The organism is Dyella silvatica (assembly GCF_026283955.1).
Lineage (GTDB): Bacteria > Pseudomonadota > Gammaproteobacteria > Xanthomonadales > Rhodanobacteraceae > Dyella_C > Dyella_C silvatica.
This window is the reverse complement of sequence record NZ_JAPDPE010000027.1, coordinates 1-44,138: the sequence shown is the minus strand read 5'-3', so window position 1 is coordinate 44,138 and position 44,138 is coordinate 1. Positions and strand designations below refer to the sequence as shown.

At 53.8% G+C, this 44,138-nt stretch carries 38 protein-coding genes and 1 pseudogene; 21 read left to right on the top strand and 18 right to left on the bottom strand.

What is annotated here, in order from left to right; translation table 11 throughout:
• Positions 1-173: class I fructose-bisphosphate aldolase (locus OUZ52_RS07630; protein WP_266157789.1), on the top strand; the 173-nt coding region annotated here is incomplete at its 5' end.
• An 82-nt stretch (positions 174-255) separates the two neighbouring features.
• On the opposite strand, the gene OUZ52_RS07625 is transcribed toward OUZ52_RS07630, so the two are convergent.
• The 3 genes from OUZ52_RS07625 to OUZ52_RS07615 all read right to left on the bottom strand — a co-directional run bounded on the left by OUZ52_RS07625 (position 256) and on the right by OUZ52_RS07615 (position 2,631).
• On the bottom strand, positions 256-849 hold the full coding sequence (locus tag OUZ52_RS07625; RefSeq protein WP_266157787.1) for a porin family protein: 594 nt from the start codon (positions 847-849) through the stop codon (positions 256-258).
• 243 nt (positions 850-1,092) lie between these two features.
• Complete coding sequence (locus tag OUZ52_RS07620) at positions 1,093-1,692, bottom strand: porin family protein (protein ID WP_266157786.1); 600 nt, start codon at positions 1,690-1,692, stop codon at positions 1,093-1,095.
• Positions 1,693-1,902: 210 nt separating this feature from the next.
• Positions 1,903-2,631: an outer membrane protein gene (locus OUZ52_RS07615; protein WP_266157785.1), complete on the bottom strand. Its 729-nt coding sequence runs from the start codon at positions 2,629-2,631 to the stop codon at positions 1,903-1,905.
• 175 nt (positions 2,632-2,806) lie between these two features.
• Between OUZ52_RS07615 and tkt the strand changes: the two genes are divergently transcribed.
• A complete protein-coding gene (gene tkt, locus OUZ52_RS07610) occupies positions 2,807-4,891 on the top strand; it encodes a transketolase (RefSeq protein ID WP_425493815.1) in 2,085 nt (694 codons plus the stop codon).
• A 141-nt stretch (positions 4,892-5,032) separates the two neighbouring features.
• On the opposite strand, the gene OUZ52_RS07605 is transcribed toward tkt, so the two are convergent.
• Together OUZ52_RS07605 and OUZ52_RS07600 are read right to left on the bottom strand one after the other, a co-directional pair.
• Positions 5,033-5,680: an HAD hydrolase-like protein gene (locus OUZ52_RS07605; protein ID WP_266157783.1), complete on the bottom strand. Its 648-nt coding sequence runs from the start codon at positions 5,678-5,680 to the stop codon at positions 5,033-5,035.
• Positions 5,681-5,691: 11 nt separating this feature from the next.
• On the bottom strand, positions 5,692-6,855 hold the full coding sequence (locus OUZ52_RS07600) for a phosphoglycerate kinase (protein ID WP_425493816.1): 1,164 nt from the start codon (positions 6,853-6,855) through the stop codon (positions 5,692-5,694).
• 186 nt (positions 6,856-7,041) lie between these two features.
• Between OUZ52_RS07600 and maiA the strand changes: the two genes are divergently transcribed.
• Entirely contained in the window at positions 7,042-7,704 is a 663-nt protein-coding gene (maiA, locus tag OUZ52_RS07595) for a maleylacetoacetate isomerase (RefSeq protein ID WP_266157781.1), read from the top strand.
• Positions 7,705-7,806: 102 nt separating this feature from the next.
• Here the strand turns inward: maiA and OUZ52_RS07590 are convergent, their stop codons facing one another.
• Positions 7,807-8,922 carry a PilT/PilU family type 4a pilus ATPase gene (locus OUZ52_RS07590; RefSeq protein WP_266157780.1) on the bottom strand — a complete coding sequence of 372 codons (1,116 nt, stop codon included), beginning with the start codon at positions 8,920-8,922 and terminating at the stop codon, positions 7,807-7,809.
• 90 nt (positions 8,923-9,012) lie between these two features.
• On the opposite strand from OUZ52_RS07590, the gene OUZ52_RS07585 reads away from it, so the two are divergent.
• The 5 genes and pseudogenes from OUZ52_RS07585 to glmS all read left to right on the top strand — a co-directional run bounded on the left by OUZ52_RS07585 (position 9,013) and on the right by glmS (position 14,361).
• Complete coding sequence (locus OUZ52_RS07585; protein ID WP_266157779.1) at positions 9,013-9,609, top strand: DUF4398 domain-containing protein; 597 nt, start codon at positions 9,013-9,015, stop codon at positions 9,607-9,609.
• Positions 9,606-10,274, top strand: coding sequence for a hypothetical protein (locus OUZ52_RS07580; protein WP_266157778.1), 669 nt, complete (start codon positions 9,606-9,608; stop codon positions 10,272-10,274). The genes OUZ52_RS07585 and OUZ52_RS07580 overlap by 4 nt, the downstream gene beginning before the upstream one ends.
• A gap of 383 nt (positions 10,275-10,657) precedes the next feature.
• Complete coding sequence (locus tag OUZ52_RS07575; protein WP_266157777.1) at positions 10,658-10,885, top strand: HP1242/YdcH family protein; 228 nt, start codon at positions 10,658-10,660, stop codon at positions 10,883-10,885.
• Positions 10,886-11,074: 189 nt separating this feature from the next.
• Positions 11,075-12,445: a pyridoxal-phosphate dependent enzyme gene (locus OUZ52_RS07570; protein ID WP_266157776.1), complete on the top strand. Its 1,371-nt coding sequence runs from the start codon at positions 11,075-11,077 to the stop codon at positions 12,443-12,445.
• 133 nt (positions 12,446-12,578) lie between these two features.
• Positions 12,579-14,361: pseudogene (gene glmS / locus OUZ52_RS07565) on the top strand (glutamine--fructose-6-phosphate transaminase (isomerizing)).
• A 506-nt stretch (positions 14,362-14,867) separates the two neighbouring features.
• Here glmS and OUZ52_RS07560 read toward each other — a convergent pair.
• Together OUZ52_RS07560 and OUZ52_RS07555 are read right to left on the bottom strand one after the other, a co-directional pair.
• Positions 14,868-16,292, bottom strand: coding sequence for an XVIPCD domain-containing protein (locus OUZ52_RS07560; RefSeq protein ID WP_266157775.1), 1,425 nt, complete (start codon positions 16,290-16,292; stop codon positions 14,868-14,870).
• A 17-nt stretch (positions 16,293-16,309) separates the two neighbouring features.
• Entirely contained in the window at positions 16,310-16,825 is a 516-nt protein-coding gene (locus OUZ52_RS07555; RefSeq protein ID WP_266157774.1) for a hypothetical protein, read from the bottom strand.
• A 475-nt stretch (positions 16,826-17,300) separates the two neighbouring features.
• On the opposite strand from OUZ52_RS07555, the gene OUZ52_RS07550 reads away from it, so the two are divergent.
• The gene (locus OUZ52_RS07550; RefSeq protein WP_266157773.1) at positions 17,301-17,498 is read left to right on the top strand and encodes a hypothetical protein; all 198 of its coding nucleotides are present in this window, start codon (positions 17,301-17,303) and stop codon (positions 17,496-17,498) included.
• Positions 17,499-17,524: 26 nt separating this feature from the next.
• The gene (locus OUZ52_RS07545; protein WP_266157772.1) at positions 17,525-17,629 is read left to right on the top strand and encodes a hypothetical protein; all 105 of its coding nucleotides are present in this window, start codon (positions 17,525-17,527) and stop codon (positions 17,627-17,629) included.
• Between the two features lie 249 nt (positions 17,630-17,878).
• On the opposite strand, the gene OUZ52_RS07540 is transcribed toward OUZ52_RS07545, so the two are convergent.
• Genes OUZ52_RS07540 through rfbB form a run of 5 tightly spaced genes read right to left on the bottom strand, consistent with a single transcriptional unit; the run spans position 17,879 to position 22,735 of the window.
• Positions 17,879-19,291: a mannose-1-phosphate guanylyltransferase/mannose-6-phosphate isomerase gene (locus OUZ52_RS07540; protein ID WP_266157771.1), complete on the bottom strand. Its 1,413-nt coding sequence runs from the start codon at positions 19,289-19,291 to the stop codon at positions 17,879-17,881.
• Between the two features lie 6 nt (positions 19,292-19,297).
• Positions 19,298-20,233 carry a dTDP-4-dehydrorhamnose reductase gene (gene rfbD / locus OUZ52_RS07535; RefSeq protein ID WP_266157770.1) on the bottom strand — a complete coding sequence of 312 codons (936 nt, stop codon included), beginning with the start codon at positions 20,231-20,233 and terminating at the stop codon, positions 19,298-19,300.
• Entirely contained in the window at positions 20,230-20,787 is a 558-nt protein-coding gene (rfbC, locus tag OUZ52_RS07530; RefSeq protein WP_266157769.1) for a dTDP-4-dehydrorhamnose 3,5-epimerase, read from the bottom strand. The genes rfbD and rfbC overlap by 4 nt, the downstream gene beginning before the upstream one ends.
• Entirely contained in the window at positions 20,784-21,671 is an 888-nt protein-coding gene (gene rfbA, locus OUZ52_RS07525) for a glucose-1-phosphate thymidylyltransferase RfbA (protein ID WP_266157768.1), read from the bottom strand. The genes rfbC and rfbA overlap by 4 nt, the downstream gene beginning before the upstream one ends.
• Complete coding sequence (gene rfbB, locus OUZ52_RS07520) at positions 21,668-22,735, bottom strand: dTDP-glucose 4,6-dehydratase (protein WP_266157767.1); 1,068 nt, start codon at positions 22,733-22,735, stop codon at positions 21,668-21,670. Before rfbB ends, rfbA begins: the two co-directional genes overlap by 4 nt.
• A 270-nt stretch (positions 22,736-23,005) precedes the next feature.
• Between rfbB and OUZ52_RS07515 the strand changes: the two genes are divergently transcribed.
• From OUZ52_RS07515 to OUZ52_RS07480, 8 genes are all read left to right on the top strand, one after another.
• Positions 23,006-24,172: a trans-sulfuration enzyme family protein gene (locus OUZ52_RS07515; RefSeq protein ID WP_266157766.1), complete on the top strand. Its 1,167-nt coding sequence runs from the start codon at positions 23,006-23,008 to the stop codon at positions 24,170-24,172.
• Positions 24,173-24,365: 193 nt separating this feature from the next.
• Positions 24,366-25,202 (top strand): ABC transporter permease, encoded by an 837-nt coding sequence (locus OUZ52_RS07510; RefSeq protein ID WP_266157765.1) that lies wholly within the window; start codon positions 24,366-24,368, stop codon positions 25,200-25,202.
• Positions 25,192-26,628: an ABC transporter ATP-binding protein gene (locus OUZ52_RS07505; RefSeq protein WP_266157764.1), complete on the top strand. Its 1,437-nt coding sequence runs from the start codon at positions 25,192-25,194 to the stop codon at positions 26,626-26,628. The genes OUZ52_RS07510 and OUZ52_RS07505 overlap by 11 nt, the downstream gene beginning before the upstream one ends.
• Positions 26,621-27,190: a CatB-related O-acetyltransferase gene (locus OUZ52_RS07500; protein WP_266157763.1), complete on the top strand. Its 570-nt coding sequence runs from the start codon at positions 26,621-26,623 to the stop codon at positions 27,188-27,190. The genes OUZ52_RS07505 and OUZ52_RS07500 overlap by 8 nt, the downstream gene beginning before the upstream one ends.
• Before the next feature lie 11 nt (positions 27,191-27,201).
• Positions 27,202-28,077, top strand: coding sequence for a class I SAM-dependent methyltransferase (locus tag OUZ52_RS07495; RefSeq protein WP_266157762.1), 876 nt, complete (start codon positions 27,202-27,204; stop codon positions 28,075-28,077).
• Between the two features lie 85 nt (positions 28,078-28,162).
• Positions 28,163-29,485, top strand: coding sequence for a rhamnosyltransferase WsaF family glycosyltransferase (locus tag OUZ52_RS07490; RefSeq protein WP_266157761.1), 1,323 nt, complete (start codon positions 28,163-28,165; stop codon positions 29,483-29,485).
• Between the two features lie 158 nt (positions 29,486-29,643).
• The gene (locus OUZ52_RS07485; RefSeq protein WP_266157760.1) at positions 29,644-30,675 is read left to right on the top strand and encodes a glycosyltransferase family protein; all 1,032 of its coding nucleotides are present in this window, start codon (positions 29,644-29,646) and stop codon (positions 30,673-30,675) included.
• Between the two features lie 65 nt (positions 30,676-30,740).
• Positions 30,741-31,763: a methyltransferase domain-containing protein gene (locus OUZ52_RS07480; RefSeq protein WP_266157759.1), complete on the top strand. Its 1,023-nt coding sequence runs from the start codon at positions 30,741-30,743 to the stop codon at positions 31,761-31,763.
• Between the two features lie 709 nt (positions 31,764-32,472).
• On the opposite strand, the gene OUZ52_RS07475 is transcribed toward OUZ52_RS07480, so the two are convergent.
• Positions 32,473-33,549 (bottom strand): methyltransferase domain-containing protein, encoded by a 1,077-nt coding sequence (locus tag OUZ52_RS07475; protein WP_266157758.1) that lies wholly within the window; start codon positions 33,547-33,549, stop codon positions 32,473-32,475.
• A 691-nt stretch (positions 33,550-34,240) separates the two neighbouring features.
• On the opposite strand from OUZ52_RS07475, the gene OUZ52_RS07470 reads away from it, so the two are divergent.
• Together OUZ52_RS07470 and OUZ52_RS07465 are read left to right on the top strand one after the other, a co-directional pair.
• Positions 34,241-35,875: a hypothetical protein gene (locus tag OUZ52_RS07470; protein WP_266157757.1), complete on the top strand. Its 1,635-nt coding sequence runs from the start codon at positions 34,241-34,243 to the stop codon at positions 35,873-35,875.
• Positions 35,872-36,534 carry a hypothetical protein gene (locus OUZ52_RS07465; RefSeq protein WP_266157756.1) on the top strand — a complete coding sequence of 221 codons (663 nt, stop codon included), beginning with the start codon at positions 35,872-35,874 and terminating at the stop codon, positions 36,532-36,534. The genes OUZ52_RS07470 and OUZ52_RS07465 overlap by 4 nt, the downstream gene beginning before the upstream one ends.
• Positions 36,535-37,187: 653 nt before the next feature.
• Here OUZ52_RS07465 and OUZ52_RS07460 read toward each other — a convergent pair.
• Positions 37,188-38,132: an electron transfer flavoprotein subunit alpha/FixB family protein gene (locus OUZ52_RS07460; protein ID WP_266157755.1), complete on the bottom strand. Its 945-nt coding sequence runs from the start codon at positions 38,130-38,132 to the stop codon at positions 37,188-37,190.
• 21 nt (positions 38,133-38,153) lie between these two features.
• Positions 38,154-38,900, bottom strand: coding sequence for an electron transfer flavoprotein subunit beta/FixA family protein (locus OUZ52_RS07455; protein WP_266157754.1), 747 nt, complete (start codon positions 38,898-38,900; stop codon positions 38,154-38,156).
• Between the two features lie 133 nt (positions 38,901-39,033).
• Here OUZ52_RS07455 and galE point away from each other — a divergent pair, with 133 nt between their 5' ends.
• On the top strand, positions 39,034-40,008 hold the full coding sequence (gene galE / locus OUZ52_RS07450) for a UDP-glucose 4-epimerase GalE (RefSeq protein WP_266157753.1): 975 nt from the start codon (positions 39,034-39,036) through the stop codon (positions 40,006-40,008).
• Between the two features lie 12 nt (positions 40,009-40,020).
• Here the strand turns inward: galE and OUZ52_RS07445 are convergent, their stop codons facing one another.
• Together OUZ52_RS07445 and OUZ52_RS07440 are read right to left on the bottom strand one after the other, a co-directional pair.
• Positions 40,021-42,117 (bottom strand): glycoside hydrolase family 99-like domain-containing protein, encoded by a 2,097-nt coding sequence (locus tag OUZ52_RS07445; protein ID WP_266157788.1) that lies wholly within the window; start codon positions 42,115-42,117, stop codon positions 40,021-40,023.
• A gap of 46 nt (positions 42,118-42,163) precedes the next feature.
• The coding region (locus OUZ52_RS07440) for a glycosyltransferase (protein WP_266157752.1) at positions 42,164-44,138 on the bottom strand (1,975 nt) is incomplete at its 5' end.

Here is a 44,138-nt window from a genome sequence, read left to right as displayed (position 1 = left end):
GCATGGGTCCGCACCCGTGGCCGCTGAGTTTCTCCTACGGTCGTGCCATGCAGCAGGCTGCATTGAAGCTGTGGGCCAAAGACATGAAGGCTAACTACGCCGCTGCCCAGAAAACAGTCGCTGCCCGCGCCAAGGACAATGGCCTGGCTGCGCTGGGTCAGTGGAAAGGTTAAGCGTCAGCTCGAACCTTTAAAGGTTTGAAAGCAGAAAGGGCGCCTTCAGGGCGCCCTTTCTCGTTGTTGCTCACGATGGATTTCAGAAGCGATATTCGGCACTGACGGAAACCATATCGGTGCTCAGGTCGACCTGATGCTTCTTGGCGTTGAAATAGTCGTAGTTGAGGCCGACGCTCATCTTGCTCGTCAGGTTGTAGCCGAAGCCCGCGCCGGCATACCAGCTGGTGTTGTCCAGGCCTTTGCGGATCGGATCGGCATCGTTGCTCAGGCCATGGCCTTTCCAGCTATAGACGCCACCACGAGCACTCACGTACCAGCTCGGATCGATATCGAAGCGGGCATTGGCGCCGGCAGTCCAGCCATGCAGTTGCGACTTGCCCTTATCGATCACGTTATTGCTGTTGAAGATGTTCTTGGCGTGGATATTGCCCAGATCGTTGTAGCCCACCTCGGCACCCAGCGCGAAGTTGGGGGCCAGTGACCAGCGATAACCACCGTTGATGGCATAGCCGGTGTCATGGCCGTCATAAGGGCCTTTGTTGATCGAGGTGCGGCCTACGTTACCGTTGAGGAACCAACCGCTATTGTCTGACGATGCGTTCTGCGCAAAAGCGGCAGGGACCGTAACCAGGGCGGCGGCAGCAAGGGCGAGGGCAAGCAGTGTCTTTTTCATGGAGAGTCTCCTGTTATGGCAAGGACGGTCGTCGGGCCGGGTGGGGAAGGCGTGACGCCGCAGGCTGCCGAACTCTGTGGTCCGGCGAGCACTGGCACTGAGATAGGGCAGTCCTGGAAAGATTCAATACTTGCTAGTACACAATTAAGTGCAAGTTAATTTTTATGGCAAATCAATGGCTTTTTCATAAAAAAACGGGTGCCGAAGCACCCGTTTAGTTGACCGCTGTGACGGTCTTGGCGATCAGAAGCGATATTCCGCGCTGACGCTGTAGTTGTCGGTGTCCAGCTGAACACCCTTACCGCTGCCCTGGTAACGGTCGTAGTTCAGACCCAGGCTCCACTGCGGAGTGATGTTGTAGCCAACGCCAGCACCGGCGTAGTAGTTAGTGCTGTTAAAGCGACGGAAGGTGGGGATGGTGTCGTTGCTCAGGCCCTGACCCTTGGCGAAGAAAGCACCGCCGCGCAGTTCGCCATACCAACTCGGGGTGAGGTTGTAGCGCAGCGCCAGGCCTGCCGTAGCACCTTGCAGTTTGGACTTGCCGTTGCTCGGGTACAGGCTGCCGTAGGTGCTGGCGTTGCTCATGTCCACTCGGCCCAGGTACTGGTAGCCCACTTCGGCAGCCAGCGAGGTTTCCGGGTTAATGGCAAAACGGTAACCGCCCTTGATGCCACCGGCAAAATCGCCGTCGTCATAGGGACCCTTGCTTACTTCACCGTAACCAGCGTTCGCTCCGACATACCAACCTTGCTGAGCAGTGTGGCTTGCATCCTGGGCGAAAGCGGCGGGGATGGCCATCAAGCCGGCAGTTGCGAGGGCAATAGCAAAAAGTGTCTTTTTCATGGGGGATTCCTCTTTAATCTTTTTAGGTCCAGTCCGCGTTTCACCGGGGGTTCGGCTGGTTCGCGGCTGTGCGCCTGCTCGGTGGCAGTGCTGACCAGTAGATTAAGGCGGCCGTTCTTGATTTCAATACCATCAAGTTCATTATTAAGAATGTATTAAGAAAAACGGGCTCCCTGAGGAGCCCGTCGATCGTTCAAGTCAACATACGACTTAGAAGCGGTACTCACCGGTCAGTGAGATGATGCCGGTGGAGCGCTTGAGGTCTGGCGACTCCGCGCCGCTCACCGTGTTCTTGATGGTGCCGGTGCTGGCATGGAAGTAGTCGTAGTGCAGGCCGATACCAAAATGCTGGTTGATGTCCCAGCCACTGCCGATGCCGGCGTACCAGCCGCCGCGGCCTGAATTGCCACCGCTGGACAGGCCAAGATTCTGGCCCAGGCTGTTGTTGTAGTTATTGCTGTTGTCGTTGGCGTGAAAGTAGCCGCCGCGTGCGCCGATGTACCACTGCGGTGTCAGATTGACGCGACCATTGGCGCCAACCAGCCAGCCACGCAAGGCGTTGGTGGTTTCGCGTTGGTTGACATTGCCTGAGTTAAAGACGTTCTTGACGCGAAAATTGCCTAGATCGGTATAGCCCGCTTCCAGGCCCACGCCGACGTCCTGGCCCACTTTCCAGCGGTAGCCGCCGGTCAGGCCATAGCCGGTGCGGCGACCGCGATCGCCGCGCAATGGGTTGAAATTACCGGCGCTGCTGCCGAAACCGCCATTACCGTTGCTATTGGTGCGGCCGACGTTGGCATCGATAAACCAGTTTCCGCTACCGACCGGCTGACCCGCCTGGTAGTTGCCATCGGACGATGAGGGGGCGTTCTGAGCGAAGGCAGGCAGAACGATGAAGCTGGTGGCGGCGAACGCCAAAGCGAACAAGGTCTTCTTCATGGGGAAACTCCTCTTATCTTTCTAGGTCCAGTCCGCGGTTGCTTGGGGAGGTGACCGCGGGTTGATGGGCTACAAGGGGGTTGCAGCGCCAGACCATTAGAGGGGGCGGTGCCTGAAGGGTTTCCGATTCGATGGCTATAAAATTAAGCAGACGTTAATGGCGTTAACAAACGATATGGGCGACAGATTTCAGCCGATCGGCGACAATGACGCTTTTTCGCCGCTGCCTTCCCTCCGGAGAATCCCCTTGAAGACCACCCGTCGCGAACTCGCCAACGCTGTCCGCGCCCTCGCTATGGATGCCGTTGAGGCGGCTAAATCGGGCCACCCTGGCATGCCTATGGGTATGGCCGATATCGCCGAAGTGCTGTGGAACGATTTCCTCAGCCATAACCCGGTCAATCCAAAGTGGTTCAACCGCGATCGTTTCGTGCTCTCCAACGGCCACGGCTCGATGCTGCAATATGCCTTGCTGCATTTGGCGGGTTACGACTTGCCGATGGATCAGCTCAAGCGCTTCCGTCAGCTGCATTCGAAAACCGCCGGCCACCCGGAAGCCAGCGAAACTCCGGGAGTGGAGACCACCACCGGTCCGTTGGGCCAGGGTTTGGCCAATGCGGTGGGTTTCGCTCTGGCGGAAAAGGTTTTAGCCGCCCATTTCAATCGTCCCGGGCATGACATCGTCGGGCACCACACCTATGTCTTTCTCGGCGATGGCTGCTTGATGGAAGGCATTTCGCATGAAGTCGCTTCGCTGGCCGGCACCTGGCAGCTGGGCAAGCTGGTGGCGATTTACGACGACAACGGCATCTCGATCGACGGTGAGGTGCATGGCTGGTTCACCGACAACACGCCGGCCCGTTTCGAAGCCTACGGCTGGCATGTGATTCGCGGTGTCGATGGCCATGATCCCGAGGCAGTGAAGAAAGCGCTGACTCAGGCCACCACGCAAGGCGATAAACCGACCCTGATCTGCGCCAAGACCATTATTGGCTTCGGTGCGCCGCACAAGCAGGGCAAAGAAGAGAGCCATGGTGCCCCGCTTGGCAAAGACGAAATCGCCGCGGCGCGCGAGCAGTTGGGCTGGTCGTTTGCGCCGTTCGAAATTCCCGCCGAGATCTACAGCGGTTGGGATGCGAAGCAGGCTGGCGCCGCGCGCGAACAGGCATGGAACCAAGCGTTTGCTGCCTATGCCTCTGCTCATCCGGAGTTGGCGGCTGAATTCAAGCGTCGCCTGGCAGCTCAGTTACCGGCTGATTGGGCTGAAAAGTCGCAGGCTTATGTCGCCAAAATGCAGGCGGAAGGCCCTGAGGTTGCTTCGCGTAAGGCATCCCAGATGGCACTGGATGCATTCGGCCCGCTATTGCCGGAGCTGATCGGTGGCTCGGCAGACTTGGCCGGTTCGAATCTGACCAAGTGGAAGGGCAGTCTCGATGCCGCTGTCGGTAATAGCAGCGATGGCAAGGGCAACTATGTTCACTACGGTGTGCGCGAATTCGGTATGAGCGCCATCGCCAATGGCCTGGCCTTGCATGGTGGTTTCATTCCGTACGATGCGACCTTCCTGGTGTTCTCCGATTACGCGCGCAATGCCGTGCGTATGAGCGCCTTGATTCCTGCTCATGCGATTCATGTCTATACCCACGATTCGATTGGCTTGGGCGAAGACGGCCCGACCCATCAGCCGGTGGAGCATCTGGCGTCGCTGCGTTACATCCCGAATAACCAGGTGTGGCGCCCCTGCGATGCGGTGGAGTCGGCGATGTCGTGGAAACTGGCGATCGAGCGCAAGGGGGCTCCGGCATGCCTGGTTTTCTCGCGTCAGAACCTTAAGCATCAGCAGCGTAGCGAGCAGCAAGTGGCCGACATCGCACGTGGTGCTTATGTACTGTCCGATCCGCTGGATACCCAGTTCAAGGCGATCTTGATCGCTACCGGCTCAGAGGTGGAGTTGGCGATGGAGGCCTCGCGCGCGCTAGCCCAGCAAGGTGTGCCGGTGCGCGTGGTGTCGATGCCGTGCACCGAAGTATTTGATGCGCAGCCACTCGAATACCGCGAAGGCGTCTTGCCCGGCTGGTGCCGTGCGCGCGTGGCAGTCGAGGCGGCGACGGTTGACTTCTGGTGCAAGTATGTCGGACTGGATGGCGAGGTGGTCGGCATGAGCTCGTTCGGCGCCTCTGCGCCAGCGCCGCAGCTATATGAGCACTTCGGTATTACGGTGGCTCACGTGATCGACGCGGCCAAGCGCGTTATCGGTTAATGCACTGACGCCCTCTCCCCTTCCTGGGAGAGGGCGGGTATTCATAGGGTTTTTCTGTCGAAGTAGCTGCCGGATGCAGCGTGGTACGTGGCGCGATGGCTTCTATCGCATCCGGTTTGTTCAATACATCGATGGCGGTGGTTACAGATCGCCAGCCATCAACAAGCTGGCCAATGCGTCCGGCGTAGCAGCGATGGATGTAGCGCCGGCCTGCTGCAATTCGGCGAGGCTGCCGAAACCCCACAGCACACCAATGCCGGCGACGTTATTGGCCACGGCGCCTTCGATATCAAAGCAGCGGTCGCCAATCATGACGGTCTGTGCCGGGCTCGCGCCGAAGTCGGCCAATGCGTCGGCGATCATGCTGGCCTTTTCGCTATGTGCGCTATCCGGGCTTGGGCCATACATGCGTGTGAATAGATGACCAAATGGCAAGGCCTCAATAATCGGGGCGGCATGCCGTTGCGGCTTACTGGTGACAATAGCTAGCTGATGGCCTGCAGCATGCAGCCGTCTGACAGCCGCTTCGATACCCGGATAAATGGTGTGTTCACGCCAACCGTCGGTATGAAAGCGTTCGTGATAGTGCTGTACCGCCGCCTCGATTCGCTCCGAATCGTGATTCAGCAACGGTGCGAAGCTGGCTCGCAACGGTGGGCCGATCCAGCCGCGCAATACCGAAGGCTCTGGAACAGGTGCCTGCAACTGCACCAGAGCATGCTTCACACAGGCGAGAATGCCGTGTTCGGAATCAATCAATGTTCCGTCGAGGTCGAACAGGTAAAGCATCGGTGCCGGGCTCACTTCGCAGCGCGGGCCCTGAGTGCGGCCACGGCCGGCAGCTCTTTGCCTTCGAGGAATTCGAGGAAAGCACCGCCGCCGGTGGAGATATAAGAAACCTGGTCGGCAATGCCGTATTTATCCACGGCGGCGAGGGTGTCACCGCCACCGGCGATGGAGAACGCCTTGGAGTTGGCGACGGCATGCGCCAATACTTCGGTGCCCTTGCCGAACGCATCGAACTCAAACACACCCACCGGACCATTCCACACCACCGTGCCGGCTTTGGCGATCAGCTCTGCATAAAGCTTGGCGGTTTCCGGCCCGATATCCAGGATCAGCTCACCGTCCTTGACCTGGTCCACCGGTTTGACGGTAGCGGCGGCATGGGCGGAGAACTCCGGCGCCACGACGACATCGACCGGCATAGGTACCGCAGCGCCGCGACGCTTGGCATCAGTCAGCACTTTCTTGGCTGCGTCGATGAGGTCCGGCTCGTACAGCGAATTGCCGACGGAATGACCGGCCGCGGCAATAAAGGTGTTGGCAATGCCGCCACCGACGATGAGCTGATCGACCTTGCCGATGAGGTTGTCGAGCAGGGTTAGCTTGGTCGACACCTTGGAGCCGGCGACGATGGCCAGTAACGGATGGGCAGGTTGCTCCAATGCCTTGCCTAGCGCATCCAGTTCGGCCGATAGCAGCGGGCCGGCTGCGGCGATCGGGGCGAACTTGATCACGCCATGGGTCGATGCCTGTGCGCGGTGCGCGGTACCAAAGGCGTCCATCACGAAGACATCGCAGAGGGCGGCGTATTTCTTTGCCAGCACCTCGTTATCTTTGCCTTCGCCGACATTCATGCGGCAGTTTTCCAGTACGACGACTTCACCTTCGGCGACCTCGACGCCATCAAGATAGTCGGCGACCAGGCGCACTGGCTTGCCGAGTTTTTCGCCTAGCCAATGAGCGACCGGTGCCAGCGATGACTCGGCGTCGAACTGACCCTCTTTGGGGCGGCCCAAATGCGACAGCACCATGACTTTGGCGCCGGCGTCACGTGCGGCCTTGATGGTGGGCAGGGCAGCGTCGAGGCGTTGCGTGGAGGTGATTCGGCCGTTCTCGATCGGTACGTTCAGGTCTTCGCGAATCAATACGCGCTTGCTGCGCAGATCCAGATCGTTCATGCGGATAACGGACACGAAAGGCACTCCCTGGGCCATACGGCCACGAATAGCAGATAGACCGCCAAGAGAAGGCGGCAATCGACTATTGTCCCGCCCGTCGGACGGCGATGCAAACCGCACGCCGCCTGTCTATGCTGGTTGGATCATTCGGGTTCCTATCCCGGCCTCATGACACAAGGGTTAGTTATGGCATCGGATCTGGCGTTATATAGCTATTGGCGCTCAAGTGCGGCCTATCGCGTGCGTATTGCTTTGAATCTCAAGGGGTTAGCCTACGAGACACGGCCGGTGCATTTGTTGCGAGACGGCGGCGAGCAGCACGCGGCGGCTTACCAGGCAGTCAATCCGCTGGAGTTGATCCCCTCGCTCACCGATGCTGGGCAAACCATTACCCAGTCGATGGCGATCATGGAGTACCTGGACGAAACCCGGCCGACGCCAGCACTGTTGCCTACTGACGCGGTTGGGCGCGCGCGGGTGCGGGGTTTGGCGTTGATCTTGGCTTGCGACGTCCACCCGCTGGGCAATTTGCGGGTGCTGCAATACCTCGAATCGCAGCTTGGTGCCGATGAGGCGGCTCGTGGCGAATGGTCGCGGCATTGGATAGCCGTTGGCTTCCATGCCCTTGAGGCGGGCTTGGCCGGTAGTGCGGCGACGGGGCGGTTCTGTCATGGCGATACACCAGGACTGGCCGATGCCTGCCTGGTGCCGCAGTTTTACAACGCTTTGCGCTGGAAGCTTCCACTGGACGCATACCCGACCATTCGGCGCATTTACGAGGCCTGTCAGCCATTGGAAGCCTTTCAGCATGCGGCGCCAGAGATGCAGCCGGATGCTCCTCCAGCATAAGCCTGCCGGTACTTATAAAAACGCCCTCGCTTTGTTAGAGGGAGGGCGTTTCAAGTGGCGTCGCTGAAGGGCATGGAACGCCAGGCTGTAGAGCTGCGGACCTTAGAACCCTAAGCCATAAGGGTCATTGCCCACCAGTTCGCGGCTGTCGCTGCCGCCACCTTCAGACAGGCGCACCTTCAGCGCCAATCCGTCGCGCGAGTCGGCCTTGTTAAGCGCTTCGTCCAATTCGACGCGACCTTCCTTGTACAGGCGGTATAGCGATTGATCGAAGGTCTGCATGCCCTCTTGCAGGCTACGGTCCATGGCTTCCTTCACCTCGTGAATCTGGCCGCGGCGGATCATGTCGCGGATCAGCGGGGTATTCAGCAACACCTCGGCAGCGGGGATGCGGCGGCCGTCCTTGCCACTGACCAGGCGCTGGCTGATCACGGCGCGCAAGTTGAGCGCCAGATTCATCAGCACGTTCTTGTGCGCCGACTCCGGGAAGAAGTTAAGAATGCGCTCCAGGGTCTGGTCGGCGTTGTTGGAGTGCAAGGTAGCCAGGCACAGGTGACCGGTTTCCGAGAAAGAGATTGCCGCTTCCATGGTGTCGGTATCGCGGATTTCGCCAATCATGATGACGTCGGGCGCTTCACGCATCGCGTTCTTCAGCGCCTCGTGATACGTGTGGGTATCGAGGCCGACTTCACGTTGGTTGACGATCGACTTCTTGTGCCGATGGAGGTACTCGATCGGATCCTCGATGGTCAGGATGTGGCCGGATGAATTCTGGTTGCGGTGATCGATCATCGCCGCCAGCGTGGTGGACTTGCCCGAGCCGGTGGCGCCTACCACCAGGATCAGCCCGCGTGGCTCCATGATAAGGTCGCGGAAGATGCCTGGGAGCTGCAGCTGATCGATGCTGGGGATTTCGCTTTTGATGGCGCGAATCACCATGCCTACTTCACCGCGCTGCTTGAAGACATTGATGCGGAAGCGGCCAGCCTCTTTCACGGCCAATGCCATGTTCAGCTCTAAATCACGCTCGAATTGCGGTACCTGGCCCTCGTCCATCAGCGAATAGGCAATTTTCTTGACCATGCCGCTGGGCAGGCCGGTATTGCCCAGCGGGTACAGCTTGCCCTCGACCTTGATGTTCACAGGGGCGCCGGTCGTCAGGAACATATCTGACGCACCCTTGTCCACCATAAGCTTGAGGAAATAACCAATGTCCACTCGTGTCCCCCTGAAATTATTTTGGTGCGCGTTACAATCGCCGATTATGCCCGCCCACCATACGCTGCGACACTCCGAGAGGAATGAGTGATGATCCACATCTTTTCCCCGTTGAAGAAACGCGCTAACCGCGTTCGATCGACGGTTTCCACCCTGGCTCTGGCCTCGATGCTGGCCATGCTTAGCGGCTGCGCCAGCGTGCCACCGCCGGACGGGGCCATGAATCAGGCCCAGTTGCAGCTGCGCGCGGCACGTGATGCCGGCGCCGCGGACTACGCGCCGGTGGATCTCGGCATGGCGCAGAACCGGTTTCAGCTAGCTCAGGCTGCCATGGCCAACCGCAAATACGAGGACGCCGCCAACCTGGCCGATGAGGCTCGTGCCGACGCCGAGCTGGCTCGCGCCAAGGCCCGTCTGGGCGCGGCGCGCGCGCAGGTGCAGGCAAAGAGCGAAGACAACAGTCGTCTGCGCGATCAGCTGGATCGGGCGCATAGCAATGACGACAACCAGAGCTCGGTGCCGGGTACCCCCGGCAGGCAGCCGGTGCAGACCCAGGACATGCCTGCCCCAGCGGCTTCGGATCTGTCGGCGCCGATGCAACAAGGCCAGGGTTTCCAGACCTTGCCAGACCCCAGCCAGCAAAATTCCGACCAACAGCAACCGACCCGGCAGGGAGGCCAGCCATGAAAAAACGACTTGCCACCGCGTTAGCCGGACTGGTTCTGGGCTTTGCGGCCAGTGCCGCCGTCCACGCCGCCAAAGATGATCTTGATGTCAGCCGTTTAAGCCGAAATCTTGATCAACTCGCCAACGACCCTAGCCTTGGCGCCTATGCCCAGGCCGAGCAGGCGCGTGCTCGCGACGCCATCAGTCGCCTGGCTCAGGCGCGCTCCCGTGACCGGGCACACGCGCTGTATTTGGCCGAACGGCAGGTCGACCTGGCCCGGGCCTCGGCCCAGTTCCAGGTCACCCAGCTCAAACTGACTCAGCTTGATCGGGAGCATGACCAGATCGTGCTTGAAGGTAGCCAGCGCGATGCCGAGGCAGCCCGCCGTGAGTTGGAACGCCAGCGTATGCAGTACCAGCTGATGCAGGAAGAGGCCGCACGCCTGCAACAGCAGGGACAGGAGGCTTCACAAGCTGCCGATCAAGCACGCAACGAGGCGGATCAGGCACGTAAGTTGGCCGCTGCGCAGAGCAAGGTGGCGAACGCGGCCAAGCGTGAGGCCGAGCTGGCCGCGCAGGCAGCGAGGGCATTGCGCTCACAGGTGCAAGGCGGCGACAGCACCAGCACCAGCGATGACAGCAGCGCGCCACCGCCGAAGAAAAAGAAGAAAACTCAGGGCAACTAACCACTGGCTCGTCCATGGGTAATGGGCGAGTTGCTGCAGATATGCCGGCCCGTATGAGGGCCGGCCCTGGCTGCTTTTTATGTTACGCAAAAGCCTGTTTTAGCAGGCTTTTTTAATTCTTTGAGCAAGATTCCGGCTTTTGCTTCTGGCGCTTGCATGGCCTCGATACGCGGAGTAGGGTCGAAGTCCCATGGGGCACCTCAGCGCCATGGGTTACTGACCTGAAGCATGCGCCTGCCCAAATCCCACCCCTCCAGCCACGCCTCAAACATGCATTGCCTGCATGTGGCGTTGATTACCCGCGCAGTGCCGGGTGCATGCTTCCTGCCGTTTGCGAGCGCACCGATCCCGCGCTCGCCATCTATTTACGAGGAGGTCGGATCATGTTCGAAAACCAGCAGCGTGATGATGTCGAAGCCTTGATGAAAGCTGACGCCGAATTTCGTCGGCTATACCAGCATCACAAAGAGCTCGACAGTAAGGTGCACGACGCCGAAATTGGTGTACTACCCATCGATGATGTCACCTTGGTCGGCATGAAAAAGGAGAAGCTCCACGCCAAGGAGCGATTACAACGGATGTGGGAAGGCCGTAAGCACCGTACCAACTGAAAACCTGCCCGTTTTCACATGAGCATCGGCCCCGGGCCTCCTAACCATGGAGCGCAACCGGGGCCGTTTCGTTTTGGCGATAGGGATGCTTTCGTCGGGGAAGTCCTGCAACAGAGCCTCGGTTATCATGCGGGCCTACCCGCCGGCATGAGCTGTAGAACGCCGGTCACTGTTTGCCATGGAGTTCTCATGACGGTCCACCAAAGTGTCCTTGAACTGATCGGAAATACCCCGATGGTGCGTGCGCAGCGCCTGGATGCGGGGTCGTGTGAACTGTTTCTCAAATTGGAAAGTTCCAACCCCGGCGGTTCGATCAAAGACCGTATTGGCTTATCGATGATCGAGGGCGCCGAGCGCGCAGGAAAAATCAAGCCCGGTGCGACCCTGGTCGAAGGCACCGCCGGTAATACTGGCCTGGGTCTTGCGTTGGTGGCGCAGCAAAAGGGCTACCGGTTGATTCTGGTGGTGCCCGACAAAATGAGCCGCGAGAAGATCTTCAATCTCAAGGCCATGGGCGCTGAAGTGGTATTGACTCGTTCGGATGTCGCCAAAGGCCATCCCGAGTATTACCAGGATATGGCTGAGCGGCTGGCGCGTGAAACGCCCGGTGCGTACTTCATCAACCAGTTCGGCAACCCGGACAACCCTGCCGCACACATCGCCAGCACCGGCCCAGAAATTCTGGAGCAGATGGACGGCAAGGTCGACGCTATTGTGGTCGGCTGTGGTTCCTCAGGCACCATGACCGGCTTGTCACAGTATTTTGCCGAAGCCTCGCCGCATACCGACATTGTGCTGGCTGATCCGGTGGGCTCCATACTTACCCAGTACATCAACGAAGGTGTGCTTTCGGCCAAGACCGGCAGCTGGATGGTCGAAGGTATCGGCGAGGATTTTCTGCCGACGATCAGCGACTTCACCCGGGTGAAGAAGGCGTATGCGATCTCGGATAAAGAAAGCTTTCTCGCTGCGCGTGAGCTACTGGCGAAAGAAGGCATTCTTGGCGGCTCATCCACCGGCACTTTGCTGGCTGCCACATTGAAATACTGCCGAGAACAAACCAGCGCCAAGCGAGTGGTAACCCTGGTCTGCGATACCGGCAACAAGTACCTGTCGAAGATGTATAACGACTACTGGATGCTCGATAACGGCTTTATCGAGCGTGACCAGCATGGCGATTTGCGCGATCTGCTGCTGCGTCCGTTTGCTCAGCGCGACACCGTGGTGATTGGCCCGAATGAGCTGCTGATGACGGCTTATACACGGATGAAGTTGTATGACGTATCTCAGTTACCGGTAATGGACGGTAGCCGTCTGGTAGGCATTCTGGACGAGTCGGACGTGCTGATGCACGTGCATGCCAACGAAGCTCGTTTTCGCGACAACGTAGCCACCGCGATGATCAGCAATCTGCAAATGCTCGATATGCGATCGCCGATCGAGTCGCTGTTGCCGGTGTTCGAACAAGGGCACGTAGCCATTGTGGTCGATGGCGAGCAATTCCTCGGCCTTATCACCCGCATTGACCTGCTGAACTATCTACGCCGCAAGGTGCACTAAGCGCCGATACGTCGATCATCGCGCATATCTGGCGATAGGGCTAGCGCACGAAAGTCTATTGAAATGGACCGCCACGAAAGTGGCGGCTTCGTTATGGGGCGCGTAGCTCCGTCATCATCAAGAGAAACTGCCCATGTGTGGAATTGTTGCTGCCGCCGCCCAACGTGATGTAGCGCCTTTGTTGATCGCCGGTCTCAAAGCTCTTGAATATCGAGGCTACGACTCAGCCGGTCTGGCGGTATTGGAAGCGGGCGAGATCCGCCGGGTACGTGCCAAAGGCAAAGTCCGTGAGATGGAGTCGCTGTATCTGGCTGAACCGTTTCCCGGCGGCACCGGCATCGCACATACGCGTTGGGCCACTCATGGCGCGCCCAGCGAAGCGAATGCCCATCCTCATATCGCCGGCCGCGTAGCCCTGGTACACAACGGCATCATCGAAAACTACGCGAGCCTGCGCAGCGAATTGCAGGCTCGCGGCCACGTATTCACTTCAGAGACCGATACCGAAGTGATGGCTGCCTTGATCGAAGAGCAGATCGGTAAAGGCCACGGCTTGCGTGAAGCCGTATTAAATACAGTACGTGCGTTAGAAGGCGCTTACGCCATTGCTGTGATCAGCCGCGATGAACCAGGTCGGGTGGTCGGCGCACGCCGCGGCGCCCCGCTGCTGATCGGCGTTGGCATCGGCGAGCATTTCCTCGGCTCCGATGCACAAGCGTTGATAAAGATCACCAACAAAATCGTCTATCTCGACGAGGATGATGTGGCGGATATCACGCGCGACTCGATGCAGGTCTTCGGCCTCGATGGCCAACCGGTGGATCGCACCGTGCATGAAAGTGAGCTGTCTGCCGATGCCGTAGAACGTGGCGAATACCGCCATTACATGCAGAAAGAAATCTTCGAGCAACCACGCGCCGTGGCGGATACGCTGGAAGCGCGTATCGGCCCGCAGGGCGTATTGCCGAATATCTTCGGTGTCGATGGCGAGGCCTTGCTAAAGCGTGTGCGCGGCTTGCACATCATTGCCTGCGGCACCAGCTATCACGCAGGCTTGGTCGCAAAATACTGGATAGAAGAATACGCGCGCCTGCCGGTGAGCGTGGAAGTCGCCAGTGAATATCGTTATCGCGAAGCGGTGGTGCCGGACGACACCTTGTTCATTGCCATCTCGCAATCCGGTGAAACCGCCGACACCTTGGCGGCCATGCGCGAATCACGCCGCCGCGGCTACCTTGGCACGCTGGCGATCTGCAACGTGCCTGAATCTTCAGCGGTACGTGAGGCAGACCTCAAATTGATGACGCGCGCAGGCCCCGAAATTGGCGTGGCATCGACCAAGGCTTTTACCACCCAACTCACCGCGCTGGCATTGCTAACCCTTCAATTGGCGCGTCAACGTGGCCTGGACGATGCTCGTTATAGCGATCTCTGTGCCCAGCTGCAGCATTTGCCGCGCGCGATCGAGAATGCATCGCCAGCATGCGCTTTTTCTTGGCCGTGGGGCGCAGTATCCGGTAGCGCTGGAAGGCTCGCTCAAGCTCAAGGAAATTTCATACATCCACGCCGAAGCTTATCCTGCCGGCGAGCTGAAACATGGCCCACTGGCCTTGGTCGATGAGGACATGCCCGTGATCGCGGTGGCACCGAATGGGCCCTTGCTGGACAAGCTCAAATCCAACCTGCAGGAAGTTCGCGCGCGAGGTGGGGAGCTGCTGGTGTTTGCCGATGGCACAGCCTGCCTTGAGGACAATATTGCGCATGGTTCCATCCTGCGCATCGACGGTGGTGGCGATTTTATCGCTCCAGCGGTATTCACCGTGCCGCTGCAATTGCTCGCCTATCACGTAGCCGTGCTACGCGGTACCGACGTAGACCAGCCGCGCAATCTGGCCAAGTCGGTGACGGTGGAGTAGACGTTCGATCTGTTTAGTCAACCATGTCGAGCGGTAATAAAGTTCTTTCCCAGGCTTGCCTGCTGTGATCGTCGAGCGGATCGGTGTGTTGGGAGGTAGTCAAAGAGATGGATGTCGCGTGCGGTCAAAGGATGAGAAAGGTCCGCCTTGACGATTAACTCCCACGGATGGCAGGTCAACGCTTGAGACAAGCGGAGCTAACCGTCGACTGTAAGGCGATGCTTTCCGGCCTGAAGAAGGCTGGCTTACAGGTTTGAGGTTTGGATCGCGGTGGCTAGTGCTTCAAGGGAACCCCCCGGGCTTCGTGGAGCACTTGGCTGCGACGCTTAAAGAACGTTCTGGTGATAAGCATGGACGATCTTGGAAAGCGCCTGCGTCTGCTTACACAGTTGCGTCGTACTGGGCGACGACGGACGACCGGCCGTTTGACAGACACATCGTGCTCGGCATCCGCCTGGGATGCCGAGCACGATGATGAAACGAAAGGCTCTTCGAGGGCGCTCGCGCTAGCGAACTGTCGGTGCGGGCTGGGCCTGTGACGGATCCTGTTGCAACGGCATTGCCTGTGCTGCCTGCGGTTTTTCCTGCGTCGCCTGCTGCCAGGCCTGACTGCTTTGAGCCACTGACGCCTGGACCGCTTGCGCGGTTTGCACTTGCGCCATCTGCTTGAATGGCGAATTCAGGTCGCCCTGCACTGCGAACGCTTGCGACTTGTCGTCGCTCAGTACCACATGGTTGACCTGACTGAGCCCATCACGACGCGCGGCCACCACCAGCGCGGCAGCGAGGTTATCGCTGCTTTGATCCGGCGTACGGTGATGCTGTGCGTCGACTTTGTGCACCGCATCGAGCGTTTGCCGATAAAGCGCGTTATCGGGATGCGTCGATTGATCGAGGCTGGGGGTATGCGGCACCAGCGGCGTGATGGGGGAATAGGTATGCGTTACCGAACTATCGCGAAAATTCGCTGGCGTCGCTGGCGTCGTGCTTTTGTCCAGATACGGCATGACATCTTTGCTCGCGCCCAAATTCAGCCCGTTTTCCGCCACTTGCCTGGCGGAAAGATGCAGGGAGGCCATATTTATGCTGAATTCTGGCGCTGTCTTGCCAGGTGTCGCCGGATTGTAGAACCGCTCGAACTTAACCGCCTTGCCGATCGCCACGGCTCCGTAGTAGTTGGGGTAATCCGAATTGCCCGAAGGCCCCAGGCCGGTGGGTGCGCCACGCGGCTTGTCGAAATAATTCTTTCCCATGCCCTCGAGATTCTTCGCCGAGGCTTCCATCGAAAGGTCCGGTTTGACCTCCAGATTGGGTTTCAATGTGTATTTGGGCGGAAAGCTGCTGTTGTCCACATCGACAAAATTACTCATATGGCCCGGATTTTTCTTGTAGACGTCTTCGATCGTCGCGGCTTTTCCATGTGCGGCGGCCTCCTGGCTCACCGCGCCCACTACGGCATTCCAACCGGAAATTTCGGCACCGGCTTCGTCCCGGCGATAGTTGGCGATGAATTTGCCGATCGGGACCGTGTAGTCGTGATCGTGTTGCGGTGACCTGGCGATAGCGATCAGTTCGTTGCCGAAGTCGGTGACCGCCCGTCCTGTCGTCGTTCGATTCAAGCCATGCTGCAACTCATGGCCTAATATAAACGTCGCCTCGCCGGTGTTATAGCTGCCACTGGCAGGGCTGTTTAGCATCTTCAACGGTAAACGCATCGATTGCGTCACTGGGTCGTACTCGCCGCCCGCATGCGGATTGGTCAAGGGCACGATGTGCTTGAGGTGGCCGTCTTTGACGGCGGTGTTGATCTCGTCGATCAGTGCAGGCGACCCGTTCAGGGTGGCCCGCAAATTAGCGAGCTGCGGTGCCGTGACACCGGTCTGCGTGCCAAAGGCGTCGACGACGGCCTTGGCTTCTGGGGTAAGCGGCATCTGCGGACTCCCTTCGGTTAGCTCACAATCACCATTTTTACGCAGGCCTTGGCGGCCGCCCCGTTGTCGCCTTGCACTTGCGGCGACACCTCCATGGCATGCACTTCGACATGCATCTTGCGCCCATCGAAGTAGTCATAAAGCCAGCGTCCGTGTTCGCCATAATGCGACTGGCGGGCCAACCCCATGGCTTCGAGTTCGGCGGTGAACTTACCGAAATCCGGATCGCAGACTTCGGCGGCCGAGGGTTGCTCGCCTGGCTTGCTGGTGAAGCTGAAGTCGAGCTGCGTTTCCCCGGAAACAAGCTTCGAGCGCTGGATGCCACCGGCCCAATCCTTGGAGAACGATTGTCCAAATCCATACTTGTCCGGATCGACGACGGTGATTTTCGTACCCATCACCTTGCCCATGTACTCGGGCGTCACGTCATTGACGCTTTGGATGCCACGGATCAATTCCAGCAGGCGCGACAAGGCGTCTTTGCTGGTAAGCGTGGACTGCCCCTGACTTGCCGAATGCTCGCTCGTAGTCATCCTGGTCTCCTTATCGAGCGTTGAAATGGTGCCGGCCACGGCCAATGTCGACGCACATGCGCCTGACGCCCCGAGGGCCAGCAAGGTCGAATAAAAATGAATGCGATATACCGATCGTCGCCATAGCGTGGGCAAGGCGTTCTCCTCAGTGAACCGACTGTTCGAATTTTCAATCACCGGCGGGTACTGGACATCGTCATCCCCTGGCCGCTGACTCTATCTCTTTCTTATGGCGCTGTGCTTCCAGGCGATGATATCGCCAACGGGCTTGCGCACTAGCCCGAAGCACGCTGGCCAAAAGAACAGATGAGGCTTCTGATTCAACCTATTACAAAGAAAGCTACGGGTTATTTATACGACAAATGGCCTGTGACGGTGCCCGAATCCCCGCCCTGAGAGGCGATAGCGAACGGCGAAACTCGAAGCCGCGCGTAAGCTGCATCATCAGGTGATTCAGGGGCTGTGCCGGTCGATTGTGAGCAGCGAACTCGAGACGGGCAAGAGCCTGCCGTGCGAGGAGATCCACGGAGATCAGCTAGACGCCGATGTGCTGGCTTGGCGCCGCACCCCCACGCCCACCGACAGTTTTATCGACAGACTGGTGGAAATGCACGAAATCGTTGAATCGGCTGCCGCTGCGATGCCGCACGCCAGTGCGGCCCAGAGCAACTGACGGCACCGGAAGCCGCTTACCAGGCGATGGTCGCGGCCGAGGACTTCGATGCCTGGACCGTCGCCGATGTCGCCTTTCACGGGTGCATGCTGCGTGCCACCGGCAATGAGCTGCTGACCTCGTTGTTCTGAGTGATCGAGACGGCGCTGTGCATCTCATTCATGCTGTCGGCCGGTAACTCGAGTGAGACCAGGTAAGGGCTCAATTCCTTGACCGGGAAAGCCTAATGTCTATCGCCAAGTAACAACTTTACCGTTCTGTCGTACTGTCTGGTCGCATTTGGATCAATGGGTTAGCCGTGTTGTGGGAAAGAACTTCATTTCCCTTCCACAAACAAAAAGCGCACCTAGGTGCGCTTTTGTTGCGAGCGACGCGTTAGCTCAAGAGCGACCGTAGACATCCTCGAGCCGGACAATGTCATCCTCGCCAAGATAACTGCCTGACTGCACCTCGATGATCTCCAGCGGCACCTTGCCCGGATTGCGCAATCGATGCACGCTGCCTAACGGAATGTAGGTGCTTTGATTTTCGCCAAGCAGAAATACGTTCTCGTCGCAGGTGACCTCGGCCGTGCCGGAAACCACGATCCAGTGCTCGGCACGGTGATGATGCTTCTGCAGGCTCAGTGCCGCGCCGGGCTTCACCACGATACGTTTGACCTGGAAGCGGTCGGCCGACTCAAGCGAGTCGTAGCTGCCCCATGGCCGGCGCACGACGCGATGCAGCGAGTGCTCGCTGCGGCCGGAAGCTTTCAATTCGTCGACCACCCGCTTCACATCTTGTGCGGCATCACGGTGTGCGATCAGCGTGGCATCTGGCGTAGTCACCACGATCAAGTCATCGACCCCAACCGTAGCCAAGAGGTGGCGATCATGTGAGCGCAGTAAGGAGTTGTGGGTACTAACGGCAATCGTGTCGCCTTCGCGCAGGTTTCCTTCCGCATCGCGCATACCTGCTAGCCAAAGTGCGGACCACGATCCGATATCGCTCCATTCGCAGCTCACCGGTACGACAGCCGCGCGTGTTGTTTTCTCCATGACGGCATAGTCGATGGAGTTATCCGGCACCTTGGCGAAGGTCGCTTGATCGACACGCACAAAGTCGAGGTCAATCTTTGCCGACGCGTGTGCGATGCGCACTGTGTCATACATTTCTGGCGCGTGTTCGGCCAGTTCGTCGAGGTAGCGCGAAGCCTTAAACAAGAACATCCCCGAGTTCCAGTCGTAACTGCGGTCAGCAAGATATGACTCGGCAGTAACCAGATCAGGTTTTTCGACGAACTGTCCGACATGAAAGGCATCACTTCCAATCGCTTCCGCGCGGCGAATGTAACCAAAGCCTGTTTCAGGGCGATCTGGACGAATCCCAAACGTGACCAGCCAGCCCTGATGGGCGGCAGGGAGCGCGCGTTGTACCGCATCGGTAAAACTCTGTGTGTCACCGATCAGGTGATCTGCCGGCAGGACCAGCAAAAGTGCATTGGGATCGCGCTCAAGTGCATGCATGGCACCGAGTGCAATCGCCGGTGCGGTATTTCTTGCGATGGGCTCCAGGACGATGGTGGCGTCTTGAATGTCCAATTCGAGCAATTGCTCGGCAGCGAGGAAGCGATGATCTTCACTGGCGACAATAATGGGCGCAGCTACATGGGGCAGCTTGCGAGTACGGGTAATCGTCTGCTGGAACAGGGTCCCCTCACCAGTGAGGGATAAGAACTGCTTGGGCAGATTCTTACGTGATACTGGCCAGAGTCGAGTGCCGCTACCGCCGCTTAGAATCAGTGGGATCAACATGGCCGTTCAATTCGCCGTAGTGGTGAGTTCATCAATCACTTCGCCTAGGCCCTCACGCCAATCGGGGAGTGTGAATTCGAAGTGTTGTTGAAAGCCGGAATTATCCAGCACTGAATAGGCTGGACGTTTGGCTGGAGTGGGAAAGTCGGCGGTAGTAATGGCGGCGACCCGGGGTTTGCGCGCCATGAGCTGATGCTCGGCGGCCTGATCGAAAATCTTGGCGGCAAAGCCATGCCAGGTGGTCGTGCCGCTGGCGACCAGGTGATGAGTGCCGATCAAGTGACGTCGTTGCTCCTGAGATGAGCCGATCCAGCGATCAAGCGCAGCCAAGCTCGCACGTTCGATCAAGTTAGTCGACGTGGGGGCTCCGTGCTGATCCGCGACCACGCGCAGCTCTTCGCGTTCGCTGCCCAGGCGCAGCATGGTGCGAAGAAAGTTCTGTCCATGGGCGGCATAGACCCAGGCTGTACGGAAGATCAGGTGGTCGGCATGGCTGGCTCGCAGCGCTTGTTCTCCGACGAGTTTGCTGCGGCCATAGGCGCCAAGTGGATCTGTTGCCGAATCCACTGCATAGGGCTGGGGATTTCGACCATCGAACACATAGTCGGTGGAGTAGTGCAGTACGAGCGCGCCGTGCTTGGATGCCCATTCGCCAAGCACGCCCACAGCAAGGCCGTTGACGCGAGTTGCCAGATCTTCTTCCTGTTCTGCGCGATCGACTGCGGTATAAGCCGCTGCGTTGACGATGACGTCAGGTTGTGTGCGATCGAGCAGGGCGACAAGGCTGTCCAATAGGGCGAGGTCGCCTATCTCGCCAGTACCGCCGTCGATAAGTTTTCCATCACGGCTGGCTGCGATCAACGTGCCGCGTTTAGCCAAGCCACCATGCTTGAGGAAGGTGCGACCCAGCTGGCCGTTCGCGCCTAGCAGAAGAATATTCAACGACGTAGTTCCGGCAAACGGAGTTCGGGCACATCTTTCAACAGAGGAGCCTTCTCGTCTTTGTCTGAAAGCAGGGGGTGACTCAGTGGCCAGTCAATACCAATGGCGGCATCGTTCCAGCGTACACCGGCATCCGCCTCACGGTCGTAAAGCGCCGTGCATTGATAAGTAAAGGTGGCAAAGTCGGAAAGCACACAGAAACCATGTGCAAAACCCTCCGGTACCCAGAAGTGCCGTTTGTTCTCGGCACTGAGCATGACACCTGCCCACTTGCCGAAATGCGGTGAGCCGCGGCGGACATCTACGGCTACGTCGAAGACCTCACCCTCAAGCACACTGACCAACTTGCCTTGTGGGTTCGGCCACTGGTAGTGCAGGCCCCGCAATACACCCTTGGCCGAGCGAGACACGTTGGATTGCACAAACTCTGCGGTAATGCCGGCTTCGAGGAATTTAGCTTTGCTGTAGCTCTCGTAAAAAAAGCCTCGGGCGTCACCAAAGACCTGCGGCTCCAAAATCAAGGCTCCGGGAAGCGATGTCTCGATGACTTTCATCGTACGTAACCCTGTTCAGTCAAATTGCGCAAATATTGCCCATAGCCAGTTTTGGCGAGCGGTGCAGCCAATCGCAGCAGTTGTTCGGCATCAATCCACCCGCTTAGATAAGCGATTTCTTCCGGGCAGCAAATCTTCAAGCCCTGTCGATGTTCGATGGTTTGAATGTAGTTGCCCGCCTCCATGAGTGATTCATGCGTGCCGGTGTCCAACCATGCGTAGCCTCGCCCGAGTTGCTCCAGATGCAGGGAGTTGTCGTCCAGGTAGCGGCGATTTAAGTCTGTAATTTCCAGTTCGCCACGTGGCGATGGCCTTAGCTCTGCTGCATAGTCGCAGGCGCGACCGTCGTAAAAGTAAAGACCCGTTACGGCGTAGTGGGATTTGGGTTGAGCGGGCTTTTCCTCCAAGCCGATGACTCGGCCGTTAGCATCAAACTCAGCTACGCCATAGCGTTCTGGATCCCTCACCCAATACCCAAATACAGTGGCGCCGTGCGTGCGTGCGGCTGCTCTCTTGAAGCGCTCGGTCAGTCCCACCCCGTAGAAGATATTGTCACCGAGAACCAGGCAGCTGGGATCCTGGCCGACGAAATCACGACCGATAATAAAAGCCTGTGCTAAGCCATCCGGTGAGGGCTGAACAGCATAGGTAATGTCGATACCCCATTGCGAACCATCACCGAGCAGTCGTTGAAATAATGACTGCTCATGAGGAGTATTGATCATCAAGATCTGCCGGATACCAGCCAACATGAGAGTAGCTAACGGGTAGTAGACCATCGGCTTGTCATACACGGGCAGCAGCTGTTTGCTTACTGCCTGCGTAATCGGATAAAGCCGAGTACCGGAACCGCCTGCGAGAATGATGCCCTTATGCGAGTTCATGAGCCCAGGCGCTCCATGCGATAACTCCCATCAAGCACGCGGTCCGACCAAGGTTGATTGGCCAGATACCAGTCAATAGTGTGTTCAATACCGCTTTCAAACGTCTGTGAAGGCTGCCAGCCAAGCTCGTTCTGTAGCTTGCTTGAGTCGATAGCGTAGCGGCGATCATGCCCGGGGCGATCTTTGACGTAAGTGATTAGTGATTCACGTTTTCCAAGATGCGCAAGAGGACGTCGCTCGTCCAGCAAAGCGCATATGGTTCTTACCACCAGAATGTTTTCGCGCTCCGCATTGCCACCAATGTTATATGTTTCACCCGTACGGCCAGCCTCAAGAACCCGACGGATTGCTGTGCAATGGTCGCCAACATACAGCCAGTCGCGAATGTTGCGGCCATCGCCATAGACGGGTAGTGCTTCGCCAGCTAACGCTTTCTGGATGACCAGCGGTATCAGTTTTTCTGGAAACTGATAAGGGCCATAGTTGTTCGAGCAATTTGTGGTTAGCGTCGGGAGGCCATAAGTGTGATGAAATGCACGAACCAAGTGGTCCGATGCGGCTTTGGATGCGGAATAGGGTGAGTTGGGAGCGTAAGGCGTTTGTTCGGTAAATTTACCCTCTGCGCCGAGGGATCCGTAAACCTCATCGGTCGATACATGCAGAAAGCGAAATGCTGCCCTGCCGTCATCTTGAAGGCTGCGCCAGTAGTCGCGGACAGATTCGAGTAGACCCAGAGTGCCAACAACGTTGGTTTCAACAAAGGCTGCCGGCCCATCGATTGAGCGATCGACGTGGGACTCTGCTGCAAAGTTGATGATGGCGTCGGGACGATGCTCATTCAGTAGGGCGGTGACCAGAGCCCGATCGCCGATGTCCCCGTGAACAAAGACATGTCGACTGTTGCTTCGCAAGCTTTCCAACGTGCCCAGGTTGCCGGCGTAAGTCAGTTTGTCCAGATTGATGACGCGTAGCCCGTCGGCTATTGCCTGCAATACGAAATTGGCGCCGATGAAGCCTGCGCCGCCAGTGACAAAAAGAGTCTGCGCCCGATTGATATTGCTCATCAAGTTCATCCGTGTTCCGATTTCAGGGAGTGCACGGGTCCAAATTTACGTCCCGCACAGAGTGAAGTGCCGCAATAATGCCTGTTCTTTGTGCCGGCACCAAGCTGATGAAAGTTGCCCCTTCAGCTTGGATAGGGATCGCTGGGCTCCAGATTCGGGCTTCTCTGAACATTGCCCCAACTTGGAGAGGTCATGAGCAACTCCAGCAAGCTAATATGACCACCTTTACATCATTGAGGCAGCCTCGGGAACGAGCTGTGAAGGTTTCGTATGAAGATCGCAGTGAGCAAGCCCAGGTTTGGCCTTGGGACATTGGCTATCCATGCAGGACAGCGGCCTGACGAATCAACTGGCGCGATCATGACGCCAATCTATGCGACTTCGACCTATGTGCAACAAAGCCCCGGTGTGCATAAAGGGTATGAATATTCCCGAACACAGAACCCGACGCGGATGGCCTATGAGCGTTGTGTAGCTGAACTTGAGGGCGGGGATGCAGGTTTTGCTTTCAGTTCGGGGCTGGCAGCGGCGGCTACCGTGCTGGATCTACTCGATTCGGGAAGCCACGTCATCGCCATGGACGACCTCTATGGTGGCAGTTACCGTCTATTTGAGAAGGTGCGACGTCGCTCAGCTGGGCTGGATTTCACCTTTGTAGATCTCAATGATACCGCTGCTCTCAGGGCTGCAATAAAACCAAACACACGGATGATCTGGGCGGAGACCCCTACTAATCCGATGCTCAAATTAGTTGATCTAGCAAAAATTGCAGCGTTTGCTAAACGAAATGGAATCATTCTCGTCGTCGATAACACTTTTTGTTCGCCCATGATCCAGCGTCCTCTAGAGCATGGTGCCGATCTTGTACTGCATTCAGCCACTAAATATCTCAATGGTCATTCCGATATGGTCGGTGGCATCGTAGTGGCTAAGAACGCGGCACTCTCTGCGCAAATGGGATTTCTACAAAATTCGGTGGGAGCCGTGTCGGGGCCCTTTGATGCGTTTCTTGCTATGCGAGGTTTGAAGACGCTGCATCTACGCATGAAAGCACATTGCGCTGGCGCTCTTCATTTAGCGCAGTGGCTGGAAAAAAATAATGCTATTGAACGAGTTATCTACCCTGGATTGAAAAGTCATCCACAGCATGCATTAGCAAAGCGGCAGATGGCAGGGTACGGCGGGATTATCAGCATTGTGGTTAAAGGTGGCCTTCGCAAAGCCAAGCGGATGCTAGAGCGTTGCGAACTTTTTGCACTAGCTGAGTCACTTGGTGGTGTCGAAAGCTTAATAGAGCATCCTGCTCTAATGACGCATGCGTCTGTGCCACTGATTAATCGCAAGCGCCTTGGGATTAGTGATGGCTTAATTCGGTTATCAGTTGGAGTTGAAGACATTGCTGATTTGGAGCGCGAGCTGAAATATGCATTGAGTTGATTTTGGTCAAGGATATTTGGCTAGTGGCTAATAATTTTTGGTCAATAAACAAGCGCTTGGCTTCGAAAACTGACGAGCTTCAGCGCAAGAGTATCTCGTTGACCAATGGCCTGCGATATCCGGTAATTGGCATTGTGCGTTGTGCCGATTGCTTCAATGAATCATTTAAATCGAAATTTTCCTGAGAAACTTAATGAATCCTAGTCAAGCTTACTCAACATCGATTCTTAGCTTGATATCAAGCTTAGTCAAGAACTTTCGGCTTATTCAGCAGATGGCTAAACGGGAAGTTATCGGGCGCTACCGAGGGTCGATGGCTGGTTTGATATGGTCTTTCTTAAATCCACTATTAATGCTTGTCATATACACGTTTGTGTTTTCAGTGGTATTTAAAGCTCGTTGGGGTGGGGCGGCTGGTAGTAGTGAAAGTAAAGCAGATTTTGCGATTGTACTTTTTGTTGGCTTGATTATTCACACTGTTTTTGCTGAATGCATTAATCGCGCGCCAGTACTAATACTTTCGAACACCAGTTATGTGAAAAAAGTGATATTTCCGTTGGAGGCGCTTCCGTGGATTGTACTGGGCTCAGCACTTTTCCACGCGACGGTCAGCATTGTGGTGCTTCTAATTGTGCAGCTTGCTCTTGGGCACAGCGTTCCATGGACGGCAATATTCTTCCCAGTGATATTAGTGCCGCTGATATTTACAATTATGGGTTTTTCATTTGCTCTCGCTGCGCTAGGTGTTTACGTTAGAGACATCAGCCAAGTAACTACAACATTTACCAGCATTCTATTCTTTATATCTCCCATTGTTTATCCGCTTTCTAGCTTACCGCCTAATTTCCAAATTTGGATGAAACTAAGCCCCTTGACGTTCATTATCGAAGAAGGCAGGAAGGCTTTAATTTACGGGCAAATTCCCGATATGGAACAATGGTGTGTCGCGATGGCTTTGGGCTTGATAATCGCGTGGATGGGTTTCGTCGTGTTTCAGAAAATGCGTAAAGGTTTTGCCGATGTCCTCTGAAATTAAAGTTTTCACGTCAGATACTCAGTCCGCTGAATCAGCTGCTTCTCTGAATTCAGATGTGGTCATCTGTGTGCGCGATGTATCCAAGGTTTATCATGTTTACGAGAAGCCAGCGGATCGACTAAAACAATCGTTGTATCCGCGGGTACAGAAGTTTTTTGGGCAAGCGGTTAAACAGTACCATCACGAGTTCTGGGCACTAAAGGGAGTGTCATTTGAAATAAAGCGAGGTGAGGCTGTTGGAATTGTAGGCCGAAATGGTTCGGGTAAATCTACCTTACTGCAGCTTATATGCGGAACGCTTTCACCCACTGCTGGCAGTGTTGAAGTTAATGGAAGAATTGCCGCCTTGCTTGAGCTAGGCGCCGGATTTAATCCTGAGTTCACTGGGCGCGAAAACGTCTACATGAGTGCAACGATTCTCGGGCTTAGCCGGGAGGAAATTGACTCATGTTACGAGGATATAATTGCATTCGCCGATATTGGCGACTTTATCAATCAACCTGTCAAGGTTTACTCAAGCGGAATGTATGTGCGGCTGGCATTCGCGGTTATTGCCCACGTAAACGCTGATATCTTAGTGATTGATGAAGCTTTGGCGGTAGGGGACGCTGTTTTTGTCCAAAAATGTATGCGCTTTCTTAGGTCATTTCGAGAGCGCGGCACGCTTCTATTTGTCAGTCATGACTCTAGTGCGGTGATAAATTTCTGCCAATCAGCTATCTGGCTTGACCATGGCGTTTCTAGAATGAAGGGTTCCGCTCAAGAAGTGGCCAACGCCTATCTTGAGTATTGTGCCCAGGAAATTTACGGCGATACGGTAAAGATCAGAGCTCTTAAGCAGAGGCGGCTTGGTGAGGATAGTCAAGTCGAAGCAATGTCGACCGAGGCTGAGGCATCGAGGGTGGACAAAGATGTCAAGGTCGTGCTTTTTGACAATATTGCTCACTCGGACGGTTGGAAATCTGATTCTGCTTACATCGAGTCAGTCACGCTTTCTGACCTTAAGGGAGAGCCTGTCACGGTATTTGCAGGCGGCGAAAAGGTACGGCTGACGATAGTTGCAAAAACATTGCAAGCTGTTTCAAGTCCAATCCTTGGCTTCTTCGTCAAAGATCGCCTGGGGCAGTCGCTGTTTGGAGAGCATACGTATACGCATGTTCAACCTGCGCTGAGTACGCAGGCTGGCGACATTCTAGAAGCTTCGTTCAAATTTACCTTGCCGCTTTTACCTGATGGTGAGTACTCAATGACAGTCTCCGTTGCTGAAGGTGATCCTTGGGACAACATCCAACATCATTGGCTTCATGACGCTGTACTCATCCGCGTATCTTCTACGAAGTTGCGATATGGGTTAGTCGGAATTCCATTCGACGATGTGAAGATGCATGTTGTCCCTAGCGTAGATGAACGCCGTGAGTAACATTCCGCCGCTGGTACCCCAAGATCTCCGCGTTAAAGTAGGCCGTTTTAGTTATGGAAGCCCGATATTTAGGCTATGGTCAGATGATGAACGTATTGAGATAGGCGCATTCTGCTCCATTGCCGACGATGTCTACATATTTGGCGGTGGTGAGCACAATGCCAATTGGGTTACGACATTTCCGCTTCGGATTGCATTAGGTAGTCCTTTGGCGGGACTTGACGGGCATCCTAAGTCAAAAGGTCCGACCCGAATTGGGAATGATGTTTGGATTGGGCATGGCGCAACTATCTTATCTGGGGTCACCGTAGGAGATGGCGTGATTATTGGGGCCAGAGCCGTAGTCTCAAAAGATGTTCCTCCCTATCACGTGGTGGCAGGCAACCCAGCGGTATACGTCAGATCTCGATTCACAGCTGAGCAAATTGATTGCATGACCAGAATTAAATGGTGGGACTGGCCTTTGGACAAAATTAAAGCGTATGAGGATTTGCTTTGTAGTCCGAGAATCGATGACTTCATAAAAAGCTGTGAACAAGACCCTTTAATTCAAAGCGACTGAAGACCAAGCCCATGACCAGCTTTAGCTTAAATAGTAGTGCGTTTATACAACCGCGGAATCTTCCGATAAGCGCCTGGACCGGGCATATTCCATTTGCGGCATGGCTCATTGAAGCGCTTAGGCCCAGGGTTTTTGTAGAACTAGGAACACACCACGGGGCATCATATTTTGCATTTTGCCAGGCGCTTCTCGAGAATCGAGTAGAGGCAAAGTCATTTGCAGTGGATACCTGGAAAGGGGATGTTCACAGCGAAGAGTACGGTGAAGAGGTTTATACGACACTTAGTCGATACCACGATTTGCATTATTCCAGCTTCTCCAGCTTGATGCGAACCACGTTTGATGACGCAGTCGAATATTTCGCAGACGGATCAATTGATCTTCTTCATATTGATGGCTTGCATACATACGAAGCAGTTAGGCACGATTTCGAGACATGGTTATCTAAAATGTCTGTTCGGGGAATTGTTCTGTTCCACGATACAAATGTAAGAGAACGAAATTTTGGTGTCTGGGAGTTCTGGTCCGAGATATCGAAGGTATACCCTTCCTTTGAGTTCGTTCATTCACATGGCCTAGGCGTACTCATCGTGGGTAAGGAGGCCCCTGAGTCAGTTCAGGCACTGGCGATAGATGCAGAAAACGGCCGGGGTGCTTTGATAAATAGCCTTTTTTCAACTCTTGGAACCGGCATCAGTTATAGAGCTGACATCGAGTGGTGGAAGAAAGAGGTTGGAAAATTCGGTCAACGCATATCTGAACTAGAGCAGGCTGTAGTGGAGAAGGATGCTGCTTTAGCTGAATCGAAAGCAAAAATTAACGATTTGGAAGCCTCTCATTTAGAAAATAAATCTGGGTCAGGTAATGAATCGGACGAACAATTGTGAAAATTCATAATTAGTCCCAGAGGAAGCTAATGAGCTGTTAGCTTATGAAAGAAATTAGTTTGAATAAAATAACTCAGGCAAAGATATGCGGCTAATTGAAAAAATTCGTTGGTACAGGCGCGAGCACGGCATAAGGGCTTTAATTGTCCGTGGCGTCGAAGTTCTGGTTCGGGCCAAACCTCTCAAGTCTGCGACTGAAGTTAATTGGCTCCCTGCCCGGGTACAGCAATACATTGGTGCTGGCGATGGAGGCGCAAAGTTCACGAGCGATCTAATTGATAGCCGCTTTCCGGCGATTCGCCCGTTGCCTGTATATACCGCCCCAGGGCCCAAAATTCGCCTTAACTTAGTTACTGATAGTATTAACGAGGGGAGCCTATTTGGTGGCGTCGGCACTGCGATATTAATGGCCGCTGTGCTGGCAAATAAGCGTGGCGCAGTTCTACGCATTGTCACGCGGACACAAGCAGCCGCTGCGAATGGATTCTCGCAAGTGCTTGAGTGCGGCGGCATTCAGTTCAAGGGCAATGTGGAGTTTGCATTCGTCGATGTAAATGACCAAAGCGCACAGCTTGATATTTGTGATGGGGACAGATTTCTCACGACATCATGGTGGACAACTCTATCTGTTTTGGGAAGTATTTCTCCGCACAAAGTTGATTATTTACTCCAGGAGGATGAGCGCATGTTTTATCCTCATGGGGACGAATGGCTTCGTTGTAATGAGGTCATGATGCGAAAAGATATTCGCTTCATGATTAATACCGAACTGCTATTCGATCACCTGGTGGCAACAGGCCTGACTCATTTAGAGAAGAATGCGCGTTGGTTTGAGCCGGCATTTCCTTCTTCAATTTACTTCAAGAACGCTGGCTATGCTGAAAGGCCGAAGTATCGGCTCTTCTTCTATGCGAGGCCAAACAATTATAGGAATTTGTTCTATCGAGGGATTGAAGTTCTCGATAAGGCTGTTGCGAAAAATATAATAAATCCGGACGAGTGGGAGATTATCCTAGTGGGTAAGGATGTCCCAAAAGTGATCTTGGCAGGGACGTTGGAGCCGGAAATAATTCCTACTATGGAATGGAGTGAATACGGGAAATTTATACGTGATATAGATTTGGGTTTCTGTCTGATGGCAACCCCACATCCAAGTTATCCGCCGCTCGATTTAGCTGCCTCAGGTGCGATAGTCCTGACTAACAAGTTTGGTCTAAAACAAGATTTGTCAATGTACTCAGAGAATATTCTGCTTTCAGATCTTGACGTAAACGAACTTGTAGAGGGGCTTCAAATGGGTGTTGCCAGAGTTTCAGATGCTGGGTTGCGAACAAAACGTTACGCAGAGAATCGAATGGCCCGCTCATGGAGCGAGAGTCTGGCGGCGGCAGTTGACTTTTTGGGTTAAAAATTATGTTTTATATCCACGAATCTACACGTAAGTACAGCGACCCTTGGACTAGTAGCTTCCAGGCACGATTCCGCGACTTATGCGCTGGTAAGCGTCATGTTGCGTACTTCTATGAGAAGCCGGATACGAGCACATTTCGTTATCGTGTTTACAACATGATCCAGGTACTTAGCAATCTGGGTGACCAGATTGGTGCCGCATATTTTTGCAATGCTGATGCAGAACATTATCGCAAGATTGTTGACAATGCGGATGTAATTGTTATTTGCCGAACGCGTTACGATGATCATCTCAATGAAATGATTACGCGTGCTCGAGCCCAAGGAAAGCGCGTACTATTTGATGTGGACGATTTGGTATTTAATACCGACTATGTGCATCTCGTATTGAAAACATTGGATCAGGATTTAAATCATCCAGGGGTGTGGGATCATTGGTTCGCTTATATAAGTAGAATTGGCGCGACGTTGAAATTATGCGATGGCGCAATCACGACCAATAAATTTCTTGGGGATCGCATAACTGAATTTTCGGGATTGCAAGCCGATGTTATCCCAAATTTTATTAATAAAGAGCAATTTGAAATATCGGACGCTATTTTTCATCAAAAAGAGGCAAGCAATTTTGCCAGAAATAATGAAATTCATATCGGTTACTTTAGTGGGACACCCACACATAACCATGATTTCGCTATCGCATCTGAAGCGATAGCTAGTGTGATGAAAAAGTTCCCTGAGGTACGCCTTCTAGTTGTCGGTTTTTTGGAACTAAGAGGTGGTCTGGCAGAATTTTCAGACCGCGTTACTTCGCTTCCGTTGCACGATTTTATTAATTTGCAACGAATCATGTCATTGGTAGAAATTAACATTGTTCCCTTGCTTGATAACGGTTTCACTAATTGCAAGTCTGAGCTTAAATATTTTGAATCTGCAGTGGTTGGTTCACTTACTATTGCAACGCCTACGTACACATATGCTAATGCTATCGCTAACGAGTCAAATGGATATCTAGCGCGAAGTACAGAATGGGCGGCACGTTTAGGTGATGCTATTACTTCATTAAGCGATGGTAGATATCGCGACATGGTTGTAAAGGCTCGGCGGGATGTTTCACTGCAATACAGTTGGGCGGGTCAATTAGAGCAGATCAAGCACGTCTTATTCGGTGATGTCAGAGGAGAAGACTGATCTACTTGGGATAGTTTCTTGTGTGGTAATCGATAGAATTTAAATTAATTTAAATGAGAATAGTTATGTCGCGCAGGGACAAGATACTAGCGGGTCTTGATGTCAGGAGCTTGCTTGGTGTGGAAATTGGCGCACTTTGTAGCCCAATAGTCTCTCGTGGAGATGGCGAAGTCATATATGTCGATTATGCGGATACTGACACCTTGAAGAAGAGGTATGCGGAAGACTCGCATGTAGATGTTGAAAACATTGTTCATGTTGACGCAATTTGGGGTGAGAAGACTTTAGCTGAGGCCATTGGTTCAGAGCGAAAGGTTGACTATGTTATCGCCTCCCATGTGGTAGAGCATGTTCCTGACCTCATTTCATGGCTTCAAGAACTTCAGTCGATTCTGAATAATAATGGGCAGATCAGGCTTGTTGTTCCTGATAAGAGATTTACATTTGATTATCTTCGTCAAGAGACAAAGTTAAGCGAAGTAGTGGCTGCTAATTTTATGCGTGCACGAATTCCGCAGCCGCACGCTATTATCGATTTCATGATTAATAAGGTTACCGTTGATAATATTTCTTCCTGGGATGGCTTGATTGACCCGGACAAGTTATCTCGTGATTTTTCTTTGCATGACGCGATAAATGTTGCGACAGATGCTGTCACAAATAAAAATTATCACGATGTTCATTGTTGGGTTTTTACACCTAGATCGTTTGCGATGTTGTTCATTGAAATGACTAAGTTGGGTCTAAACAGCTTGGCATGTGAAAGATTCTCTGATACAGAGCATTATGAGATTGAATTCATCGTAAGCATGAAGTATGTGTCTGACGTCAATAAAGTTATAAGTTCGTGGCAGTCGATGATTGACGCTGTTGATGGCAATTTAGTTGACGACGAGAAGGCTCTTGCCAACTCTGGTGACGAAAGTGAGAGGGCGTGTACATTCGAGTCCGGTGCAGACAGCTCGTCTTTAAAGATCATGTCTTCACGTTTAGATAAATTAAATTCGGAGTTGGATTTGATTAAGCACTCTTCATCGTGGAAGCTGACAGCACCATTACGTGCGATCAGGCGCTTCTTCTCTGCGTGAATTAATCTTAGATTCCGGCGTTCCAAACACGATGCGGAAAAACGTTCACTTGAGTTGTGTTTCCGCTAGGCTCGCAGTTTTTCTACTGCACGTGTAATGGCGTTGAATATTGATCTGCTGCTGTTTCGACAAGGGGCTTGGAGCCCGCGCAAGATTTTCTAAACAGCGAGGCGAGCAAGGTCAAGCTGGCTTGAGCTTATGTTTCCCATTTTTCCACAGCGGCCAGCACTTCCCCGAGCTAGGCGAGCGAGCGTTCGACGACCAATGATCGCACTGGTGGGGAGCTTTCCTGCAATTGGCCGCGCGCTGTCGCACGAATTGTCGCTTTCCGCCGTTGTTTACTGTCCGGTGTAATGGCTATAAGCCAGAGCTCAGAGCGTCCTCCTCTAGCGGCTACCTAGCATAGTGATTCCGCTTGCAGGGCACGGCAGGCGATCGGTCAACTATATGTATAGAACGTCCCTAGCGACGATAAACGAATAATGCAAATTATCACTGACTCTACACAGGGTGGGTGCTGCGGAGCTCGCTACAGTGACACCCTGGCCCACTCCTGAGCGGTCGACCGTTACATAACGCCGAGCTGCTGAGGGCGATATCTCCCGAGCCTGTAGTACCCCGTCTAGGACATTACACGTTGGCGATCAACTTGCTTTGAAAACAGACGAAGGCGGGAAGCTGTCTTATCGCTTCCGGTAAGGTGTTAAAGTCAATTATTCTTTAACTGACGAAACACGCCGGCCATTGAACGTAATGGTTGTGTTAGCCGCCATGAGTTCGATTTCTTTAGTAAGCGGATTTCTCTAACAGCGCGCTCAAGTGATTCACGGGTTCTCTGTAATTCAGCTTCTATTAGAGAGAAATTTTGATGCTCATCTAGTGAATCTTCCTCCGGACCAGGTCGAGGATCGTTTTTCTTCGCGTCCGCAATGGCGCTCATTAACTCACGTTCAAGAGAGGCAATGGAGGATGGGCTGCTATGGCGAACACTTTTTGCCATCTGCCTCCAGCTTTCAGCCATTTCACTGACATCATTGGACGTACGTAGTGAAACAAAGAATTCAATATTATCTGGTTCAGTGTCGTAAAAATTATCACAAGAAAATTTAATTAGACCATGCATGGATAGCTGCTCAAGCAAAGTTGCAAATGACTCCGGAGTGAATACCCAGCAGTGCGCATCATGATAGGTTCCATCCTTAATCGCCTCGCCAGCCTTCTGCATAGCAGATGCAAACGAATCCGGGCGTTGAAGTGTTGATTTACTCACCTCGCCGCGCCATGCAGCTATATGATCAACATGGGTCGCATTCAATAAATAATCAAGAATAGCTTGAGGCTGGGGTATACGAGCAGATGCAATATAGGCGGCTAGTACGTCACTTAATTCAGATTCGCGACGTAAAAAATCAAAAGTGAATCGCTTATCAGGAATTGCAAGTCTTACCTGCCCATCATCATTTAATGCCGAGTGAAGCTCATTCAGCCAAGTCACAAGATCTGGAACATGCTCAATGACGTGGGATGCAAGAATAAAATCGACCCGCTGCCCAAGAGCATCAAAAAGTGTTTGCTCTCCCCAGATAGCATCTGTTTCCACAATGCGGTCGGGGTCAACGCCGGGATTGCCTGAATAATGCTTTCTAAGCACTTCGGCGCTCGCATAATCAATGAAACGTACATCCGCCTCAGCCTTGGTTACAAGGGGGCTGCATAGAGCTCCGATCTCAGCTATTACATCAGACTTGAAATTGAGTCCGGTGATTAATTTCTGTCGCCGTTCCATTCTTAGGCTCCATCTTTAATAGCTGCATGCTATCACAGTCGCGGTAGGTGAGATCTGCTATCGAAAATTGTCGGGGCTCATATCGTATGAGGTGTGTCTAGATAAAGGTTGAGGACGACTTTGACTCCGATATGATTTTGCATCGCGGCACTAGCAGCATCTGGGCAGCCCATGATGAGCTATACACGGTCGCGTAATGCTTGGAGGCCTCGAAATGTACAGTTCTCCATCTTGCGTTAAAAATGGAGGCGCATACGTAGCATTCGTAAGGTTGAGGTTTGTATTTGATTTGTGATGAAGCAAGGGGTCTTACTGGCGTACCTCGTTGACCGGATCGTATGATCTTGAGGGGCTTCTTGCTCGCTATGTAATAGAGCAATTTATCTCACATCAGACATGATTTGGAGTTGGCCAATCATCCATGTCAAAAATCGGCGATTAAAGATCTCATATGAGAGTGAGGCCTTTGCCCAAATATGCAATTTTGAGTGCGGGCAGATTGTCGGATCCGCTCCTCATTGAGGGACGGCATTGTACGAGAGCCTTTCTTCAGAGAGTGACTTCGACAGGTAATTTTAGAAGGGGTAAAAGTTCGATCCGATGGTGCTATCTTTGAGGCCACGTTGATAAAAGATGTGTGAGATTTGTCATTAATACATCACAACTTTGATAAGTTGGTTTTGATCCGCACATGAACTTTAATTGGATATGTATGATAAATGAAAAATATATTAGAAATTATCCGGTTCCAATGCTCTTTTTATCACTTATTTTTCTAGTGAAATCTTTATTTCTAGCCTTTTATGTAACGCCTCTATGGGCAGTGCCTGATGAAATTGGTCATTATTCATATGCTAGGGATTTGGCAGACGGAAAGGGAGTTCCTGTCTTGGGCAGGGGTGGCGTTATCGGACAAGATGTCATGGGTTACTTAGAGAAAAGTAATAATGCGAAGCCAGCTAGGAATTGGATTTCTCAGCATCCACCAATATATTATGTGATAGCTTCATGGCCATTGAAGATCGGTGAACTAGTTACTAATGATAATGATATTTTATGGCGTATCCCGCGTATTATTTCAGCTCTTTCTGGCGCGCTATTATTATTGGTTCTATTCAATACTCTTAGTGTTATTGGCTTGGATGCAACAAAGGCAGCTGCCGTTGCCGCCTCAATTGGTTTCATTCCGATGGTGACTAACTTGTCATCAGGGACAAGTCACGATGTAACCTTGTTTCTATTCTGCGCGATAGCTATAAATTACTTTACGCGCTATATCATGGATCGTGAAATTAGGTGCGCTTATTGGTGTGCATTATGGCTTTCACTTGCTGCGGGGGTGAAGGTGATGACGCCGCTGGCATTATCAGTGCCAATGGTTGCCATACTTCTACTTGAATTATCATTGCCTAAGAGAGTCTGGCTGAAACATGCTGTGGGCATATCGATGACGGCTTTTTTCGTGCCGCTTATGTGGATGATTCGTAATGCTGTGATATTCGGCAAATTTTTGTACACATCAGAAACGGACAGAGCGGTGCTACCGATTCCACTTAATAAAAGTCTTGCAGATTATATCCACTTGAATAATGTATTTGATGATTTTAGCAGTAGGTTCTATGGCATGTTTTTAGATGTTACTCCGGGTTCCGGCAGCTTGCTAATGGAAGGAGATGCCGCGCCACGTCATTTTACGATGCATATGTATACACTGGCGGGATTTCCATTGGTGGCATTTTCATTGGTGGTCTTGATTGCATCGTGTATTTGTATTTGGAAGATGTTCGATCTTTATTTAAAGGCCTTTAGGCTTGATGATATTAATTTGGAGAAAATCAACTTAATGGCGTGGCTTGGCAGTTGGGCTATTGTCTCTTTGTGTAAGCGCTTACTGCTTTTGCTGACTATTATTCTATCGACGTCTGTAGTTGTTTTATTTTTCAATTTAAATGCAGGTGGGATATTAACTACGGCCATTGTGTCGGCGTCTATTTTTCTTGGTTTTATGTCACTCCCCCTTGTCCTTTTAATAAATGATGGGCGAGATAAGTTATTTATTTATGGATTTATAATATTTATGGTATTCGGATCCATTCTTTTGATCCATGTTTATCACACCTATATCATTCTTGGAGAGGTTCGCGCAACGCAAGGTAGGTATCTATATCCGGTCATTCCCTTGGTGCTTCTTTCTGCTTCGATTGCACTCATTAAAATGCGTGTGCCGTCAATGCTTATTAACATTTCGGTTGTTATATTGGCCTGCTCAGAGCTTCTGGCTTTTATTTGTCAGGTTATACCATTTTATAATGGGGCATCGTCATGAGTTTCTTGCGGAAATGGGGGGTATTGGGTTTATGGTTGTTTATCTTTACTTTGCTCTGCTATATGACGTTGTGGCAGACGCTTTCAAAGAAGGATAGTCGTACCCTCCTATCTTTTCCCGAGCATGCGGCGGCTAGTGAGCCTGCTGGTGAGTTAGTGAGTGGTTTTAAGCTAGAGCAGTCTATTGATGATGGCTTAGTAAGTGATGCTATTAGTTCAAGCCCGTATGACGGTGGGGTATGCGCTGATGTCTTATTGGCGAATTACTATGACAGGGTAAATACTGGCGTATTTTCCCTGACCCTGAGGATCAACAATGTTGACAAGGTGGTGCTATCAAGTGCCGGTTTGGTTGCTAATAATGCATATCATAGATTTTGTTTTGATGGCTTGAAGAAAAGCGATCTTCTTCATAAGAAATTGGTAATTGTCCTGCAGGGTGTGGATAGTCCGCCTGGTCAGGCGGTAACGGCATGGCTTGATGGGTCGAGCGCGGGTGCTTTTCAGCATGGTAATGCTCTTGGTAAAAGCTTGATATTTTCTATTTTAGTTATGGAGCCCAATAGATATTGGGGTAGTGAGATACTTCTTATTGTTCTATGCGGATTAAGTGGGGTATTCATCTTTCTACCATTGAATGGTAAAGAATCGCATCGTTGAACACGAGTTAGATCTATGCTGCGTAGAATCGATGCTGTGTATTAGACTCATCATTTGAATGTGATCTCTGATGCGTATCAGCATCGGAAGGCAGTCATGAGGAATATCATGATCTAGCCTGCTGCCTTCGGGGCGTTCTATGAAAGTGTTCCGTACATCCGCCCCGGCTCGATGAAATCCTTGAAGGGGAGCAGCCATGCGCTTAGCTCATCGGGTTAGTGTTATAGCAACAAGCTTGGGACCATAATCCCGAATCAATTGTCCAATGATGATTGCGTTATACCGCGATACGCATTCGCAGAAGGATGATGCGTTCTATGAAAGATTGGAATCCACCATCGATGGATGGCGCTTTGTGACTCGAGTTGTCAATGGTGTTGAGTGTGCGAAATCACCTTCCACTCCATAGGCATCGGATATGCAATAACTACCGATCGAGTGGACACGCGGTTGCGATTCTCTTTATCGCAAAGATTTATTGTCTATGCTAGCCGGGTTTGATCGTTTGCCTTAGCGAACTCGGTGCCATGCATAAAGAATCGGTCGCGAAGAGTGCAAATTCGCGACCGACTTGTACTCATATATTGTGGACTACCCCCCCCCGCTAATTTGCATAAGATGCAGTGCTTTTTTCAGCAAGGGGCAAGTTGACGCTATGTTAACGCCTGCTCAAGCTCTGGGATCAGCTTAAAAAGATCTCCAACCAGACCAATATCAGCAATCTCAAAGATCGGTGCTTCGGCATCCTTGTTAATGGCGACAATGGTGCCGGCATCTTTGATACCGGTGAGGTGCTGGATGGCGCCCGATATGCCAATAGCCATGTACAACTCCGGCGCAATGATCTTGCCGGTTTGTCCGACCTGGAGCTCGTTAGGCACATAACCCGCATCAACCGCGGCGCGGGAGGCACCTACGGCAGCGCCGATCTTGTCTGCAAATTTATAAATGATCTCGAAATTTTCTTTTGAGCCCACGCCGCGGCCGCCAGACACGACTTTGCCGGCGCTTTGCAGGTCGGGGCGGTCGCTCTTGCCTTGCTGCAATTCGACGAAACGAGTGTGAGAGGGCAGTGCGACATCCAGTGAGAGCGCTTGCACGGGCGCGTTGCCCGCGCCATTCGTGGCTGCCGGCCATGAGGCGGTACGGATGGTGGCGACTACGGTGTGGTTCGTGTCGGCCTCGACGGTGATGATGGCATTACCGGCATAGATGGGGCGCTTGAACGTATGACTGGACTCTACGCTCATGACATCGCTGACTTGCGCCACGCCCAGCAGGGCGGCGACTCGCGGCGCCACATCCTTGCCAAATGTGGTGGATGGCGCGAACACGTGGCTATAACCGATGGCAGCCTTGGCAATTTGTGGCGCCAGCACGGCGGCCAATGGGTGGGCGTTCTCGGTGCGAGCAATGGTAAGTACAGTGCTGACGCCGTTGATTTTCGCCGCTTCGGCGGCAATGGCATCGGTGTTGTCGGCCAGCACCAAAACATCGATGGTTTCCGGCTTTACCGCGAGAGCGGCACTGATGGCGCGGGCGGTGGAGGGATTGAGTTTGCCGTTGAGGTGTTCGGCGATAACCAGAATCTTGCTCATGTCTGTCTCCTGGGCAGCTGCTTAAAGCAGCCCCTTCTGCTTCAGCGCGGCGACCAACTCAGCCGCATCCTTGACCATGATGCCCTTGCTGCGCTTGGGCGGCGCTGCATAGTGGGTGGTCTGGAGATGATTGTTGGACTCGACGTTGAGCGTTGCCAATTCGATGGTATCGATCGGTTTGGCCTTGGCCTTCATAATGTCGGGCAGCTTGATGAAGCGGGGCTCATTGAGGCGCAGGTCCGTGGTGATGACGGCGGGCAGTTCGGCTTCGATCACTTCAAGGCCGGCATCAACTTCGCGAGTCACTTTGGCTATGCCGTCGGCTATCTCGACTTTGCTTGCGAAGGTGGCTTGCGGCCGATCCCACAGCGCAGCCAGCATTTGACCGGTCTGGTTGGCATCGTCATCAATGGCCTGCTTGCCGACAATGACCAGGCCCGGCTGCTCTTTCTCAACCAGCTTGAGCAAGATGCGGGCCGCGGTGAGTGGCTGCACTGCTTCAGCGGCGACGACGTGAATGGCGCGATTCGCGCCCATTGCCAGGCCATTGCGAAGATGCGCGGTCAGATCGGCAGGGCCGATGCCGACCACAATGACTTCTTCGGCTACGCCCTTTTCGCGAAGACGCAGAGCTTCTTCAAGTGCAATGTCGTCAAAGGGATTGGCGGAGAGCTTCACGCCATCGGTGACCACGCCCGTGCCATCGGGCTTGACCTGAATGCGGACGTTGTAATCTACAACACGCTTATAGCCAACCAGAATCTTCATCTGCGGTTCCTTCAGCCGGGCGCCAATCGGCGCACAAGGGATAATGATGCAAAAGCCTATTCTAACTGATGCTCCATCCGGGCACGAATGGCATTGTTGACTATGATTTGCCCCCTATGCTGAAGGAGTCCGCATGAAAATTCTGGTTTGTGGCGGGGCTGGCTATATCGGCTCGCATATGGTGCGGCACCTGGCGGCGCATGGGCACGATGTGGTGGTATTTGACAATCTGTCGACAGGGCACCGCGAGGCGGTAGGTGCGACGGCATTGGTTCAAGGGGATCTACTCGATCCGGCGGCGCTGCAGACTTTATTCGGCACCTATCGTTTCGATGCGGTGATGCATTTCTGTGCGCTGTCCTTGGCTGGGGTGTCAGTGACAGAGCCGTATCTTTACTACCAGAACAACGTGGTCGGTACATTGAACTTGCTCCAGGCAATGCGTGTGGCGGGCGTCGGAAAATTAGTCTTCTCGTCAACGGCTGCGGTGTTCGGCAACCCCGTTGTCGATGTAATCGACGAGAGTCACCCGACCCATCCAATTAATCCCTACGGGGCCAGCAAACTGATGGCTGAGCGTATATTGTCCGATGCGGCTGCGGCATATGGCTTACGCTCGGTTATCTTGCGCTACTTCAACGCAGCGGGCGCTGACCCCTCAGGAGAAATAGGTGAATCCCATGAGCCGGAGACTCATCTGATTCCGAATGTCTTGCGCGCAGCCCTGGGCTTGGGTGATAGCTTGAAAGTGTTTGGTGATGATTACGCCACGCGCGATGGCACCTGTATACGCGACTATATTCACGTCAACGATTTAGCTTCGGCGCACATGCGGGCGATCCAGTTTCTGATAGATCACGAGGGGGCGCACTTTATCAATCTAGGTGGTGAACAGGGGTTCACAGTATTGGAAGTCATTGCGGCGGCGCGGCAGGTGACCGGCGCCGAGATCGCCTTCAAACTCAGTGCCCGGCGACCGGGTGATCCCGCATCTTTGGTCGCTTCCAGTGCCAAGGCACGTGAGCTGCTGGGGTGGAGGCCAGCGGTTACAAATATCAGAACAATGATTGAAGATGCCTGGCGCTGGCATCAGCAGCCGCGATATTGATTGGGGTGTCCGCTAGCTGCTACGGCGAGCATAAGGGTAGGGGCGTGTAACTTCATTGATTGATAGACCGCACACAGTGGCAGCGTCTTTTGTACTGAAGCCGGCATTGGTGGAGGCCAAACCGATTACGCGTTCGACCGCATGGGCAAGAGTTCCATCGATCTGACCAGTCTCGTCTTCGAATTCCCATACACCTAGGTGCGTATCAAGCAGGGGGCGTAAAGCCGCTAATCGTATCCAAAACATACTGCCAGCAATGAACTGGTCGGTTTCGGTCACAGGGCTGGTGATGCCGATGCGGCGGCACAGGTAAGCAACGTTGGCTTCATTGGCGCCCCAGTAGCATTGAAGTGGTTGTAGATGCCCTTCAGCGGCAATCAGGCCAAGGGATGGATCAGTACGAAGCGCGCTTAAAATGTGCTGAGCTCGTCCGGCTGACAGCAGCTTCTCGAGGAGCTCTTGCCGCCATGCCGCACCGTCTTGGCGATGGGTGGTGCGTTTGCTATGTAGTTTCAATACGACTTCAACGCCTTCGTCGAGCAGGCGGTTGGCAACATGCAGAAACGGTAGGATATCGCGACCGCGATTTTCGAAGGCTGCAATCTCAGCTTCGACACCGAGTGTGGCTATGCGTTCACGTATCGCTTGCTCTTGCTCGTGGGCGGTGGTGATGACGATGCGCCAGTCGAGTTGAGTCGCCCTCAATGCATCGATGATTTCATCTAGAACATCTAGGTACCAAATATGCACGACGGCGCAGGGACGTTGGTCGTGCAATGGAGTGGCCTCAGTCGTGTCGCGCAGGGCGTTGCGAGTAGCTTCCAGCCAAGCATGGCCGAGTCGCGTATCAGGCTCGAGTACTGCGCCCTCAGCCCATTCGTTCCAAGCATTAATGAAAACTAGCGGCGATGCCGGTACGCGCCTGAGCGCTACGTCGATAGCATGACGTAGCCAGTCTCGATAGCCGCGCGGTGAGGCGTGGAGGAATACTCGGCCCGCACCACTACGTCGCGGTTCGTTGTCCCAGCCGGGATTGATACCGGGAAACAACGGATAGGGTGGATCGCTTTTCGTTGTGGCTTGGTGAGCCAGGTCTCGCCAGTCGTACACATCCCCTTGGAAAACTGGATTAATCAGATGCTGCCGTGCCGTAATCGGTGTGAGCGTAGTGTTGTTCGGTGGAAACTCTACTGCCGCATCAAATCCGATGGTGCGCGGATCGACGCGGTCGAAGCTCTGTACATAGGCGAGATGAATTTCGCCTATGTTGTTCGCCAGACACCATTCTCGCCAGCGTGCAGCAGTGCCCTTCGGATCTGGCAGTAAACCAGGACGATAGATCAGCAGCAGAGGCTTCCCATTCACACGCAAATAGCGCGGATCACGCAGATAACGCGATACGTATGCAATAAACGCCAGATCATCCGCCGGACTGTGCTGTTGACCGATCAGAATGTCATCGGCACGGCCATCCCAGCGACGTGACCAGTTCTCATTAGCCCAACACAGGCACAGCGGTAAGCTTAATGTAGAGTCATTCAGCCACTGCTGTAGCGGGGCCTCCAGTAAGGTTTTTCCAGCAAACCAATAGAAATAACTGCAAAACGCACCTATGCCGTATTCGTGCGCTAGTTGCATCTGTTGATGCATGGCTTGCGGGAGGCGCAGGTCATAAAAGCCAAGTTCGCTGGGCAGGCGCGGTTGTGCGTGGCCTTCGAATTGTGGCAGGGCGCGAGTCACGTTGCGCCACTCAGTAAAGCCAGGACCCCACCAAATATCATTTTCAGGGATTGGGTGGAATTGCGGTAGATAGAACGCGACCAGCGTGACCGGTAAAGGTGTCTGTACAGAACCAGCTCGATAAGGCACATAGCCGACGGCGCGATTGGCGACATGTTGCAGCGGACGATGCAGGCCGGTGTTGCCACCTGCATTATTTTCGATCATTTGACCGCGGGGCCTCCTGGGCAGCAGGCTGGCATGATGATCTATGAATCGCTGACGCAGACGATCGCGCATGGCAATCGGCATCGGGGTAAGTCTGAAGCTGACGCGTAGTAATTGGAATAGACAGCGCTTGGCGTAGTCGCGTACGGACATGGCAATCATCAGCAAGAGCGTTGCATAGTTGATGTCGATGCTGGTGCGATCGAGGTCAATTCAGCACGCGTCGTAAAGTGGCGGCGGCGGCTTCGGCAGAGAAGTGTAGGCGTACGTTATTTAGGCTCTGTCGGGAGAGTAGATTCCATAGAGACCCATCGCGCTGTAAATGTGTAATGGCGGTCACGAAGCCTGCAGCATCCGCTGCAACTAATACGTTGTCACCATCGGTCAGCTGCATACCCTCTACCGCAATCGGAGTAGCGACTACTGGCACACCATAGCTCATCGACATGTTGATCTTACCCTTTACCCCAGCGCCAAAACGCAGGGGGGCCAGCGTGGCGAGGCAGTTATCCAGCCAAGGCGTTAGGTCGGCCACTCGCCCGTGCAATTCCAACCCTGGAGTGGCAAGCTCGCGGCGTATGGTGCTAGGCACATCACCCAGTACGTGCAAACGGATATCAGGTAGCGCTTCGCGCAGGCATGGCAGGATTTCGCTGACGATCCAGCCAAGGGCATCACTATTAGGCGGGTGGCCATAACCGCCGATGAAGACCAGGTCCTTACGTTTAGCATGGGGGTGTCGGCAACCATGAACTTCGTGAATATTAGATAGCAACTCGACGCGTGCCTGTGGCAGCATTTGCGCAAGCAACGTTTGTTCGTGCGGGCTGACTACAAAGGTGGCATCAGACCGTTGGATCAACGCAAGTTCGCTTTGTCGCGAGATTTGCGCTTGACGAGCTAACGAGGCATTGCCGCTTAAATCGGCTGCACGCTGTTCACGTAAAAAGTGTAGGTCCACTGTATCAAATAACAACTTTGCCTCAGGCGCGTACTTTCGCACGAGGTCGGCGTACTGACCAGCAACGGTATGTCGGCAAAGAATCGCTGCATGCAACTCAGGGCCGTGCTTGCGTAACCATTGCGGGAGCTCAGAAACCCATGGCCGGCACAATACCTCGACGCCTTGAGCGCCGAGTGCGGTGATCTCATCTGAACTGGCACGGCCATCGTCAGGCAGAAAGCAGACGCTCCAGCCCTGCTCATTGAGCAAACGAAGTATCGCGCTTAATCTCAATGAGCCCGAGTCGCGAGTCGGTTCCGGTGCGATGGCATCCACGACCAAACTGCGACCGCGCGTGCGGGAGCGTATGGCTTGATGTAGTGGCGTGCCTGCAGGTGGTTGTGTTTCTAGTTCAGTCGCCCATTTTGTTGTGAACTTGATTTGATTGATGCGCTGGTAGCGTTTCATGCCCTGGTCGAGGTCAGTGCCTGCACTGATGCCTTCACAATGAATCACTGTACTTGCGGGCTCGTAGTACACCTTTAAGCCAGCCTGTTGTACGGCAAAGGCAAGATCGGTGTCTTCGTAGTAGGCAGGCATGTATCGCGTATCGAAGCCGCCCATGCGCTGAAACACTTCGCGACGAATCATTAGCGAGGCGCCCGAGACGTAGTCAGTTTCTCGGCGATAGCGAAAGGCAGGCGCATCGCGGGGCTCGAAACGGCCTATGTTCCAGCAACTACCATCGGCAAAAACCAAACCACCTGCTTCCTGTAAGCGACCATCGGGATAGACCAGCCGGCTACCTGCAATGCCGCAGTCGGCGCGATCGGCAAAACAGCGCAGCAACGCATCCAGCCAGTCAGCTGTGACTTGAGTGTCGTTATTGAGAAAAAGCAAGAACTCGCCGTGAGCTGCGGCGGCCCCAGCATTGCAGCTGCCGATAAAACCGAGGTTCTGCGAATTGCTCAGCAGCTGCAGGCCGTCGATTTGGCTCAATACCGACGCGCTGTCGTCCGGTGAGGCATCGTCGACCACCAGTACTTCGAAAGTTGTCTTCGTGGCATGAAGCGCGATCGATCGTAGGCAGGCCAAGGTATAGGCCTGCTTGCCGTGGATGGGGATGATGATAGAGACCTGGGGGTGCGTTGTACGCGGAATGGCGAAGGAAGTGAAAGGTTCATCCAGAGGCAATAACGACAAGGTGTCATCAACGATTGGGCGTGACTGAAACTCATGC

Bases quoted from the DNA above. Each gene is read 5' to 3' on its own strand.
- OUZ52_RS07560 (WP_266157775.1), bottom strand. From the start codon at position 16,292: ATGCCGCTTACCCCAGAAGCCAAGGCCGTCGTCGACGCCTTTGGCACG.
- OUZ52_RS07465 (WP_266157756.1), top strand. From the start codon at position 35,872: ATGAGTTTCTTGCGGAAATGGGGGGTATTGGGTTTATGGTTGTTTATC.
- OUZ52_RS07480 (WP_266157759.1), top strand. From the start codon at position 30,741: ATGTCGCGCAGGGACAAGATACTAGCGGGTCTTGATGTCAGGAGCTTG.
- OUZ52_RS07455 (WP_266157754.1), bottom strand. From the start codon at position 38,900: ATGAAGATTCTGGTTGGCTATAAGCGTGTTGTAGATTACAACGTCCGC.
- OUZ52_RS07515 (WP_266157766.1), top strand. From the start codon at position 23,006: ATGAAGATCGCAGTGAGCAAGCCCAGGTTTGGCCTTGGGACATTGGCT.
- OUZ52_RS07585 (WP_266157779.1), top strand. From the start codon at position 9,013: ATGATCCACATCTTTTCCCCGTTGAAGAAACGCGCTAACCGCGTTCGA.
- OUZ52_RS07445 (WP_266157788.1), bottom strand. From the start codon at position 42,117: ATGATTGCCATGTCCGTACGCGACTACGCCAAGCGCTGTCTATTCCAA.
- rfbC (WP_266157769.1), bottom strand. From the start codon at position 20,787: ATGAAAGTCATCGAGACATCGCTTCCCGGAGCCTTGATTTTGGAGCCG.
- OUZ52_RS07470 (WP_266157757.1), top strand. From the start codon at position 34,241: ATGAACTTTAATTGGATATGTATGATAAATGAAAAATATATTAGAAAT.
- OUZ52_RS07545 (WP_266157772.1), top strand. From the start codon at position 17,525: ATGGTCGCGGCCGAGGACTTCGATGCCTGGACCGTCGCCGATGTCGCC.
- galE (WP_266157753.1), top strand. From the start codon at position 39,034: ATGAAAATTCTGGTTTGTGGCGGGGCTGGCTATATCGGCTCGCATATG.
- rfbB (WP_266157767.1), bottom strand. From the start codon at position 22,735: ATGAGCAATATCAATCGGGCGCAGACTCTTTTTGTCACTGGCGGCGCA.
- OUZ52_RS07510 (WP_266157765.1), top strand. From the start codon at position 24,366: ATGAATCCTAGTCAAGCTTACTCAACATCGATTCTTAGCTTGATATCA.
- OUZ52_RS07505 (WP_266157764.1), top strand. From the start codon at position 25,192: ATGTCCTCTGAAATTAAAGTTTTCACGTCAGATACTCAGTCCGCTGAA.
- OUZ52_RS07625 (WP_266157787.1), bottom strand. From the start codon at position 849: ATGAAAAAGACACTGCTTGCCCTCGCCCTTGCTGCCGCCGCCCTGGTT.
- OUZ52_RS07570 (WP_266157776.1), top strand. From the start codon at position 11,075: ATGACGGTCCACCAAAGTGTCCTTGAACTGATCGGAAATACCCCGATG.
- rfbA (WP_266157768.1), bottom strand. From the start codon at position 21,671: ATGAACTCGCATAAGGGCATCATTCTCGCAGGCGGTTCCGGTACTCGG.
- OUZ52_RS07605 (WP_266157783.1), bottom strand. From the start codon at position 5,680: ATGCTTTACCTGTTCGACCTCGACGGAACATTGATTGATTCCGAACAC.
- OUZ52_RS07475 (WP_266157758.1), bottom strand. From the start codon at position 33,549: ATGGAACGGCGACAGAAATTAATCACCGGACTCAATTTCAAGTCTGAT.
- OUZ52_RS07485 (WP_266157760.1), top strand. From the start codon at position 29,644: ATGATCCAGGTACTTAGCAATCTGGGTGACCAGATTGGTGCCGCATAT.
- OUZ52_RS07540 (WP_266157771.1), bottom strand. From the start codon at position 19,291: ATGTTGATCCCACTGATTCTAAGCGGCGGTAGCGGCACTCGACTCTGG.
- OUZ52_RS07490 (WP_266157761.1), top strand. From the start codon at position 28,163: ATGCGGCTAATTGAAAAAATTCGTTGGTACAGGCGCGAGCACGGCATA.
- OUZ52_RS07495 (WP_266157762.1), top strand. From the start codon at position 27,202: ATGACCAGCTTTAGCTTAAATAGTAGTGCGTTTATACAACCGCGGAAT.
- tkt (WP_425493815.1), top strand. From the start codon at position 2,807: ATGGGCGACAGATTTCAGCCGATCGGCGACAATGACGCTTTTTCGCCG.
- OUZ52_RS07615 (WP_266157785.1), bottom strand. From the start codon at position 2,631: ATGAAGAAGACCTTGTTCGCTTTGGCGTTCGCCGCCACCAGCTTCATC.
- OUZ52_RS07580 (WP_266157778.1), top strand. From the start codon at position 9,606: ATGAAAAAACGACTTGCCACCGCGTTAGCCGGACTGGTTCTGGGCTTT.
- OUZ52_RS07460 (WP_266157755.1), bottom strand. From the start codon at position 38,132: ATGAGCAAGATTCTGGTTATCGCCGAACACCTCAACGGCAAACTCAAT.
- OUZ52_RS07600 (WP_425493816.1), bottom strand. From the start codon at position 6,855: ATGAACGATCTGGATCTGCGCAGCAAGCGCGTATTGATTCGCGAAGAC.
- OUZ52_RS07555 (WP_266157774.1), bottom strand. From the start codon at position 16,825: ATGACTACGAGCGAGCATTCGGCAAGTCAGGGGCAGTCCACGCTTACC.
- OUZ52_RS07575 (WP_266157777.1), top strand. From the start codon at position 10,658: ATGTTCGAAAACCAGCAGCGTGATGATGTCGAAGCCTTGATGAAAGCT.
- OUZ52_RS07620 (WP_266157786.1), bottom strand. From the start codon at position 1,692: ATGAAAAAGACACTTTTTGCTATTGCCCTCGCAACTGCCGGCTTGATG.
- maiA (WP_266157781.1), top strand. From the start codon at position 7,042: ATGGCATCGGATCTGGCGTTATATAGCTATTGGCGCTCAAGTGCGGCC.